51 protein-coding genes, 2 tRNA genes and 1 CRISPR repeat array (2 of these 54 running past the window's edge) are annotated in these 57671 nt (G+C 33.9%); of the genes, 37 read left to right on the plus strand and 16 right to left on the minus strand.

Annotated features, from left to right (window positions below):
* Positions 1 to 2845 carry the 3' portion of a type VI-B CRISPR-associated RNA-guided ribonuclease Cas13b gene (gene cas13b, locus ACF3OB_RS00750; RefSeq protein WP_392447912.1) on the plus strand. 731 nt of this gene lie to the left of the window's left edge, so only the last 2845 of its 3576 coding nucleotides appear in the window; the start codon falls outside the window, past its left edge; its stop codon occupies positions 2843 to 2845.
* Positions 2846 to 3036: 191 nt separating this feature from the next.
* Positions 3037 to 4590: direct repeats of the CRISPR family, unit length 36 nt; unit sequence GTTGGAACTGCTCTCATTTTGGAGGGTAATCACAAC.
* 550 nt (positions 4591 to 5140) lie between these two features.
* Here the strand turns inward: cas13b and ACF3OB_RS00755 are convergent.
* A tRNA-Ser gene (locus tag ACF3OB_RS00755) sits at positions 5141 to 5225 on the minus strand.
* A 356-nt stretch (positions 5226 to 5581) separates the two neighbouring features.
* Between ACF3OB_RS00755 and ACF3OB_RS00760 the strand changes: the two genes are divergently transcribed.
* Both ACF3OB_RS00760 and trmD read left to right on the plus strand, forming a co-directional pair.
* Positions 5582 to 6187 (plus strand): hypothetical protein, encoded by a 606-nt coding sequence (locus ACF3OB_RS00760; RefSeq protein WP_042006975.1) that lies wholly within the window; start codon positions 5582 to 5584, stop codon positions 6185 to 6187.
* 1 nt (position 6188) lies between these two features.
* Positions 6189 to 6872 carry a tRNA (guanosine(37)-N1)-methyltransferase TrmD gene (gene trmD / locus ACF3OB_RS00765; protein WP_392447915.1) on the plus strand — a complete coding sequence of 228 codons (684 nt, stop codon included), beginning with the start codon at positions 6189 to 6191 and terminating at the stop codon, positions 6870 to 6872.
* Between the two features lie 98 nt (positions 6873 to 6970).
* Here the strand turns inward: trmD and lon are convergent, their stop codons facing one another.
* A complete protein-coding gene (lon, locus tag ACF3OB_RS00770) occupies positions 6971 to 9412 on the minus strand; it encodes an endopeptidase La (protein WP_095894530.1) in 2442 nt (813 codons plus the stop codon).
* Between the two features lie 338 nt (positions 9413 to 9750).
* Positions 9751 to 9824: transfer RNA gene (locus tag ACF3OB_RS00775), tRNA-Arg, on the minus strand.
* A 623-nt stretch (positions 9825 to 10447) separates the two neighbouring features.
* Here ACF3OB_RS00775 and ACF3OB_RS00780 point away from each other — a divergent pair.
* From ACF3OB_RS00780 to ACF3OB_RS00805, 6 genes are all read left to right on the plus strand, one after another.
* Positions 10448 to 12163 (plus strand): phospho-sugar mutase, encoded by a 1716-nt coding sequence (locus ACF3OB_RS00780; RefSeq protein ID WP_095894394.1) that lies wholly within the window; start codon positions 10448 to 10450, stop codon positions 12161 to 12163.
* Between the two features lie 374 nt (positions 12164 to 12537).
* Positions 12538 to 13956: an SPOR domain-containing protein gene (locus ACF3OB_RS00785; RefSeq protein ID WP_095912633.1), complete on the plus strand. Its 1419-nt coding sequence runs from the start codon at positions 12538 to 12540 to the stop codon at positions 13954 to 13956.
* 64 nt (positions 13957 to 14020) lie between these two features.
* Positions 14021 to 14653, plus strand: a complete 633-nt coding sequence (locus ACF3OB_RS00790; protein ID WP_172914314.1) for a 7-carboxy-7-deazaguanine synthase QueE — start codon at positions 14021 to 14023, stop codon at positions 14651 to 14653.
* Positions 14654 to 14673: 20 nt separating this feature from the next.
* Complete coding sequence (locus ACF3OB_RS00795) at positions 14674 to 15183, plus strand: hypothetical protein (RefSeq protein WP_042006985.1); 510 nt, start codon at positions 14674 to 14676, stop codon at positions 15181 to 15183.
* Between the two features lie 8 nt (positions 15184 to 15191).
* Complete coding sequence (nadD, locus tag ACF3OB_RS00800) at positions 15192 to 15779, plus strand: nicotinate (nicotinamide) nucleotide adenylyltransferase (protein ID WP_042006987.1); 588 nt, start codon at positions 15192 to 15194, stop codon at positions 15777 to 15779.
* Between the two features lie 53 nt (positions 15780 to 15832).
* Complete coding sequence (locus ACF3OB_RS00805; RefSeq protein WP_392447917.1) at positions 15833 to 16303, plus strand: DUF6495 family protein; 471 nt, start codon at positions 15833 to 15835, stop codon at positions 16301 to 16303.
* Between the two features lie 58 nt (positions 16304 to 16361).
* Here ACF3OB_RS00805 and ACF3OB_RS00810 read toward each other — a convergent pair whose 3' ends face one another.
* The 5 genes from ACF3OB_RS00810 to ACF3OB_RS00830 all read right to left on the minus strand — a co-directional run bounded on the left by ACF3OB_RS00810 (position 16362) and on the right by ACF3OB_RS00830 (position 20966).
* Complete coding sequence (locus tag ACF3OB_RS00810; protein WP_392447919.1) at positions 16362 to 18206, minus strand: hypothetical protein; 1845 nt, start codon at positions 18204 to 18206, stop codon at positions 16362 to 16364.
* 3 nt (positions 18207 to 18209) lie between these two features.
* Entirely contained in the window at positions 18210 to 18638 is a 429-nt protein-coding gene (locus ACF3OB_RS00815; RefSeq protein ID WP_392447921.1) for a nucleoside deaminase, read from the minus strand.
* A gap of 140 nt (positions 18639 to 18778) precedes the next feature.
* Positions 18779 to 19435, minus strand: a complete 657-nt coding sequence (locus ACF3OB_RS00820) for a DUF937 domain-containing protein (RefSeq protein WP_392447923.1) — start codon at positions 19433 to 19435, stop codon at positions 18779 to 18781.
* Complete coding sequence (locus tag ACF3OB_RS00825; protein ID WP_172914313.1) at positions 19425 to 19778, minus strand: DUF4258 domain-containing protein; 354 nt, start codon at positions 19776 to 19778, stop codon at positions 19425 to 19427. The genes ACF3OB_RS00820 and ACF3OB_RS00825 overlap by 11 nt, the downstream gene beginning before the upstream one ends.
* A 3-nt stretch (positions 19779 to 19781) precedes the next feature.
* Positions 19782 to 20966: an alanine dehydrogenase gene (locus ACF3OB_RS00830; protein WP_042007019.1), complete on the minus strand. Its 1185-nt coding sequence runs from the start codon at positions 20964 to 20966 to the stop codon at positions 19782 to 19784.
* 287 nt (positions 20967 to 21253) lie between these two features.
* Here ACF3OB_RS00830 and ACF3OB_RS00835 point away from each other — a divergent pair, with 287 nt between their 5' ends.
* The 9 genes from ACF3OB_RS00835 to ACF3OB_RS00875 all read left to right on the plus strand — a co-directional run bounded on the left by ACF3OB_RS00835 (position 21254) and on the right by ACF3OB_RS00875 (position 28377).
* Entirely contained in the window at positions 21254 to 22090 is an 837-nt protein-coding gene (locus tag ACF3OB_RS00835) for a phosphatase PAP2 family protein (RefSeq protein WP_042346421.1), read from the plus strand.
* Positions 22068 to 23600, plus strand: a complete 1533-nt coding sequence (eptA, locus tag ACF3OB_RS00840; RefSeq protein ID WP_392447925.1) for a phosphoethanolamine--lipid A transferase EptA — start codon at positions 22068 to 22070, stop codon at positions 23598 to 23600. Before ACF3OB_RS00835 ends, eptA begins: the two co-directional genes overlap by 23 nt.
* A 71-nt stretch (positions 23601 to 23671) precedes the next feature.
* Positions 23672 to 23902: a hypothetical protein gene (locus ACF3OB_RS00845; protein WP_042007003.1), complete on the plus strand. Its 231-nt coding sequence runs from the start codon at positions 23672 to 23674 to the stop codon at positions 23900 to 23902.
* 37 nt (positions 23903 to 23939) lie between these two features.
* Positions 23940 to 24524 carry a Uma2 family endonuclease gene (locus ACF3OB_RS00850; RefSeq protein ID WP_392447926.1) on the plus strand — a complete coding sequence of 195 codons (585 nt, stop codon included), beginning with the start codon at positions 23940 to 23942 and terminating at the stop codon, positions 24522 to 24524.
* A 17-nt stretch (positions 24525 to 24541) separates the two neighbouring features.
* A complete protein-coding gene (locus tag ACF3OB_RS00855) occupies positions 24542 to 25126 on the plus strand; it encodes a Uma2 family endonuclease (protein WP_392447927.1) in 585 nt (194 codons plus the stop codon).
* A 17-nt stretch (positions 25127 to 25143) separates the two neighbouring features.
* Entirely contained in the window at positions 25144 to 25728 is a 585-nt protein-coding gene (locus ACF3OB_RS00860; protein WP_095894387.1) for a Uma2 family endonuclease, read from the plus strand.
* A gap of 66 nt (positions 25729 to 25794) precedes the next feature.
* On the plus strand, positions 25795 to 26358 hold the full coding sequence (locus ACF3OB_RS00865) for a phosphatase PAP2 family protein (protein ID WP_095912624.1): 564 nt from the start codon (positions 25795 to 25797) through the stop codon (positions 26356 to 26358).
* A 125-nt stretch (positions 26359 to 26483) separates the two neighbouring features.
* The gene (locus tag ACF3OB_RS00870; protein ID WP_172919752.1) at positions 26484 to 27575 is read left to right on the plus strand and encodes a BF3164 family lipoprotein; all 1092 of its coding nucleotides are present in this window, start codon (positions 26484 to 26486) and stop codon (positions 27573 to 27575) included.
* Between the two features lie 139 nt (positions 27576 to 27714).
* Positions 27715 to 28377, plus strand: a complete 663-nt coding sequence (locus tag ACF3OB_RS00875) for a TrmH family RNA methyltransferase (protein ID WP_392447928.1) — start codon at positions 27715 to 27717, stop codon at positions 28375 to 28377.
* A gap of 3 nt (positions 28378 to 28380) precedes the next feature.
* Here ACF3OB_RS00875 and xerD read toward each other — a convergent pair whose 3' ends face one another.
* From xerD to ACF3OB_RS00890, 3 genes are read right to left on the minus strand one after another with little or no spacing between them, the layout of a single operon-like run.
* On the minus strand, positions 28381 to 29286 hold the full coding sequence (xerD, locus tag ACF3OB_RS00880; protein WP_392447930.1) for a site-specific tyrosine recombinase XerD: 906 nt from the start codon (positions 29284 to 29286) through the stop codon (positions 28381 to 28383).
* 2 nt (positions 29287 to 29288) lie between these two features.
* Positions 29289 to 29786, minus strand: coding sequence for a YkgJ family cysteine cluster protein (locus ACF3OB_RS00885; RefSeq protein WP_119652596.1), 498 nt, complete (start codon positions 29784 to 29786; stop codon positions 29289 to 29291).
* Complete coding sequence (locus tag ACF3OB_RS00890) at positions 29776 to 31650, minus strand: ABC-F family ATP-binding cassette domain-containing protein (protein WP_392447933.1); 1875 nt, start codon at positions 31648 to 31650, stop codon at positions 29776 to 29778. Before ACF3OB_RS00890 ends, ACF3OB_RS00885 begins: the two co-directional genes overlap by 11 nt.
* A 184-nt stretch (positions 31651 to 31834) precedes the next feature.
* On the opposite strand from ACF3OB_RS00890, the gene ACF3OB_RS00895 reads away from it, so the two are divergent.
* Both ACF3OB_RS00895 and ansB read left to right on the plus strand, forming a co-directional pair.
* Positions 31835 to 33163, plus strand: a complete 1329-nt coding sequence (locus ACF3OB_RS00895) for an anaerobic C4-dicarboxylate transporter family protein (RefSeq protein ID WP_095912764.1) — start codon at positions 31835 to 31837, stop codon at positions 33161 to 33163.
* A 36-nt stretch (positions 33164 to 33199) separates the two neighbouring features.
* A complete protein-coding gene (ansB, locus tag ACF3OB_RS00900; RefSeq protein ID WP_095912620.1) occupies positions 33200 to 34252 on the plus strand; it encodes an L-asparaginase 2 in 1053 nt (350 codons plus the stop codon).
* 124 nt (positions 34253 to 34376) lie between these two features.
* On the opposite strand, the gene pflB is transcribed toward ansB, so the two are convergent.
* Entirely contained in the window at positions 34377 to 36617 is a 2241-nt protein-coding gene (pflB, locus tag ACF3OB_RS00905) for a formate C-acetyltransferase (protein ID WP_172918351.1), read from the minus strand.
* Between the two features lie 929 nt (positions 36618 to 37546).
* On the opposite strand from pflB, the gene ACF3OB_RS00910 reads away from it, so the two are divergent.
* From ACF3OB_RS00910 to ACF3OB_RS00990, 17 genes are all read left to right on the plus strand, one after another.
* Positions 37547 to 38923: a M20/M25/M40 family metallo-hydrolase gene (locus ACF3OB_RS00910; protein ID WP_392447935.1), complete on the plus strand. Its 1377-nt coding sequence runs from the start codon at positions 37547 to 37549 to the stop codon at positions 38921 to 38923.
* Between the two features lie 135 nt (positions 38924 to 39058).
* Complete coding sequence (locus ACF3OB_RS00915) at positions 39059 to 40846, plus strand: DEAD/DEAH box helicase (RefSeq protein WP_212895438.1); 1788 nt, start codon at positions 39059 to 39061, stop codon at positions 40844 to 40846.
* Between the two features lie 365 nt (positions 40847 to 41211).
* Complete coding sequence (locus ACF3OB_RS00920) at positions 41212 to 42669, plus strand: hypothetical protein (protein WP_172919747.1); 1458 nt, start codon at positions 41212 to 41214, stop codon at positions 42667 to 42669.
* Position 42670: 1 nt separating this feature from the next.
* Entirely contained in the window at positions 42671 to 43192 is a 522-nt protein-coding gene (locus ACF3OB_RS00925) for a hypothetical protein (protein WP_172914573.1), read from the plus strand.
* Entirely contained in the window at positions 43189 to 43794 is a 606-nt protein-coding gene (locus tag ACF3OB_RS00930; protein WP_392447939.1) for a hypothetical protein, read from the plus strand. The genes ACF3OB_RS00925 and ACF3OB_RS00930 overlap by 4 nt, the downstream gene beginning before the upstream one ends.
* A gap of 92 nt (positions 43795 to 43886) precedes the next feature.
* Positions 43887 to 44714, plus strand: a complete 828-nt coding sequence (locus ACF3OB_RS00935) for a hypothetical protein (protein WP_392447941.1) — start codon at positions 43887 to 43889, stop codon at positions 44712 to 44714.
* A 149-nt stretch (positions 44715 to 44863) separates the two neighbouring features.
* On the plus strand, positions 44864 to 45598 hold the full coding sequence (locus ACF3OB_RS00940) for a hypothetical protein (protein WP_392447942.1): 735 nt from the start codon (positions 44864 to 44866) through the stop codon (positions 45596 to 45598).
* A gap of 19 nt (positions 45599 to 45617) precedes the next feature.
* Entirely contained in the window at positions 45618 to 46487 is an 870-nt protein-coding gene (locus ACF3OB_RS00945; protein WP_172919743.1) for a hypothetical protein, read from the plus strand.
* Between the two features lie 19 nt (positions 46488 to 46506).
* The gene (locus ACF3OB_RS00950; RefSeq protein ID WP_392447944.1) at positions 46507 to 46920 is read left to right on the plus strand and encodes a hypothetical protein; all 414 of its coding nucleotides are present in this window, start codon (positions 46507 to 46509) and stop codon (positions 46918 to 46920) included.
* Between the two features lie 174 nt (positions 46921 to 47094).
* On the plus strand, positions 47095 to 47685 hold the full coding sequence (locus ACF3OB_RS00955) for a hypothetical protein (protein WP_172920076.1): 591 nt from the start codon (positions 47095 to 47097) through the stop codon (positions 47683 to 47685).
* Positions 47686 to 47799: 114 nt separating this feature from the next.
* Positions 47800 to 48165 carry a hypothetical protein gene (locus ACF3OB_RS00960; RefSeq protein WP_392447948.1) on the plus strand — a complete coding sequence of 122 codons (366 nt, stop codon included), beginning with the start codon at positions 47800 to 47802 and terminating at the stop codon, positions 48163 to 48165.
* A 31-nt stretch (positions 48166 to 48196) separates the two neighbouring features.
* On the plus strand, positions 48197 to 48898 hold the full coding sequence (locus ACF3OB_RS00965; RefSeq protein WP_392447950.1) for an IS1 family transposase: 702 nt from the start codon (positions 48197 to 48199) through the stop codon (positions 48896 to 48898).
* Between the two features lie 35 nt (positions 48899 to 48933).
* Positions 48934 to 49197, plus strand: a complete 264-nt coding sequence (locus ACF3OB_RS00970) for a hypothetical protein (protein ID WP_392447952.1) — start codon at positions 48934 to 48936, stop codon at positions 49195 to 49197.
* 1 nt (position 49198) lies between these two features.
* Positions 49199 to 49810: a hypothetical protein gene (locus tag ACF3OB_RS00975; protein ID WP_172920074.1), complete on the plus strand. Its 612-nt coding sequence runs from the start codon at positions 49199 to 49201 to the stop codon at positions 49808 to 49810.
* Positions 49811 to 49901: 91 nt separating this feature from the next.
* A complete protein-coding gene (locus tag ACF3OB_RS00980; protein WP_172920073.1) occupies positions 49902 to 50492 on the plus strand; it encodes a hypothetical protein in 591 nt (196 codons plus the stop codon).
* 1 nt (position 50493) lies between these two features.
* On the plus strand, positions 50494 to 51093 hold the full coding sequence (locus ACF3OB_RS00985; protein ID WP_392447955.1) for a hypothetical protein: 600 nt from the start codon (positions 50494 to 50496) through the stop codon (positions 51091 to 51093).
* 443 nt (positions 51094 to 51536) lie between these two features.
* Positions 51537 to 52739: an IS256 family transposase gene (locus tag ACF3OB_RS00990; RefSeq protein ID WP_392420596.1), complete on the plus strand. Its 1203-nt coding sequence runs from the start codon at positions 51537 to 51539 to the stop codon at positions 52737 to 52739.
* A gap of 49 nt (positions 52740 to 52788) precedes the next feature.
* Here the strand turns inward: ACF3OB_RS00990 and ACF3OB_RS00995 are convergent, their stop codons facing one another.
* From ACF3OB_RS00995 to ACF3OB_RS01010, 4 genes are all read right to left on the minus strand, one after another.
* Positions 52789 to 54582 carry an AMP-dependent synthetase/ligase gene (locus ACF3OB_RS00995; protein ID WP_392448734.1) on the minus strand — a complete coding sequence of 598 codons (1794 nt, stop codon included), beginning with the start codon at positions 54580 to 54582 and terminating at the stop codon, positions 52789 to 52791.
* A gap of 64 nt (positions 54583 to 54646) precedes the next feature.
* The gene (locus tag ACF3OB_RS01000) at positions 54647 to 55201 is read right to left on the minus strand and encodes an RNA polymerase sigma factor (RefSeq protein ID WP_042345139.1); all 555 of its coding nucleotides are present in this window, start codon (positions 55199 to 55201) and stop codon (positions 54647 to 54649) included.
* Positions 55202 to 55282: 81 nt separating this feature from the next.
* Entirely contained in the window at positions 55283 to 57175 is a 1893-nt protein-coding gene (abc-f, locus tag ACF3OB_RS01005; RefSeq protein ID WP_172920065.1) for a ribosomal protection-like ABC-F family protein, read from the minus strand.
* Positions 57176 to 57609: 434 nt separating this feature from the next.
* Positions 57610 to 57671, minus strand: partial view of a Tex family protein gene (locus ACF3OB_RS01010; RefSeq protein ID WP_392447958.1) — the final stretch only. 2065 nt of this gene lie beyond the right edge of the window; 62 of the gene's 2127 nt are visible here — the last part of the coding sequence; the start codon falls outside the window, past its right edge; its stop codon occupies positions 57610 to 57612.

A 57671-nucleotide genomic window follows, 5' to 3' on the forward strand; every position in this document is an offset into this window, starting at 1 on the left:
CAATACCGAAAGCTACCCTCAGCAAGAAGAAGGCGATTTGAAAATTCCAATTTCGAAAAACGGAGTAGTCTTCCTGCTTTCTTTGTTTCTCACCAAACAAGAAATACACGCATTCAAATCGAAAATAGCAGGGTTTAAGGCTACGGTTATCGATGAAGCAACGGTATCTGAAGCAACGGTGAGCCATAGAAAAAACAGTATTTGTTTTATGGCTACGCACGAAATTTTCTCGCATTTGGCTTACAAAAAATTAAAACGAAAAGTGAGAACGGCTGAAATCAACTATGGTGAGGCAGAAAATGCTGAACAGCTTTCCGTTTATGCCAAAGAAACTCTAATGATGCAGATGCTCGATGAATTGAGCAAAGTACCCGATGTGGTCTATCAGAATTTGAGCGAAGAGTTGCAAAAAACTTTCATCGAAGATTGGAACGAATACCTAAAAGAAAACAATGGCGATGTAGGAACAATGGAAGAAGAACAGGTAATTCATCCAGTGATTCGCAAGCGTTACGAAGATAAATTCAATTATTTTGCCATTCGTTTTTTAGATGAGTTTGCTCAGTTTCCTACACTTCGTTTTCAGGTGCACCTAGGGAATTATCTTCACGATTCTCTCCCTAAAGAACATCTGATTTCCGACCGAAGAATAAAAGAAAAAATCACCGTTTTCGGAAGGCTTTCGGAATTGGAACATAAAAAAGCATTGTTTATAAAAAACACCGAAACCAATGAAGATAGAGAACACTATTGGGAAATTTTTCCTAACCCCAATTATGATTTTCCTAAGGAAAATATTTCTGTTAATGATAAAGATTTTCCTATCGCGGGTAGTATTTTGGATAGAGAGAAACAGCCTGTCGCAGGGAAGATAGGGATAAAAGTGAATTTGCTTAACCAAAAATACATTTCAGAAGTAGATAAAGCCGTAAAAGCCAATCAGCTCAAGCAAAGAAAAGCCAACAAGTCGTCTATTCAGAACATTATAGAAGAAATAGTTCCAATCAATGGAAATAATCAAGAAGAAATTATTGTTTTCGGTGGGCAACCCACGGCTTATCTGAGTATGAATGACATTCATTCCATTCTGTATGAGTTTTTCGATAAATGGGAGAAAAAGAAAGAAAAGTTAGAAAAGAAAGGTGAAAAAGAATTAAGAAAGGAAATTGGAAAAGAGTTAGAAGAGAAAATCGTAGGAAAAATTCAAACTCAAATTCAGCAAATCATAGATAAAGATATCAATGCCAAGATATTAAAACCTTATCAAGACGATGATTCTACTGCTATTGATAAAGAGAAATTGATAAAAGATTTGAAGCAGGAGCAAAAGATTTTACAAAAATTAAAAAATGAACAGCAACAGAGAGAAAAAGACAAAAAAAACAAAAAATCCAAACGAAAACACGAACTTTATCCCTCTGAAAAAGGAAAAGTAGCAGTTTGGTTGGCAAATGATATCAAACGCTTTATGCCAAAGGAGTTTAAAGAGCAATGGCGTGGGCATCATCATAGCTTGCTGCAAAAGTATTTAGCATATTACGAACAAAGCAAAGAGGAATTGAAAAATCTTTTGCCAAAAGAAGTATTTGAGCATTTTCCTTTTGAGTTGGAGGGACATTTTCAACAAAAATATTTGAATCAATTCTACACGCATTATTTGGTTGTACGATTGGAGTGTATTAAAATGTTATTACGAGAATTTCAACATTGTAAAAATGAAAATGATAGTTCAAAAGTAATAGAAAAATGTTTTAATTTCTTAAAAAAACAAAATTATATTCACAAAGGCTTAGACGCTCAGGTTCAGTCCGTATTGGGGTATCCTATCTTTTTAGAGCGAGGTTTTATGGATGAAAAACCTACGATAATTAAAGGAGAAACTTTTAAAGGAAATGAAGCTCATTTTGCCGATTGGTTTAGGTATTACAAGGAATATCAGAATTTTCAGACATTTTATAATGTGAAACAATATCCGCTTGTAAAGTTGGAAAAAAAACAAGCAGACCGAAAACGAAAAACCAAAATCTACCAACAAAAGAAAAACGATGTGTTTACACTTTTGATGGCAAAACATATTTTCAAATCGGTATTCAAACAGGATAGCATTGACCGGTTTTCGTTAGAAGACTTGTATCAGTCTCGGGAGGAACGCTTAGAAAATCAGGAGAAAGCCAAGCAAACGGGTGAGCGAAATACCAACTATATTTGGAACAAAACCGTTAATTTAAACTTGTGTGACGGAAAAATTACGGTAGAAAATGTAAAGCTGAAAAATGTGGGTAATTTCATAAAATATGAATACGACCAAAGGGTTCAAGCTTTCTTAACATATGAGGAAAATATAGAATGGCAGGCATTTCTAATCAAAGAGAGTAAGGAAGAAGAAAACTATCCGTATGTGGTGGAAAGAGAAATAGAACAATATGAAAAAGTAAGAAGAGAAGAACTGCTGAAGGAAGTCCATCTTATAGAGGAATATATTTTGGAAAAGGTAAAAGATAAGGAAATATTAAAAAAAGGGGATAATCAAAATTTCAAATACTACATTCTCAACGGACTTTTAAAGCAATTTAAAAATGAAAATGTGGATGGTTATAAGGTATTCAACTTAGATACTAAACCTGAAGATGTGGACATTAACCAACTAAAACAAGAAGCAACCGATTTAGAACAAAAAGCCTTTGTTTTAACCTATATTCGTAATAAATTTGCACACAACCAATTGCCTAAAAAAGAATTTTGGGACTATTGCCAAGAAGAATGTGGCAAGATAGCAAAAGGAAAAACCTATGCCGAGTACTTTGTAGAAGTATTTAAAAGGGAAAAAGAAGCACTGATGAAGTAAAATATATGATATTACACTCCTGATAGACAGTTTTATACACTCATTTTTTGGCATTGAGGTTGGAACTGCTCTCATTTTGGAGGGTAATCACAACTTGATTTCCAGACTACATCACGATTGATGGGTTGGAACTGCTCTCATTTTGGAGGGGTAATCACAACTTTAATGAGGGATATGCACTCATGCTTGATGTTGGAACTGCTCTCATTTTGGAGGGTAATCACAACTATTTTCTATTAAAAATTAACATTAAAATCGTTGGAACTGCTCTCATTTTGGAGGGTAATCACAACTCAGCTTCTACGTCAGCTGGTAGGGGAAGCTGTTGGAACTGCTCTCATTTTGGAGGGTAATCACAACGCTCAGGAATTCAAGTTAGAATATTGGGTTGTTGGAACTGCTCTCATTTTGGAGGGTAATCACAACCGTGAACAATTATTGATTTCTGTGTTAAGGTTGGAACTGCTCTCATTTTGGAGGGTAATCACAACATTTTACTCATTCGCCCGACCTAATGAAATGTTGGAACTGCTCTCATTTTGGAGGGTAATCACAACATTACGAGCGTTGATGCGATGTGAAAATGCGTTGGAACTGCTCTCATTTTGGAGGGTAATCACAACAATATGTTCGAATACAGAGATTTTGGACTTGTTGGAACTGCTCTCATTTTGGAGGGTAATCACAACAATTTTATAAGAAATTTCGCTCCTTCAGATGTTGGAACTGCTCTCATTTTGGAGGGTAATCACAACCTTTATCTTTTTCATGTTTTTTATATTTTTGTTGGAACTGCTCTCATTTTGGAGGGTAATCACAACAATGGTGATGACCATGTGAGTGTCCACCGAGTTGGAACTGCTCTCATTTTGGAGGGTAATCACAACTTTCGTTAATACAAATTCTTACCATTTTGGGTTGGAACTGCTCTCATTTTGGAGGGTAATCACAACTCAAGCTGTCGAGTGGGCTATGAATAAAGGGTTGGAACTGCTCTCATTTTGGAGGGTAATCACAACATTTTTTATCATCAATAATAAGATTTAAAGGTTGGAACTGCTCTCATTTTGGAGGGTAATCACAACACTAATAAAAGTGTTAAGAATAATAATAAAGTTGGAACTGCTCTCATTTTGGAGGGTAATCACAACCATATCTATGTACTCTTACAACGTTGATGAGTTGGAACTGCTCTCATTTTGGAGGGTAATCACAACGAACTAAAGCGTGCGCAAGTTTTTGTTGGGGTTGGAACTGCTCTCATTTTGGAGGGTAATCACAACTCATATGCAACACGAACCTGTTTTGGTAGGGTTGGAACTGCTCTCATTTTGGAGGGTAATCACAACGGTAATTTCGTCGAGAAACATCGTTCCTACGTTGGAACTGCTCTCATGTTGGAGGGTAATCACAACGGGAAAGGGAAATGTAAACTATTCGGAAAGGTTGGAACTGCTCTCATTTTGGAGGGTAATCACAACTTTCGAGTTCTTCGGTTGCTTGATTGAGTTGTTGGAACTGCTCTCATTTTGGAGGGTAATCACAACGAATGCTTTTTCCGTTACAAATTAACGCTAGTTGGAACTGCTCTCATTTTGGAGGGTAATCACAACTCCATAGGCTATTAGTGAATAATCTATCTTGTTGGAACTGCTCTCATGTTGGAGGGTAATCACAACATCTTTGTGTTTGAATTCATCGGCAATTACGTTGGAACTGCTCTCATGTTGGAGGGTAATCACAACGTAGAACCATCGTTGTAGATGAGCGTAAAAGTTGGAACTGCTCTCATTTTATTCGTGAGTTTTTATTGTTTTTCAAAAGAACTCATGAATACAGAGTATTTGGAGGGTAATCACAATCATAAGCTAATAGCTAACAGCCAATAGCCACTGTTACTCTCATGTTATTCGTAAAATTTTCGTTCGTTTTTCTAAAGGAACTCATGAATGCAAAAACCTCCCGATGTACTTCATTGGGAGGTTTTGTATCTTTTTGTTTTTGAGTTAAAAGTGTTGCAAAATTATGTTTTTGAGTTACATTTATTAGGATAACAGCTTTGAAAATTAACAACTATTTTTAACTGATAATCAACTAAATATCAACATTTTAAATAAACATATAAATTAATTTTTTCTTATATAAAATCTCAATTATGAATCAATGTAAAAATTCAAAGCAATAAATCTGCGAAAAAATATGAAGAGTATGAAGATGGAATAAAAAAATCATGCGATATTTTTGAACATAAAAAAAGTGTAAACCAAGTAGTTACTCGATTTACACTTCTTACTGCGGAGAGAGAGGGATTCGAACCCCCGGAGGTGTTACCCTCAACGGTTTTCAAGACCGCCGCATTCGACCGCTCTGCCATCTCTCCAATTGCACTTGTTACCTCACTTATGCGGTTGCAAAAGTACGACTTTTTTTTATTCCTGCAAATTTTATAGCTTATTTTTTTTATTTTTTTTGAAAATATTTTATATGCTATTCATTTTAAGTTACTTATAAATATTTTTTTTGAAGCAAAACATTTTACTATTTTTGATTTTATAAAACTACAGAAGTAAAAAAACATTAATACATTTATTTTCAATAAAATAAATCTGAGAACATTTATCTAACTCGCCCATATAAAAATTATTTTATGGTAAAAATTATATTTTTTTGAATATTTTTTTATTTTGTGCAATTATCTATCTATATTTGTTTCCTAAAAAGGAATAGTTACAAAAAATGAAAAAACAATTATTAATTGGAGCATTCACAATACTTTTTACTTGTCCAATTGTTAATGCACAGGAAGGAACGCGCATCCAAAACACAAAAAATCAGAAAAAAGAGAATACGCTTAACAGCCAATTTGAAAATCTAATTTCTCAGTCTAATTCGTGGCAAAATTATAAAGTTATCGACAAAGGTAGCCTAACTGTTTATCAACGCAACGTGATGGATAGTTTGGAAAGCGTAAAATCAAAAATTAAAGCTCAACAGCAGGTTGTCGATGCCCACGAAAATGAAATAAAGAAATTGAATAACAATATTCTTTCATTAGAAAATACACTTGAAGAGACACGTAATGAAAAAGATAGTGTTAGTCTTCTGGGTATTTTACTACCAAAATCTACATATTCACTGATTATGTGGAGCATTGTTTTATTGTTGATAGCTATGCTTGTTTTTTATATCTACCGCTACTCCAATAGCAATGTCATAGCCAAAAAATCAATGCAAGATTTAAACGATTTACAAGAGGAATACGAAAATTACAGAAAATCGGCAATCGAAAGAGAGCAAAAAGTACGTCGTCAGTTACAGGACGAAATTAACAAACACAGATAAAATGCGTATTGATATTATTTCAGTTATTCCTGAATTGATAGAAAGTCCATTTAATGCTTCGATCATGCAACGTGCTGTAAAAAAAGGACTTGTTGAGGTATATTTCCATAATTTAAGAGATTACAGCACAAGGAGTTATAAACAAGTAGATGACTACCAATTTGGTGGCGGAGCTGGAATGGTACTTATGATTGAGCCTATCGACAAATGCATATCGGCCTTGAAAGCTGAACGTTCGTACGATGAGATCATTTATATGACTCCTGATGGTGAAACACTAAATCAAAAGATAGCAAATCGGTTATCACTTTATGAAAATATCATTATTCTTTGTGGACACTATAAGGGAGTTGATCAACGTGTTAGAGATCAATTTATTACGAAAGAAATTTCTATCGGAGATTATGTACTTTCGGGAGGAGAATTGGGTGCTGCCGTTCTGTGTGACGCTATCATCCGCCTGATTCCGGGTGTTCTGAACGATGAAACTTCTGCTTTAACAGATTCTTTCCAAGATAATTTACTTGCACCACCTGTTTATACGCGTCCCGCTTCTTACAAAGGTTGGGATGTCCCAGAGGTGTTGATGAGTGGAAATTTCCCTGAAATTGAACAGTGGCGGGAAGAAAAAGCCTATGAACACACCAAAAATAGACGTCCTGATTTGTTAAATAAAGAGTATTAAAAAGGAGGACTCTTTTCTAAAAAATATCGAGAATATTAATTTACTTCATAAAGCTAAAAACGCCATTACCGTTGCGATAATGGCGTTTTTGTGTATTGCTAAAATTGTTTCTTATTTTTCACATCCTGATTGGTAATTGCTATTTTAATAACTTCTTCCATTTCAGTTACATAATGAAAAGTGAGTCCTTTCAGATAATCCTCACGAATTTCCAACACATCTTTTTCATTTTCTTTGCAGAGTATGATTTCTTTGATACCTGCTCTCTTTCCTGCCAAAATCTTTTCTTTGATTCCTCCTACTGGAAGCACCTTACCTCGTAGGGTAATTTCTCCCGTCATCGCCAGATGTTTTTTTACTCGTTTCTGAGTGAAAAGCGACATCAACGAGGTCAGCATGGTGATTCCTGCACTGGGACCATCTTTCGGAGTTGCTCCTTCAGGAACGTGAATATGGATATTGTTCTCAGAAAATAATGTAGGTTCAATACCAAATCGTTCAGCATTAGCTTTGATATATTCCAATGCAATGGTTGCCGATTCCTTCATGACTGTACCTAAGTTCCCCGTGATATTGAGTGTTCCTTTCCCTTTAGACAATGCCGATTCAATGAACAAAATATCACCTCCAACGCTTGTCCATGCTAACCCCGTAACAACCCCTGCTATATCATTATCCTCATAACGGTCACGTTCCATTCTAGCAGGGCCTAAGATTTTGGTTATTTCCTCCAATGATAATTTTGACTCATATGGCTCTTCCATGGCAACCGACTTGGCACAAAAACGCACCAACTTAGCTATTTGTTTTTCCAAACCACGTACTCCGGATTCGCGTGTATATCCTTCAACAACACGTTCAATTTCCTTTTTACCCAAAGAAAGGTCACGACTTTTAAGTCCATGTTCTTCCAGTTGCTTGGGTAATAAATATTTCTTAGCAATTTCAACCTTTTCTTCAATGGTATACCCCGTTACATTAATGATTTCCATACGGTCACGAAGTGCTGGTTGGATGGTTGAAAGTTCATTAGCTGTAGCTATGAACATGACCTTGGACAGATCATATCCTACTTCTAAAAAATTGTCATAAAATTCACTATTTTGCTCAGGATCAAGAACTTCCAACATAGCAGAAGAAGGATCTCCATTGTGCGAATGACTCAACTTGTCGATTTCGTCCAATACAAATACAGGGTTAGAGGTTTTAGCTTTTTTCAATAACTGGAGAATTCTCCCAGGCATTGCACCAATGTACGTTTTGCGATGTCCACGAATTTCAGCTTCGTCACGTAACCCTCCTAACGACATACGGACATATTCACGATTCAACGCTTTAGCTATTGATTTCCCTAAAGAGGTTTTCCCTACGCCAGGAGGCCCATAAAAACACAAAATAGGTGATTTCATATCGTTACGAAGTTTCAACACTGCTAAATGCTCAATAATGCGTCGCTTAACTTCTTCTAAACCGTAATGGTCTTGGTCAAGTACTTTTTGAGCCCGTTTCAAATCAAAATTATCCTTTGAGAACTCATTCCAAGGCAGTTCCAATAACGTATCCAAATAGTTTCGTTGTACTGAATACTCGGCTACTTGAGGGTTCATCCGTTGTAGTTTTCCCAATTCTTTCTCAAAATGTTCCTTGATTTTATCATCCCATTTTTTAGTTTTGGCTACTTTTTTCATCTCCTCAATTTCCTCTTCATAGGAAACGCCTCCCAACTCCTCTTGGATAGTTTTTATTTGCTGATGTAGGAAATATTCACGTTGTTGCTTGTCAATATCAAAACGTACTCTGGACTGAATATCATTACGAAGTGTAAGTTTTTGCAGTTCCAAATCTAAGTATTTTAACGCACACAACGCACGATCTTTCAAATCGTTTGTCTCTAATATTTCTTGTTTCTCTTTTACGAGAGCGTTCATGTTAGATGACACGAAATTCACTAAAAATGCCCCACTTTCTATGTTTTTTATGGCAAACGTAGCTTCGGAAGGTAAATTTGGATTTTCACGTATGATTCGCGTAGCCAAATCCTTAATAGACTCGATAACTACGCCAAATTCCTTATCATTTTTTGGAGGACGTGTTTCCTCTACCTCTTTGATAGTGGCTGTGATATATGGTTTTTCCTCCAAAATAGTATCAATTTCAAAGCGTTTCTTTCCTTGGATGATAATGGTAATATTCCCATCGGGCATTTTGAGTACTTTCAGAATACGTGCTACAGTTCCCAAATGATAAATATCTTTTCCCGTAGGTATTTCGACATTTTCATCAATTTGAGCCACAACTCCAATAGTTTTTGACCCTTCGTTAGCATCGTTTATCAATCGCACCGAAGCATCACGCCCTGCTGTGATGGGAATCACTACCCCGGGAAACAGCACCATATTTCGCAACGGAAGAATCGGTAAAACGGTAGGTAAGGATTCCTTTTGTATTTCTTCTTCATCTTCAGCTGTTAATAGAGGAATAAACTCTGCATCTGTATCGATGGTTTCAGATGAAAAACTGTCAAAATTGCTTAATTTCATTTTCATAAATGGTATATAATATGTCATTTTGTCGTGAATTTATATTCTTCCGACAAAAAAATATGATTCAAAAATAATATATAATACTATAAATAAAATAGTTACACCTTAGTCAAAGGAACAACTGATGGTAGTACAACAATTGTTGTGCCACAAAATGTAGCAAAGACATGTAAACACATTAAAGACTCCCTAAAAAATTGAATCATACTACAAAGAGGAAGTAGACAATGGTAGGTAAAACTATGTTTTGTATTTTGGTGCGAAATAGAAACAAAAAACACCGATAAACCATTCTGATTCATACGGTGTTTCTTTTTTTCTGCAAAAATGCTCGGTGACCTCGTCAGGATTCAAACCTGAAACCTCTTGAGCCGTAATCAAGTGCTCTATTCAGTTGAGCTACGAGGCCGCAGTTGTTATTAATTCGGGTGCAAAATTACGTGTTTTTTTTAAACTTCCAAATTTTTTATCTTTTTTTTTTCAAAATATTTTTAGTAGATAACTCAAACAACTGTTTATGAGAACTTTATTAAAAAAGTTTTAAGCTCAGTACTTAATTGCGTATATTTTCAATGATTCAACACTGATTTTTCAGTATTTTGACCGCTTTTTATTGACATTGGAGATTTGGCATTAAGAAAATCAGTGAATAAAGCGTGAAAATTTTCCACTGTTCGAATCGACCGCGGGAAGCAAGTTTGGAAAATTTGTCGGAAGCCGATTGATTATTTTTTAATGCCCGTGTGGCTCGCACTTTTGGTTATTTTTCATTTAAGGAAAAGAACAATGAATGAAATAATGAACTCAAAAAATGAATTATCTTCTATTTATAAACAATCTCATTGAGTGAACAAGTGAATTATAGAGATTATAGGGGCTTTCCTGAATACAAGTTGTGTTGTTGTTTATAAAAATTCTCTAAAGCAAATGCAAAAAATATTTTGATTTTTAAGGAATATACTAAATAATTTATTACCTTTGCTTGACTTAAATATCTAAAAAAAATCACATTTTAAAAAATATTTACATTTTATGTTAGAAAAAAGTATTGAAACAGCAAAAACTTGGCTTTCAGATGCTTTCGATGCAGAAACGCGTAAAAAAGTACAAGAACTCTTAGACGGAAATTTAGATGAATTGAAGGAATCGTTCTATAAAAATTTAGAATTTGGAACGGGAGGAATGCGTGGTATTATGGGTATCGGAACGAACCGAATTAATAAATATACCCTTGGGAAAAACACACAAGGACTTAGTAACTACCTTAAAAAATCATTCCCTAACGGTGAAATCAAAGTGGCAATAGCTCATGATTGTCGTAATAATTCAAAAAACTTAGCGAAGGTGGTAGCTGACGTGTTTACGGCTAATGGAATTAAAGTGTTTTTATTTTCGGACTTACGCCCAACTCCTGAGCTTTCGTTTGCCGTACGTCATCTGGGGTGTCAATGCGGTATTGTTTTGACGGCTTCGCACAACCCTCCTGAATACAACGGTTACAAGGTTTATTGGCAAGATGGTGGGCAGTTGGTTCCTCCGCAAGATGGTGAAATTATGAAATCTATCGATACCATTGATTTTAAAGATATTAATTTCAATGCTAATGAAAATTTATTACAATGGATTGATTCTGAATTAGATAACGCTTTTGCCGAAGCTTCTATCAAAAATGGAAGTTTTAATGCTCCGCAGAAAGAAAATCTTAAAGTGGTGTTCACTTCCTTGCATGGAACTTCGATTACTATGGTTCCTGAAGTATTGAAAAGAGCCGGATACACCAATGTGCATATTGTTGAGGAACAAGCTACTCCTGACGGGAATTTCCCTACCGTAAAATCACCCAATCCTGAAGAGCCAGAAGCTTTGACAATGGCTTTGAAAAAGGCTGAAGAATTAGGTGCCGATATCGTTATAGGAACTGATCCTGACTGTGACCGTGTAGGAGTTGCCGTACGTGATTTGGACGGAAAAATGACTCTACTCAACGGAAATCAAACAATGGTTATGATGACTTTGTTCCTACTTCAAAAACATAAAGAAAAAGGATTTAAAGGTAATGAGTTTATAGGCTCAACTATTGTTTCTACACCAATGATGAATGATATTGCTACTGCATTTGGGGTTGAATGCAAAGTTGGTTTGACAGGTTTCAAATGGATTGCTAAGATGATAAAAGACTTTCCAGAACAAACCTTCGTTGGTGGTGGTGAGGAAAGTTTTGGATATATGGTTGGTGATTTTGTACGTGATAAAGATGCAGTAACAGCCACATTGTTAGCCTGCGAAATCGCGGCAACAGCCAAAGCCTCAGGAAGTTCATTCTATAAAGAATTGGTACGAGCCTATGTGGATTATGGTTTCTACAAAGAGTATTTGATTTCTTTAGTGAAAAAAGGCATTTCAGGTTCCGAAGAAATTAGCCAGATGATGAAAGATCTGCGTCAAAATCCATTGAAAGAAATTTATAATGAAAAGGTAACAATGGTAGAAGACTACCAGACCTCCAAAGCACATAATCTTTTAACGGGTGAGGTGGAAGATATTGATATTCCAAAATCGAATGTATTAATATACTACACAGAAAAAGGAACGAAAATAGCTGCACGTCCGAGTGGAACAGAGCCTAAAATTAAGTTCTATTTTAGCGTAAATACACCTTTAGACAGTATTGAAAACTTCAAAAAGGTTGAAAAAACCTTGGATGAGCGAATTAAAAATATCGTAAAAGACATGAAATTAGAAGGATAAACCTTTAATTTTGGTAGAGACGCATCCTATAGCGTCTCTACTTTTTTTAATCATTACTTCTCTCCTTCTCTAATTATTTTTGATGGTAAATTCTAATACTAATAGGATTAATACCTAAAAAATTTTTCTTTCCATATACTTCTGATAATAGAACTTTTATCGAAAATAGAATTGGCATAAGGCTGTATTCTCAAACATTGTTTAAAGTTAAAATGTTCATTTTAAGATATGTACATTTCTTATAAAGACAAAAAATTCTTTTTAACATAAAATTAGTTTACTAAGGATAATATATTCATTTTTTTATTGTATATTTGCTCTACACTGTCTTTTGTTTTTAACACAAAAGACAATTCAAAAACAATTTCAACGAAATGAAACATATTACGTATATAATTTGTATTATATTTTATTTTCTATGCTTCTCAATAAAGGCACAAAGTATAAAGACGGAATTTAAAATCCGTTATGAGGCTTTTGTTAAAGGAGATATTAAAATCATAGGGAACAACATCGTCAATCGAGAAGATCGTCGTAACAATTCTAATATTCCTTTTGATGATCGCAGTCGTGGAGCAAAACTCAATGATGAGTTGAATATGCAATACATTGATGTGGATGATGACCCGACAACATTTTCTTCCAGTAGTGCCAGTTTTTCGTTTGAAGGAAAACAAAAAGCCAAAGTGATTTACGCAGGACTTTATTGGACAGCTACCTATCCTTACACATCAGGAACTCTCAAAGGCACCAACTACGGGATTAAGGATGGTACTCGCGAAAATTCTCAAAGTGTGATGATAAAAACGCCTTCTCGCAAAGATTATGTACATTTGCAAGGAGAGTTGATTTACGACGGTTCTAAGGAACACTCTTTAAAAGGAATTTCCCCTTATGTTTATTATGTGAATATCAGTTATTTATTAACAAATACTGCATCTGAAGGAGAATATACGGTTGCTAATATACGTGCAGCAACTGGGCATATTGCAGGAGGCTCTGCTGCAGGTTGGGCATTGGTTTTAGTCTATGAAAATGAGGATAGCAACATAAAAAAAATAATCACTTATGATGGATTTGAAAGTATCAGTAACGAGCCTAAAACATTTTCTTTCAGTGGATTCACTACTCCATCAAAAGATGCATTTCAAACTCGTATCATGGGAATTACCCTCGAAGGTGACTTCAGTATGGGAGGTGATCAGGTGACAATCTCAGTCCCTGCAAGTGGAAAATCATTGACTTTAGAAAGTAAAATTCGCCCACAACGGAATTTCTTCAACAGTGCTATTACATGGAATGACGAGTTTGTAAGGGAAAGAAATCCTGCAAGCCAAAACACCTTAGGTTTTGACATTTTCAAAATGGACATTCCTAATGTGAATCAAGAATTGATTCCAAATGATGCCTCTTCACTGGATTTGACTTATTCCAAAAGTTTGGACAGGTATTATTTGTTCTTTACTGCCTTGGAAATCGAAAATAATCCAGATGCTATAACGCGTTTACATAGTAGCACACGTGTGACCAAAATCAGTGCTGAAGATGTTAATAAAGGATACTATATTGTGGTAGGAGTATTTTTAAATCAAAAGAACGTGAAAAAACGTATTCAAGAAATGCAAAGTCATGGATACAAAGCCGATACGTTCCACTACAAAGAACAAGTTTTGAACTACGTTTATTTAGAAAAATACGATTCCTATGAACAAGCACTCAAGCGAGTAGAAGAAATTAAGAATGAAGGGAAAATCCCCGATCCTTGGATTTTAGACGTAGAAAATTATTTGTAAAATGAACCTAAGATAATTTCTTTTTCAATTATATTCGTATTTTTGCACCCCAATAATCAGAAGAATGTTAGATAAAGAAACGCAAAAAGCGGTTGATAAAGGAGAAATGCTTCCTCTAATGGAAGCATTTTACACAATTCAAGGAGAAGGATTCTACAAAGGAACGGCGGCTTATTTCATTCGCGTGGGAGGCTGTGACGTAGGGTGTCATTGGTGTGATGTAAAAGAAAGTTGGGATGCAGAAAAACATCCACCAACACACATAGAAGATATCGTAAATCAATCACTTAAGTATTCGAAAACTATTGTAGTTACAGGGGGAGAGCCATTGATGTGGAATATGTTTCCTCTGACCCAAAAGTTAAAAGAAAAAGGAATGAAAACCCATATCGAAACTTCTGGTTCCCACTCATTAACAGGTATTTGGGATTGGATATGCTTATCTCCTAAGAAGTTACGTTTGCCAACTTCTGAAATTTATCAGAAAGCAAATGAACTAAAGATTATTATCTACAATAGTCATGATTTTATTTTCGCTGAAGAAATGGCAAGTAAAGTATCGGATGATTGTATTTTATATCTCCAACCCGAATGGAGTCGTCGCGATAAGGTAATTCCTGAGATTATTGATTTTGTGATGAAAAATCCAAAATGGAAAGTATCTTTACAAACGCATAAATATTTGAATATCCCATAATTATTAAATTATAGAATAAAATGAGAAAATACGTATACTTGTTTGGAATTGTTTCTTCCTTAATTTTTGCTTGTAACGATGGAGATTTGGAAGTAGAAACTATTTCCTTCGAAAACAATGAAGTGCTATCCTGTACTGCTGACACTACGGCTACGTTTTTGTTTAAGTACAACGGCAAACAAGCTATGATTTTAGAATTACCTCAAGGGGTACTAAAAAACAGTGAGAATAACACTAAAGGGAAAGTAGCGAGTAACTATAAGTTGTACTATCGAAGTTTTTCTGAAAACGTTTCAACAAATTATTTCTGTGCCAATTATCCTCCCGCAAACCCTTTGGTTCAATCTCAGTTTGAAGCGACAGGTGGCTCCATTACCATAGATACGAAGCCTATAGTGAATACAATGACAAATCAAGTAGAACGCTATGATCATCAAATCACGATTAGCGATTTGGTAATTCTCAACGCAGAAGGCAACAAAGTAGTAGATTCTGAATTTATTTTTGGTGTATATCAAACACGAAAGTAGCTATTTTTATGCAAAAAAGACAAATAGGCTTATTTTTTGGTTCATTCAATCCCATACACATTGGTCATATCATTATTGCTAATCATTTAGTTGAGCATAGTGATTTGAGCGAGGTTTGGTTTGTAGTTACACCTCAAAATCCGTTTAAGCAAAAACGGACATTATTAAATAATTATGACCGACTCGAAATGGTACATCGGGCTGTGGAAAGTTACGAAAAGCTACAACCCTCTGACATTGAATTTCATTTGCCTGTACCAAATTATACTACACACACTCTCAGTTACTTAGAAGAAAAATACCCTACCGTAAATTTCGCTTTGATTATGGGAGAAGACAATCTGAAAAGTTTCCATAAATGGAAAAACTATGAACACATTTTAGCGAATTATCCTATATATGTTTATCCACGTATTTCAGAAGGTGAAGTGCCAAAAGAGATTGAAAATCAAGGTAATATTATTCATGTAGATGCACCCATTATAGAACTATCTGCAACTTTCATTCGTGAGGAAATTAAAGCTCAACGCAATGTACGCCCCCTGTTGGATGCTAAAGTATGGAAATATATTGACGAAATGGGATTTTATAGGTAGCATTTGTATGGAACTACGGAGTTATAATTATTGATGTAAAGAGTTATAAATAAATGAAATACACTCGATTAACTAAAGAACAATTAGAAGCATTGCATCACGATTTCGCTGTGTTTTTGGCTACTCAACAAATTACGGCTGACGAGTGGGAGCAACTTAAAAAAGAGAAAAAACATATTGCTGAAGAAGAAATAGATATTTTTAGTGATTTGGTGTGGGAAAAAAGCTTACAAAAAGTATCTTTTTTAGAACGAATAGATAAAAATTCAATCCATTGTTTTCATTTTCAGGATACTAATGCTAAAATGATTTCAGTTCAAGTGTCGGATGGCAATATTGATTTGACAGAACCTGAAGGTTTCCTATGGTTGAAAAAAAATATGTTATCAGATGATGTTCAACTCTTTACAGGAGAAAAGACATACACCACCGAACGGAACATGGAAATTTTTAACCTTATTCAACAAGGAATGCAAATTTCTGATGGACAGTTATTTATCTCACTTAACGAGATGTTGAATTGAAAAAATATGCTTTTTGAAGTTGATTGTTAACTGATTACTCCTATTCCTGTAAACAATATCATTTGAAAAGTATCGTACTTGGAGCATTATGTCCGAAACTTGGCAGTCTAAAATCATCGTTTCTTGAATTGGTGATTTCGTAGATGTTATTTCCCACTCCGGGTATCTCAGGGAAGTAACAGAAGGAAAATTGGAAGTTATGAAAAAGAAGATAATCATTGGAAATGTAAAAACCTATAGCAAATTTTGGGTACATCCCTACGTTGAAAAAAGACGTATGCTCACGACCGATAATCCCTAATTCTACATTTAAAAAAGGACTAATTCGGAAACCATACCAATGGAAAGGGCTGTACAATTGGGTTTGAGAGACTAACAATAGCTTACGTGTGCCATCATAGATATTACTATCGAAATCCTTCATTCCTTCTTTTTCGTTAATCGTTATCTTATCATTAATATGGGTAGCACGATTGAATCCCATCACAAATTGGGCTTTGGCAAATTCTCGAAAATACCAATTCCCTAAAGTGAACAAATTTGAAAAAAAGCTTAATTCCCCTTTGATTGCCACCCGATGAGCTCTACCATTGGACAGAAATCCACCTGCTTCGGTATCTATAGAGAAATATCCTTTATCCGTATAATTTGCCCACGAAGCTCCTATTCCTAAATACGGATAATAATTGAGATCCTTTTTCGATACCCCCGAAGTACCAAAAAACGAATGACCAATGCTAACATCCTCAATATCACCATGCCTAAAAATGTATCTGTCTTGTACAAAACGGGTGCTATTTAAACTTAACTTACTTAAAAATAACTCTTCGTCAGAATAGAAATTTCCTACATTGAGTGAGTCTACTGGAGTTTCAAGAAATTTAGTTTGCTTGTAACGTGCCGAAATAATAGCTCTATGGATACTTTTATCATCACTGTTTTTCAATGGAATAGCGTAGCCTCCATAAGTATCATATATTCGATACTTTATATAAGGATATAACAAAGAATCATTGACAAACATACGTTCTGCTTGCCGATTTTCGTAAAAAGCTATTCTACCTGTCCACCGAGCGTAAGGCGAAAATAAGGGACGATCTAGTACCAAACGCCCCGAATACTCTTCCAAATCTTGGTAATAGGAAGCGATACCGTCAATGTGTGTGTTTTCGATATTTCGAGCTCGGTAGTAAATACCTTTTCCATTTTCACTAAATTTCTTGAAGTACTGACGATAGGTCAACGATAGTTGGTGTCCTATCCCAAAAAGATTGTATTCACTGACGCGTATCCATCCTCGTTTGTCTGTCCAGTCTGAATCGAAAAACATAGTCCAACTATCTAAAGCAACTACCTGAATATCAATAGAATCTGACACAGGTATTATTGGTATTGGACGAATCACCACTCTACGAATATAGTTCTGATCTCGTAAAATACGTTCCGACTCCTGTACCAGTAGTGAGTCCAATCGATCATTTTTTGAAAACAACAATTGCTTTTTTACTGTTCCTCGCTTAGTTTTATTATGCAAGGAATTACCATAAATTTCTAATTTTTTTCCTGGTTTTTTGGATAAATCTTTTTCGCTATATCCAAAAGGGTCTAAGGTAATGATTTCAATATTTCGAATAATTTTTCCTTGATATGGTTTGAAGTTTATTTCATCAGTTACTTTACCCGTTTGTGGAGTAGTTACCTTAGGCTTTGTGAATAAAAAATCGTAAATTTTCTGTGTAAGTTTTCTTTTTTTGAGATATTCTCCAGCATCTTTGTAGAATTTATCATCTCTTTGTGTTTTTAATGAATCTATTTGTACCATATCCAAAGAGTCAATCACTTGAGAGGTCACATTTTGTAATCCTACAAGCAAAAGAGATAGATATAGACATAATTTTTTCATTTATTATCTTCTTTTTTCAAAAAAATCTACTAATAGTTTTGATGACTCATCGGCCAATACTCCACCAATAATTTGTGTTTTTGGATGTAATTTCACTCCGGTTGTTTGAAAGCCTCGTTTAGGATCGGATGCACCGAAAACAACTTTTGAAATTTGGCTCCAATATAAGGCTCCTGCACACATGGTACATGGTTCTAAGGTCACATAAAGTGTACAATCTTTCAAGTATTTACCTCCTAAGTAATTGGAAGCCATCGTGATAGTTTGCATTTCGGCATGTGCCGTTACGTCTGTGAGTAATTCAGTCAAATTGTGAGCCTGGGCTATAATTTGTCCTTGAATAGTTATGATTGCTCCTACAGGAATTTCATTCTTATCGAAAGCTTTCTCTGCCTGTTCTAAGGCTCTTCGCATAAAATAAAAATCATCCATAATTTAATGTATTGATTCTTAGTAATATTAAATAAATGTATAATTTTTAGGATTGTCCCAAGGACTAAAATAGTTTGATTTTGTTTTCCATTAAGACAAAATCAAACTACTTTTTTATTATTCTAATTTGTTGGATTTTCTTATTTTCCTCCAAAAAATCCACCTAAAACATCGCCTAAGCCTCCGTTTTTTGATGAAGTGCTGGAATTTCCTAACTTTCCTACAACATCATCTAAAATATTTCCATCTCCGTTAGCGTCTAACAATGAGGTTAATAGATTTCCACCACTACTATTTCCTGTTAATGTTGAAAGTAAACCTCCCAATCCACTTGCCGATGAAACGTTGTTTTCTGACATTTTCTTAGCAATAAAACTCATCAGCACAGGAGCTAAAATTTTTAAAATTTGTAATACATTCGATGAGGAAACTCCTGTCTTTGAGCTAATTGCATCGGATAAAGTAGATTCTTTACCACCTAAAAGATGTCCTAAAATACCTGATCCTTCATTGGTTAAGGAATTATCTCCTTTGTTTTCAAACAAACTTCCTAAGTTATTCAATAAATTTCCGTTATGTTTGTCACTGGTTAAAGCACTGAGCAAACCTGTTGCCGCCTGTTCATTATCACTTTTGTTTTGCATTGCTCCCAATAGCAAAGGAGTTGCCATTTCAATCACAGACGAAGCTTTTGAAGGAGAAACACCCGTTTCTTTGCTTACGCCCTTTACAATTTGTTGAAAATTATTTTCGTCTAGAAAGTCTAAAATTCCTGCCATATTTAATTTATTTATCATTTATTTTTTTTATCACCACTTTGTCCGAACAATTTTCCAGAGTTACTTCTATTTCCTTCTCAGCAATTACTCCTTCAATTACGTATATCTTACAGGGTGTCGCTTTGGTGTCGCTTTTAGAAAACAGCACATCTCCATGGGTAAATAATTCTATAAAATCATCCTTTGTTAGAGAAGTTTGGATATCTACTTCTATTGTTTTTGAACGTATGTCTTTCAATACTCTACAATTGGGAAAATAGCAAAAAGGTTCTGTATCTTTTTTCTTGAAGAAGAAAGCTACGAAAACGATACCAATTCCAAGTCCAATAGAATAATATCCGAAGCGTTTTAAAATTGACATATTTTATATGAATAAAAGATTTATGGGTTTATAAGGGATACCAAACCACTGTGAAATCGTGTTATCGGTTAATACTCCATGGTAGAAATAGAGTCCATTTCTCAATCCCTTATCGATATGTAACACGTTTTCAATGCCTCCCTCCTCGCCTATTTTCAACAGATAAGGAGTTAAAATATTACTCAACGAAAAGGATGCTGTTCGAGCATATCGTGAAGCGATATTCGGAACACAATAATGTATCACATTATGTTCCATGAATGTAGGTTCTGCAAATGTCGTAATTCGACTGGTTTCTACACATCCTCCGGTGTCGATACTCACATCTACGATTACCGCCCCTCTTTTCATAGTTTTTACCATATCTTCATTCACTACCACAGGAGAGCGATTCTCCCCACGCATCGCACCGATAACCACGTTACATCTCATCAATGCTTTTTTCAACACCTTAGGCTGCAAGGTTGAGGTAAAAACATTTTCATTCACGGCCTGTTTCAGTTTTCGCAAATTAGCTAAAGAATTATCAAAAACTTTCACTTTGGCTCCTAATCCAATGGCAGACTTCACTGCAGCTTGAGTAACTTCATTAGCTCCAAGGAAAACGACTTCAATGGGGGGAACTCCAGTAATATTTCCAAAAAGAATACCTCCTCCTCCATAAGATGTATTTCCGATAAGTTCAGATGCTACTAATACGGATGCCACTCCTATAATTTCACTAATCGACTGAACTACAGGGTGATTATATTCATCATCTTGAATGTATTCAAATGCCAACGCAGTTATTTGTTTCTTAGCTAAAGATGTGAAATAGTCTTTGTCTTGGGTTTTTATCTGTAAGGCAGAAAGAAGTACAGATTTGGGTTTCAAATGCTCAATTTCAGCTTTTGTAGGAGGTTCAACCTTTAAAACAATCGGACATGACAACACCTGTTCAGAGTCATAAACAATCTGAGCTCCTGCTTCGCTATAATCGCGGTCAGAAAAATTTGCCTCCTCCCCTGCTCCCGTTTCTATTAGGATTTGATGACCATTTGCTACCAAAACGGCAACATCGTCAGGAGCCAAACAAATACGTCGCTCTTGAAAGGTATGCTCCTTAGGTAAACCTATTTTTAGCGACACTTGTTGATTTGACACAGCTAAACACTCCTCTTGAGGTAAAAACTTTGAAAATGTGGATATTGAAGACATAATCTTTACTCTTTCGAGGGTACAAATATAAATAGAAAACCGTTAATAACAAAAACTATTTTTTTGGATAGATATGAATTTTGATTTTCATATTTTTATGTATATTTGCAAAAGTCGAAAAATTCACGTCTAAATACGTCATTGGGATGCTTCGTAGAGGGTACTAATTCAAAGGATTTTACCGTTAACGAATGGAAAATATGACAAAAAAGAGATGTAAATTATTTTTAGATTACCAAAAGAATAACTAAAAAATATTATTTATTTAAAAATTAACAATGAATCAGACTATTACAGCTAATTTTGAAAAAGTGAAACCTTATTTCTTAATTTTTCCATTATTAGTGATGGCGAGTGTTTTCTGCTTTTTGTTTGTAAACAACGCTTTAGAACCTGAAAAATACGTTTTTATTCAACAAGAATGTTTTTTTTATTTGAATGAAAAATTGTCGCAATTTCCTTATTTACAATATAATTTAACCCAATTTGGAGATGCTTTCATCGTGTTGTGTATGCTTTCGGTTTTCTTTTTTTATACTCCGAAGATATGGGAAAATCTGCTATCTGCTTCGTTGCTATCGCTCTTTTTTTCAAGGGGTTTAAAGGAATTTTTTGATGTTCCTCGTCCTGCTACCATACATCCTATAGATTCCTTTACGATTGTTGGAGAAAAAGCAGTCGGATTTTCAAGTTTTCCGTCAGGTCATTCGATAACCGTTTTTACAACGTTATGTGTACTGTTGATTGCTTTTTTACCTAAATCATTGATTAAAAAGGTTTTATATATTGTTATACTTGTTTTTTTGGGACTCATTTTAGCTTTCACTCGTGTAGGCGTGGGAGCTCATCATCCGCTGGATGTGATTTCAGGATGTGCAATAGGTTCTATATCAGCTTTTTTGGGAATTCTTATTAACCAAAAATATAACGCATGGACATGGATTTCCAATAAAAAATACTTACCTATTTTTATGGTGCTATTCTTAGGTTCCGTTATATTTTTGATTTACAGAATTTTAGAAGAAAATATTTTTGTATATTACCTTTCTTTATCTAGTTTAATTGTTTCACTATACACTATCATAAAAGCATATGTTAAAAAAATTAATAAATAATATTACTTTATATCGTTTTGTGCTAATTATCAGCATTTTAAACTTTATTTTCTTCCATTACGGATTCTTCAGTTTTGTTTTTCAAAATATTGATTACCATAGTTTTAATGGAATTTTACTTGTTATTAGTTTGTTTATACTGATGGTAGTAGCTAATTTCTTTGCTTTTTACCTGATTTTGTTTTTACTTCGAGCTATAGGTAAGTTTTTGTTAGCTATCACCTTCATTCTAAGTGCAATAGCTGTGTATTTTATCAATACATATAGTATTATTGTTGATGAAAGTATGATTGGTAATCTATTGAATACCGATTACGAAGAGTCAAGTAGCTTTTTTTCTGTGAAGTTAATTTTGTATCTACTCGTTTTGGGGATTATTCCAAGTATTTATATTTTAAAAGTAAGAGTTACATATCCTTCTGTAAAAAAATTCTTTAAAAATTTAGGAGCTATTTTATTGGTTATTTTAATTTTAGTAGTCATAAATACAAAAAATATTCTTTGGATTGACAAAAATTCAAAATATTTGGGAGGATTAGCCATGCCATGGTCATATTCGGTGAATACGATTCTTTACTACGTTCACAAAGCACAAGAAAATAGGCAAGAGATTTTGCTACCCGATGCTACGATAAAAAATAAGGAAAAATCGGTGATGGTGTTGGTCATTGGGGAGTCGGCTCGTAGTGAAAATTTTTCGCTTTATGGTTACAAAAAAAACACGAATCCGTTGCTTTCAAAAACAGAAAATGTTTTCCATTTTAGCGCTAATTCGTGTGCAACTTATACCACTGCCGCTGTAAAATGCATTTTAGAGCATCAGGATACAGGAGATTTATATGAAATTTTGCCAAACTATCTAAATCGTAGTGGTGTTGAGGTGGTTTGGAGAACGACCAATTCTGGTGAGCCTCCTGTTCATATTGATAAGTACTTCACAGGAAGTGCATTACGTCAAAATTGTGAAGAGAAAAATTGTGATTATGACGAGGTGCTTTTATCAGGGTTAAAAGAACAGATTTCGAAAAGTGATAAGGATAAAATATTAATTATTTTACATACTTCTACCAGTCATGGACCTACATATAATAAAAAATATCCTGCTGAATTTGAGGTATTTAAACCCGTATGTAATAGCGTGGAGTTAGGGAATTGCTCTCATGAGGAACTCATAAACGCTTATGACAATACGATTGTTTACACGGATTACATGTTGCACAAAATAATCGGAGATTTGAAAGAATTGGAGGATTACAAAACTGCCTTGCTCTACGTTTCAGATCATGGCGAATCCTTAGGAGAAAAAAATCTGTATATGCATGGGTTACCGATGAGTATTGCTCCAAAAGAACAATATGAAATCCCTTTTATTGTCTGGAAATCAGCAGATTCTAAGTCTATAAAATCCCTTAAAGACGTTACACAACACCATGTGTTCCACAGCGTTTTGAAATTTTTGGATGTAGAGAGTCCTATCTATAACGAAGAATTGAGCATTTTTGGCGATTAGCAATAAACTAAAAGATAAAAAAGTTGTATATTTGCTCTAAATAATTACAAATAAATTTAAAACACAGAAAAATGAGTAACTTTCCCAAATTTTTATTAGGTGACAATAGTGATTTTCCAGATGCTATTTTCGTCATCCACACCGAATACCCTCGCTTTGTACTTAATTTAGAAACCGATGAGGTTGAATGGTTGGAAGATTTCGATGAAGAAGACACTAAGGAACTTGAAATAGAGGCTGAAAACCTTATTCAGCAGTCATATGAATTTTACGAGCGTGAAATTGACCGATACGAGGGGTAATTCTGCTTTAAATTTTATTAACTAGAAATCCTTAATTATGAAAAATGTACTAAATATCAATCAATTAGATGTAGAAAATGGTGTTTACACTTATGCTGACTACCTTCTTTGGAAATTTGAAGAGCGTGTGGAGCTTCTCAAAGGAAAGATTTTCAAGATGTCACCTGCACCAAGTTTGAAACATCAGAAAATTTCTATGAATTTGAGTGGATTACTATGGCAATTTCTCAGAGGAAAGAAATGTCAATTGTTTTCAGCTCCGTTTGATGTACGTTTGCCTAAAAAGGAAGAAAAAGGTGATAATATTCACACGGTAGTTCAACCTGATTTATGTATAATTTGTGATGAAAGCAAATTGGATGAACGTGGCTGTATTGGAGCTCCTGACCTTATTATCGAAATTCTTTCGCCCGGAAATTCGAAAAAAGAAATGAAAAACAAATTTGAACTTTACCAAGAATCGGGTGTGGAAGAATATTGGATTGTAAACCCAACGGACGAAAATATTTTAGTGAATGTTTTGGAAGATGGAAAGTACAGAATTTTGAAACCCGTTGTAGATGAATATATTACATCGGTTAAATTTCCTGAGTTGAAAATCCACACCTCGGATATTTTTTAACATAAAGAATAATCCTTATGGCTACTATTAATAATATCAATCAGTTAGATTTAGTAAACGGTGTATATACATACGCAGACTATCTTCTTTGGAAATTTGAAGAGCGTGTGGAGCTTCTCAAAGGAAAGATTTTCAAGATGTCACCTGCACCCAGTTTGAAACATCAACGAATTTCTCTAAATATAACCTTATTTCTAGGGAATTATTTCAAAAATCAGAAATGTCAACTTTTTGTAGCTCCGTTTGATGTACGCTTGCCTAAAAAGGAAGAAAAAGGTGATAATATTCACACGGTAGTTCAACCTGATTTATGTATAATTTGTGATGAAAGCAAATTGGATGAACGTGGCTGTATTGGAGCTCCTGACCTTATTATCGAAATTCTTTCGCCCGGAAATTCGAAAAAAGAAATGAAAAACAAGTTTGAGCTTTACCAAGAATCGGGTGTGGAAGAATATTGGATTGTAAACCCAACGGACGAAAATATTTTAGTGAATGTTTTGGAAGATGGAAAATACAGAATTTTGAAACCCGTTGTAGATGAATATATTACATCGGTTAAATTTCCTAAGTTGAAAATCCACACCTCGGATATTTTTTAACATAAAGAATAATCCTTATGGCTACTATTAATAATATCAATCAGTTAGATTTAGTAAACGGTGTGTATACATACGCAGACTATCTTCTTTGGAGGTTTGAAGAGCGTGTGGAGCTTCTCAAAGGAAAGATTTTCAAGATGTCACCTGCACCCAGTTTGAAACATCAGAAAGTTTCTTCAGCATTACATGGAGAATTTCATATCTATTTTAAAAATAAAAAATGTCAATTGTTTTCAGCTCCGTTTGATGTACGTTTGCCTAAAAAGGACGAAAAAGGTGATAATATTCACACGGTAGTTCAACCTGATTTATGTGTAATTTGTGATGAAAGCAAGTTGGATGAGCGTGGCTGTATTGGAGCTCCTGACCTTATTATCGAAATTCTTTCGCCGGGAAATTCGAAAAAAGAAATGAAAAACAAGTTTGAGCTTTACCAAGAATCGGGTGTGGAAGAATATTGGATTGTAAACCCAACGGACGAAAATATTTTAGTGAATGTTTTGGAAGATGGAAAGTACAGAATTTTGAAACCCGTTGTAGATGAATATATTACATCGGTTAAATTTCCTGAGTTGAAAATCCACACCTCGGATATTTTTTAATATTTTTTATAGGGAATATATACTAACAGATAAAATCAATATTGAAGCCTAAGATAACAATCCATTATGTTTGAATATATTATAGAAAAAGATAAAGAGTTATTCCTTTACCTTAATGGCTTAGGTTCAGAGCATTGGGATATTTTTTGGCTCTTTATAAGTCATAAATTTTCTGCTTTACCTTTGTATGTTTTGTTGCTTTTTTTCTGTTTCAAGTACTTTAAGTGGAAGAAAACTATCGTAATATTAGTTTGTGTTGCCCTGATGATTGTTGCTACCGACCAATTGGCGAATGTTTTTAAATACGGTTTTGAGCGATTGCGTCCGTGTCATGACGAAAGTCTAATTTCCCAAATGCGTTTGATTATTTGTGGTGGTAAATACGGCTATTTTTCGGCTCATGCAGCTAGTTCAATGGCAGTAGCTGTCTTTTTTGGTAGATTATTCCGTAAGAAAATAAAATGGCTATTTCTTGTGTTGCTTTTGTGGTCATTTTTAGTGGGTTACAGCCGAATTTATTTAGGAGTTCACTTTCCTGGTGATGTGCTTACGGGCTTTATCATAGGCGGATTGTTAGGGTTTGTGTTTTATCTAATTATGGCTGATAGGTATAAACATAAAACAATGTAATATCAAAATTCTAAAAGGTTATGTACGAAGGGTTTAAAGAAATAATTAGTCGCGTTGTAAATAACATTATGGATTAATTGATGGTATTCAGCGATTTATAATTAAACACAATAATAGATTTAACCATGAGAAAAATTATATATTTATACTTATGTTTCTTCTCCTTAATTTCTTGTAAAGAGAAAACGCTATCTAATGAATATATGTCATTTGATGAAGTTCAATATGTTGAAAACTTTCCCAAATCACGGTCTCTTATCAAAGAAAAAATGGTTGATTTTGGAGTTTTGGGAGTCAATAGATTTCGTATTGTAGATAGCTTATTGTTTTTATCAACCAATGACAGTGATGCCTTATGGAAATTGGTCTCATTGCCTAAACAAAAAGTTTTGGGAGCATTTTTGAAAAAAGGACAAGGACCTAATGATTTTCCTATGGCTCCTAACCTTTGTACGCAGACTTGGATATCAAATCAAAATAATGAATGGATAGCTCACATTTATGATTTTAATAGAGGAAAGCTCTGTAAGTTAAATATTTCTCAGGTATTGGCAAATAAAACGGAAGAATTGATTATTTCCGAATTGGATTTACCCCAATCGCTGTTCAATGTTCAAATGCTTGATGAAACTCATTTCTTTTGTAAAATACTGAATAACGAAGCTACTTCACAAGAGCGATTTATGTTCCGCCAAAACAACAAAAGAATACCTCCTCCATTGGCAAAACTCAATGAAGCTCACGTAAGAAGAGGCGAGGATACGAACATATTATCAACGCTTGTTAAATACGATCATGAAAAAGATATTTTAGTAGAAATGCCTTTAGGACTTAACTACATAAATATGTACTCGCTACAAAATGATACTATAGCAAAAACAATATGTTTGGGTAAAGAGATGAATAGCATTACAAGTATTCAAAATACATTCAGATGGAATCGGATGTATACATTTTGTGATGTTCGCTCATTTAAAAATTTTTTTGGAGTTATGTTCATAAACGAAAAGGAGAAAAACTATCAAACGAATCGTGAAAATTTACCAACCATCTTCTTGTTCGATTGGGAAGGAAATCCTTTGATTGAACTGAAATTAGATCATTTAGCTACTTCTTTTGATATTGATTTCACAAATAACAAATTGTACACGCTTGATTCTCTTTCCGATGAAATGTTTGTTTATGACATAACTCATATACTATCTGAAATGAAATAAACAAATTATTTTTTCGTAACTTCGCCCTCTAAAAGAACATGTTCACAAGCATAGTGTTATTTCTTTTGGAGGGCAAGTTTATTTTATATATAACACAGAAAATTCAAAAAAATGAAGTTTCTTTAATCCATAAAATGCAATGAATCAGAATACACTTTTGACATATTTAGAAAATTTCATTACGGACTCACGCAAAGAACGCTTTACCGAAATTCTATCGCTAAGGACTAATCATTTTACGGTTGCCGTTGAGGATGTTTTTCAAATGCACAACACCAGTGCCGTGATTCGCAGTTGCGAAGTGTTTGGTGTGCAACAAGCTCATTTGATTGAACAGCACTTTGGGAAGCGATTAGATGCCAAAATCGCTATGGGAGCTCAAAAATGGGTGGATACATTTCGTTACGAATCTACCCAAGAGTGTATGGATACGCTCCGTGGAAAAGGCTACCAAATTGTAGCTACAACTCCGCATGAAGATGCTTATTTGCTAAATGATTTTGACATTACCCAAAAAAGTGCTTTCTTTTTCGGAACAGAAAAAAGTGGTCTTTCAAAAGAAGTTTTGAATCAAGCGGATACTTACCTAAAAATTCCAATGGTAGGTTTTACTGAAAGTTTAAACATTTCGGTTTGTGTAGCCATTATTTTGCAGCAACTGACTGAAAAACTCAGAAAATCAGATGTTTCATGGCAACTTACAGAAGAAGAAAAAACATGCATTCGCATTGATTGGACAAAAAAATCAATTCGCAGTGTAGAAGCTGTACTACAGCGGTTTAATGAAAAATATGTCGAGTAGTTTTTATAATTCAAACGTACGACGAGGATGAAACTTTACCAACATTTCCCTCAGGTGTGAATTCTCAACATGGACGTAAATCTGTGTAGTTGTGATGCTTTCATGTCCCAACATTGTTTGAATAGCACGTAGATTTGCACCATTTTCGAGTAGATGCGTAGCAAAAGAATGTCGAAAAGTATGTGGACTTATCTTTTTTTGTAATCCAATATTTTCCGCTGTTTGCCGAACAATGGTAAAGATCATTGCTCGAGTGAGTTGTTTTCCTCTTCGGTTTAGAAAAACGTAATCTTCATGCCCTTTGGCAATTTTGATTTTTTTTCGCTGATTATGAATATAATTTGATATTTGTTTTTTTGTAAATTCTCCAATGGGAATAAGTCTTTGTTTGCTTCCTTTGCCCATCACTCGAATAAAATCTTCTTCAAAAAATAAATCAGATAATCGTAGAGAAATTAGCTCTGAAACTCGTAATCCACAACCATAAAGTGTTTCGATAATTGCCTTATTTCGATGTCCTTCGTCTATGCTTAAATCGATGGATTCTAATAATTTATCAATTTCTTCCAGAGTAAGGGTATCGGGTAGTTTCAATCCTATTTTAGGGCTTTCAATCAAATCCATAGGATAATCTTCCCGATTTTTTTCAGACATCATAAACTTAAAAAAACTCTTCAAAGCTGAGATGAGTCGAGCTTGTGAGCGTGGATTCAACCCTTTAGAAGTTTCATATACAAATTGTCGTAAGGTATCCACCGAAATGGTGTTGGGAGTTTCTGCAATATGATAGGTTTCGAGATAGGAAATGAGTTTTTCGATATCCAATCCGTAGGAAGTTATTGAATTCTTAGACATTCCCCGTTGCAGTTGCAAATAAAATTGGTATTCTTCCTTAGTTTTGTGCCACATTTCTATCTTACCTTAATACTTTCTTTCATTTTTTCAACTACTTTGAAAGCTATCGGACAAATTTCCGTATTTTTAACGGTCAAATTACCTATTTGATATATTTTCTTCCTATCAGTATGTGGATATTCACGACAAGCCTTGGGTCGAACCTCATAGATTAAGCAATAATTATCGGATGCTAAAAAAGGACAAGGCATTGACTGAAATACATAGTCTTTATCTTCATCCACACGTAAATATTTGGTGATAAAATCCGATGGTTTTACGCGTAAGTGCTTGGAAATTCGCTCAATATCTATGTTTGTTAGCAGTGGTCCTGTTGTTTTACAACAATTAGCACATTGTAGACAGTCAACTTCAGCAGAAACCTCATCATGAATTTCCTGCATCATATAATCTAATTTTTTAGGAGGTTTTTTCTTCAATTGTGCAAAAAACTGTAAACTTTCATCCCGTTTTTGCTTGGCAAGTTTGGGTAGTTCTGACAAATTAATTTCCATTTTCTTCCATTTTCATTGAAAGTTCAAACCAACGTTCTGTTTTTTCTTCTAATTCAGTAATAATTTGCTGTAATTCCATTGATTTTTGTTGAATTTCATCTGAATTGAGTTCTCCTTTAGAAAATAAATCTTCAATGCTTGTTTTTTTATCTTCCAGAATAGAAATTTCTTTTTCTAATCGATTAAATTCTTTTTGTTCGTTAAAAGACAATCCTTTTAAACCATCTTTTCGCCATACATTTTTAGTAGTTTCTTTTTTCTCAGAACTTACCTCAACAGGAGGTGTGCTTTCTTCATATACCCTAAAATCCGTATAGTTACCGGGAAAATCCTCCACTACTCCATCACCTCGGAAAACAAATAAATGGTCTACTATTTTGTCCATAAAATAGCGGTCATGAGATACTACCAGCAAACATCCAGGGAAATCCAACAGAAATTCCTCCAAAACATTCAAAGTTACAATGTCTAAGTCATTTGTAGGCTCGTCTAAAATCAAAAAGTTAGGATTTTGAATCAAAACCGTACATAAATAGAGCCTTTTTAGCTCTCCTCCACTCAATTTTTCAACAAAATCATATTGCTTTTTACGGTCAAAGAGGAATCTTTCCAACAATTGAGCTGCCGAAAGCGTTTTTCCTTTCAGTAATGGAATGTATTCACCATATTTTTGAATGACTTCAATGACTTTTTGCCCTTCTTTCACTTCAATTCCTTCTTGAGTGTAATATCCAAATTTAATTGTATCACCAATAACAATTTTTCCGTTGTCAGGTTCTATTTTTTGTGTTAGGAGATTCAAAAAAGTTGATTTTCCTGTGCCGTTTTTCCCGATAATTCCAACCCGTTCGCCACGTAAGAAGTTGTAGTTGAATTTATTGAAAATAATTCTTTCACCAAATTGTTTGCCAACATTGTGAAATTCAACAATTTTGCTTCCCAAACGTTCCATATTGATTTCAAGTTGCACTACATGATCTTTACGGCGTTTGTGTGCTTGTTCTTTGATGATATAAAAATCATCAATACGTGATTTTGATTTGGTTGTACGAGCTTTTGGTTGACGACGCATCCAGTCTAATTCCTTGACATATAAATTTTTAGCTTTATCGATACTAGCTTGTTCCTGAGCCAGACGTTGCTCTTTTTTTTCAAGAAAATAAGAGTAATTCCCTTTGTAAGTATATAATTCTCCATTATCAAGTTCCACTATTTCATTACAGACACGTTCCAAAAAATAACGGTCGTGTGTAACCAAAAATAGGGTAATATTCTCCTTAGCAAAAAATTGCTCCAACCACTCAATCATCTCTAAATCAAGATGATTGGTAGGTTCGTCAAGTATGAGTAAGTCAGGTTTAGTAATCAGGACGTTTGCTAACGCTAATCGTTTTTTTTGTCCGCCTGAAAGATTTTTAACTTTTAGTTGTAGGTTATCCAATTTAAGCCGTGATAGGATTTGCTTGTACTGAGTTTCAAAGTCCCACGCATTGTGCAGTTCCATCTTTTCAAAGGCTTTTTGGTAATTTTTTTCATCACTTGGATTTTTCAAAGCCTTTTCATAGTCCTGAATGATTCTCAAAATGGGGTTATCCACAGAAAAGATGGTTTCTTCAATAGTAAAATCTTCATTAAATTCCGGATTTTGCGATAAAAAAGCGATGTGAATTCCATTTCTGGACACTACCTGACCACTATCAGGTTGATCTTTTCCTGATAATATGTTTAAAAGTGTCGTTTTTCCAGTTCCATTTTTAGCAACAAAAGCTATTTTTTGGTCTTTATTGATGCCAAAGGAAATGTTTTGAAATAAAACACGTTCACCGAACGATTTGGATATGTTTTCTACGGATAATAAATTCATTTTGCTCAAAAATATATGAGTTAATAGGCTCAAAAACCGCTTCTAAAGTTTAAATCCTAAAAATCTCTATTTCTCAGCAAAGATATATAAAATGCTCCATACCACAAATTATAGTGTTAAAATCGTAGGCTAATAGCGCATTATTTCGTAATTTCGGGGCAAATTTTGAAATACTATGGATTGGCTGATTTTCACGGAATTATTTGTTGTTTTAGTAGCTATTTTTGTAGGAGCTCGTGTGGGAGGAATTGGATTAGGAGTTTTTGGGATGCTCGGACTTGCTGTTCTGGTATTTGGTTTTGGTTTGAAACCAGGAAATGCTCCCATTGATGTGATGCTTATTATCCTTTCGGTTATCACAGCAGCAGCAGCTTTACAAGCAGCTGGAGGATTGGATTACTTGGTAAGGGTAGCTGAACGAATTCTTCGCAAGAATCCTTCAATGATTACGTTTTTAGCTCCAGTGGTATGCTATATTTTTACGTTTCTTTCTGGCACGGGACATATAGCTTATTCGCTTTTGCCTATCATCTCGGAAATTGCTACGGAAAGTAAAGTTCGTCCTGAACGTCCGTTAAGTATTTCAGTGATTGCTTCGCAACAAGCCATTACAGCAAGTCCCATTTCTGCAGCTACGGCAGCTCTTTTAGGAACAACGCTTCTGGGAGGACAAGGCATTGAACTCAGTGATATATTAATGATATGTATCCCTTCTACGCTCATAGGGGTGATTGTTGGTGCTTTTGCCGTACGATTTATCGGGGTAGATTTGGAAAAAGATTCCGAGTATCAACGAAGAGTACGTGACGGAATTTTAAAAAATGAGAAACAAACAACTTATGAAATTTCTGCTAAGGAAAACCAAAAAGCACTTATTTCGGTAATTATTTTTCTAATAGGTGTACTTTTAATTGTTATTTTCGGGTCTATTCCTTCTTTACGACCTTCGTTTGTATTAACCGATGGCACTTCCTACCGACTCGGAATGACTGAAATTATCGAAATTGTGATGATGTCCATTGCAGGATTGATGCTTATTTTCACTAAAACGAATGTAGATAAAGCAGTTAAAGGGAGCGTCTTTATAGCAGGAATGCAGGCCGTAATTGCTATCTTTGGCATCGCATGGATGGGAGATACATTTTTTAATGGAAATATTGAATTTTTTAAAACACATATTGAACATATAGTCACTGATTATCCATTTTTGTTTGCTATAGCTCTTTTTGTAATGTCCATTTTGCTGTTTAGCCAAGCCGCTACGGTGCGTACACTTTACCCGTTAGGAATTGCTTTGGGCATTCCTCCATTGGCTCTGGTTGCCATGTTTCCTGCCGTAAATGGGTATTTTTTCATTCCAAACTACCCCACTGTAGTAGCAGCTATTAGTTTTGACCGTACAGGAACTACTCGAATTGGAAAATATGTACTTAATCATTCGTTTCAACTGCCTGGCTTTGTTGCTACCATTGTTTCTATCGCTGTTGGATATTTCCTGATTTTGTTTTTATGATTATATAATAAATTAATATCCAATACAATATATTTTATGAACATTCCAAAAAAAATTATCCTTTTATTAGTTATTTTCATACCTATGGCAGTCTTCGGACAAAAGCCTATGATACGCATTATTGCCACTGGTGGAACTATCGCTGGAGTTAGTAAATCAACCACCGACAGTAATTATAAGGCTGGTGAATTAGGAATTTATGAATTACTACAAGCCGTTCCAGAGGTAAAAAATGTAGCAGAAGTTAGTGGAGAGCAGCTTGTAAAAATAGGTTCACAGGATATGAACGATCAAGTATGGCTGAAACTTTCCAAACGAGTCAATGAACTTCTTACAAAGGAAAATTACGATGGTGTTGTGATCACCCATGGAACGGATACTATGGAAGAAACAGCCTATTTTCTTAATCTTACAGTTCATAGCAATAAACCTGTGGTGATGGTTGGAGCCATGCGTCCAGCTACAGGAATGAGTGCCGATGGGCCTTTGAACTTGTACAATGCGATAGTAGTTGCAGCTTCATCAAAGGCTACTAACAAAGGGGTAATGGTAGTGATGAATGATGTTATACACGATGCTAAAGATGTAATCAAAAGCAATACATTGGCTGTGGAAACATTCCAAAGTGCGAATTTTGGCAAATTAGGATATATCCATAATGGAAAAACTTTTTTCAGTAGAATGCCTCAAAATAAACATACCACACAATCTATTTTTGATGTAGATAATCTAAAATTTTTACCAAAAGTAGGTATCGTTTATGGGTATTCTAATATGTCGGAACTTCCAATGAAAGCTTTTATAGATGCTCAATTCGATGGAATTGTCTATGCAGGTGTAGGAAACGGAAATTTTTATCACACACTATTTGATTTAGCTGTACAAGCTCAGAAAAAAGGTATTCAAATCGTACGTTCATCGCGTGTACCCATGGGTGCGACAACTCTTGATGCCGAAGTAGATGATACTAAATACAATTTCGTAGCCGCTCAAACTCTAAATCCGCAAAAAGCACGTATACTACTGATGCTTGCACTTACAAAAACCAAAGATTGGAAACTAATTCAGCAATATTTTAACGAATATTGAACTTTTACTTGTGATATATTAATTTTTATGGATATAACCCGAGTAAGTGTTATTAGAACAAACGAAATGAAAGCTGTCCGAAGGTGGACAACTTTCATTTTCTAATGTTATGTTCTTTTAATAATTACATCAATTCATGCATTGTACGGCTTAATACGTCACGCTGTTGTTCAGGTGTCAGACTGATAAGCCTTACTGCATATCCCGATACACGAATTGTAAAATTAGGATACTCCTCAGGAGCTGCGATTACTTTTTCTAACATTTCTTTATTAAACACATTTGTATTCAAGTGGAAACCTCCCTGTAAGAAGTAACCATCCATCATCGAAGTTAGATTTTTTATTTGGTCACCTTTAGTTTTTCCTAATGACGAAGGTGTGAAAGCCGCCGTAAGACTTATTCCATCTCGACTGTATTCATATGGAATTTTAGCTACCGAACTCAAACAAGCCAACGCACCACTTCTGTCTCTTCCATTCATTGGATTTGCTCCTGGTGAGAAAGGTTCTCCTTCACGTCTTCCATCAGGAGTATTTCCTGTTTTTTTGCCGTAAACGACATTCGAAGTAATTGTTAGAATGGATGTTGTGGTTTCATCAGCTCTGTACACTTTATGTTTGCGAAGCATTGTCATGAATTTTTTCAATAATTCAACAGCAATAGCATCCGCACGGTCATCATTATTTCCGAATGTAGGGAATTCCCCTTCGATTTTATAGTCTATTGCAAGTCCCGTTTCATCAACAATTGGAGTTACTTTAGCATATTTTATTGCAGACAAACTATCCACGGCAACTGAGAAACCTGCGATACCTGTAGCCATAAACCTACGAACATTAGTATCGTGTAGTGCCATTTCCAAACTTTCATAAGAATATTTATCATGCATGTAGTGGATTACGTTCAATGTATTGATGTACAATTTGCACAACCATTCCATAAATTGATCGTAACTTTCGATTACCTTATCATAGTTTAATACGCCACGTAAAGGTTCTGTTTTAGGTCCAATTTGTTCGCCTGTCATTTCATCTCGTCCTCCGTTAATAGCGTAAAGTAATGCTTTAGCTAAATTGGCTCTCGCTCCAAAAAATTGCATGTCTTTTCCGGTGGTCATTCCCGATACACAACAAGCTATTGATTTATCACAGGTTTTCAAGAAGTCAGAAAGAAGCTCATCACTCTCATACTGGATTGCTGAATGGTTAATTGAAGATTCAGCACAGAAATCTTTAAATCCTTTTGGAAGTCTTGAAGACCAAAGAACTGTCAAATTAGGTTCAGGAGAGTTCCCCATATTGTCGAGAGTATGAATGAAGCGGAAATCGGTTTTCGTTACCAAAGATCTTTCATTATCAAGCATTTCCCCAACGATAAGTGTTGCCCAAATCGGATCTCCTGAGAACAATTGGTTGTAATCGGGCGTACGAGCAAATTTCACCATTCGAAGTTTCAACACTAAGTTGTCAATGAGTTCTTGAGCTTCCACTTCAGTAAGTGTTCCGTCTTGTAGGTCACGTTCAATGTAAATATCAAGGAAAGTAGCAATATTTCCGATACTCATCGCAGCACCGTTTTGTTGTTTGATAGCTGCCAAATATCCAAAATAAAGCCATTGAACTGCTTCACGAGCATTCGTAGCAGGTTTTGAGATATCGAAACCATACATTTTTCCAAGTTCTTTTAACTCTTTCAAAGCTCGAATTTGTTCAGCTACTTCCTCTCTGTCACGAATAATATGTTCGGTCATCACACCATCGGATCCAATCTCATTGAAATCCTTTACTTTGAATTGGATAAGCTGATCTACTCCGTACAAAGCTACACGACGATAGTCTCCAATAATGCGACCTCTTCCATAAGCATCAGGAAGTCCAGTAATTACCCCCGATTTACGCACAGCACGCATCTCAGGAGTATACACATCAAAAACCCCTTGATTGTGTGTTTTACGGTAGTCTGTAAAAATTTTAACTACTTCATCTTCAACTTTATATCCATAAGCTTCGCAACTATGTATCGCCATATTAATACCTCCAAAAGGCATTAAAGCTCGTTTTAGAGGCTTATCTGTTTGTAATCCAACTACTTTCTCACGTTCTTTGTCTAGATATCCTACAGAGTGAGAAAGTATGGTTGAAGGAATTTTTGTGTCCATGTCAACAACCCCGCCGTTAAGACGCTCTTGCTTCATCAGTTCATCAAATTTCCTTACAAGCTCAGCCGTATCAGCGGTAGGACCTTCTAAAAAAGAGGCATCTCCACGATACTCAGTGTAATTTTTGGTAATAAAATCGACTAAATCAACTTGATTTTCCCATTTTCCTCCAACGAAAGGTTTTTTAAGTTCTGTTGCTACCATGTTGTCTATTTTTTTGTTATCTCATGTTCATTAAAACCGTAACAAAGATATGAAAAAAGCGTTTAAATACCAAAAGATTTTTTAATCTTTTTGTAACAAAAACTTATTTTTCTATTCCTGCCAAAAGTTTTTAATTTTATGACATTTTTGTTTTTAACTATTTGATTTAAAATAAACTTAGTTGTAAACCTACTGATTATCTCTATTGAAAAGTATTTACGTAGTTTTTTTATTCTTTCACTTTGATTTTCTTTTCATTGTACACATAATTAAGTTTCAAATGTCGTATCATGGTATTATTTACTCTTAAAATTACTAAGTATTGCCTTTATCATAATAAAACCATTTCATCTATTCCGAAAGAAGATAACAATATGGCTGCATAAATCTGAAATTTTACCATTTTTTCGCTCATAAAAAGAAAGTATTTATTTTACTTCATATCACTGAAAAGCAACACTAGATTCATGCTTTTGCATGAATATAAGCACTGCTTAGTGGAATATTCCAAAACCTAATATAGAGTAGCGTTTAACATTCATTCAGTTGTCCGAATAACACTTCCTATTAGTGATATACCTGATAGGATAATTCAACCTATACCGTTCATAATTAAATATTTATATATTTAAAATTTGTAATGAGACGAAAACTAAAATTTGTCCAATTACAGGTTTATTTTGTATTTCGTTTCGCTTGAAGTGTCTATATTTTGAAAAAATAGAGCTTGATAAACGTACGAAATTCTCAGGTTCTTCTTTTATTCAAAATTTCGGATAGTTTATGCAGATGTTAAAAAAATATTTTTATGTGACAAAATATTATTCTATATTTGCGAGTAGAACTTGGATATTTTAGTGGTTAAAATTTCAAGTGGAATGGTATTAACTAAATGGAATAGAAAATATTACGAAATCAAAGAAACGTTTATGAAAAATATAATCACTGTAATCTGTTGCGTTGCTTTCTTTACTTCAAACGCACAAACTTTTGAGAAGGATTCAATTATGTTGCGTTCAATCCACACCGAAACTTTAACAAAGGGCAAGGCATACGATTGGTTGCACCATATATGCTATCAGATAGGACATCGTCTGTCGGGGTCACATGGTGAGAAAAAAATGATTGAATTTTTGAAAACCGAACTTGAGGAATTGAACACTGATGTTAAGCTACAACCCGTGATGGTTCCTCATTGGATACGTGGTTTGCCTGAATATGCCTATATCCAAACTGCTAAAAATAAAATTACTCCGGTTCCCATTTTAGCACTGGGAGGCTCGGTTGCAACACCTGCTTCGGGAATCAAGGGACAAGTCGTTGAATTTAAAAGTTTGGAAGACTTAGAAAAAGCAGATATTAACAGTGTTATAGGAAAAATTGTATTCCTAAATGGAGCTTTACCTAATGAATATATTGACGCATTTGATTCGTACAGTGCCTGTGGATCACAGCGTTACTCAGGAGCAAGAGTTGCAGTAAACAAAGGAGCCATCGCTGTGATTGTAAGATCATTATCTCATAAAATTGACGACCATCCTCACACAGGAGTAATGTCGTATGAAGACTTGCCAAAAAGCAGACACATTCCTGCCGCAGCAATCAGCACCAAAGGAGCCGATTTATTAAGTACCCTGCTTGTCTTAAATCCAAAATTGGAATTTTATTTCAAACAGAATTGTAAAACATTCGACGATGTACAATCTTACAACGTAATTGGGGAAATCAAAGGAAGCCTCTATCCCGATGAAATTATTACCTTTGGAGCTCATCTTGATTCATGGGATGTTGGACATGGAGCCCATGATGATGGAGCTGGTGTTGCTCAAAGTTTAGAAGTTATTCGTATCTTTAAATCATTGAATTACAAACCAAAACGCACTATTCGCATTGTTCTTTTCGCTAATGAAGAAAATGGTGCGGGAGGTGGTCAAAAATATGCTGAAGAAAGCAAAAAAAATAGAGAAAATCAAATCTTTGCTTTAGAGACAGATGCGGGTGGATTTTCTCCTCGTGGATTTAATTTGCGTGGTGAAACCCAAAAAATAGAGAAGATAAAGATGTGGGAAAAATTATTTACTCCATATTATATACACTTATTTAGAAAAGGATATCCGGGATTAGACATCAGCCCTTTACAGACTGAAAATAATGTATTAGCGGGATTAGTCCCTGATTCTCAGCGTTATTTTGACCACCATCACTCCGAAACCGACGTTTTTGATGCCGTTAACAAACGAGAATTGTCATTAGGAGCTGCTGCTATTACCAGTTTGATTTATTTGGTAGACATGTACGGACTTTGATATACTTGGAAAAAGAGGAAGCATATACTGAAAATGAAAATATATTGTTAAAAATGGGGACATCAGTAAAAAAATAATAATTCTAAATTGTCAATTCTCAATTAATTACTACCTTTGCCCCGTAGAATAAAACATATGAATTCATTTAAACAGTTAGGACTGAACGAGTCCATCCTCAAAGCCATTACTGATATGGGCTTTGAAAAACCTTCCGAAATTCAAGAAAAAGCCATCCCCACCCTGTTGTCCGAAGATGTTGATATGGTTGCGTTGGCTCAAACCGGAACAGGGAAAACAGCGGCTTTTGGTTTTCCTCTTTTACAAAAAATTGACGCTGAAACTAAAGAAACACAAGCTCTTATCCTTTCTCCTACCAGAGAATTGTGTTTACAAATTACTTCTGAATTGAAATTATATTCCAAGTACATGCCTAACATTCATGTAGTTGCCATTTATGGAGGAGCAAGTATCGAAGAACAAACGAAAAGCATTAGAAAAGGGGCTCAAATTATTGTAGCTACGCCTGGTCGTATGCAGGATATGATTCGAAGAGGTTTTGTAAATATTTCAAATATAGATATTTGCGTTTTAGACGAAGCTGATGAAATGCTTAACATGGGCTTCTATGAGGACATCACCAGTATCCTATCACATACGCCTGACACAAAAAATACGTGGCTTTTTTCAGCAACTATGCCGAACGAAGTAGCTAAAATTGCACGTCAGTTTATGTATAAACCTTTTGAGGTTACCGTAGGTTCTCGGAATCAGGCGTCGAATAATATCCGTCACGAATACTATATGGTCAATGGACGCCATCGCTACCAAGCTTTGAAACGTTTGGCAGATGCAAATCCGGACATATTTTCAGTGGTTTTCTGTCGTACAAAAAAAGATACTCAAGCAGTTGCTGAAAAATTAATCGAAGATGGGTATAATGCAGCCGCATTGCATGGCGATTTAAGTCAAAATCAACGCGATTTGGTTATGAAATCATTCAGAGCCAGACAAATACAAATGTTAGTAGCAACTGACGTTGCTGCTCGAGGGATTGATGTTGACGATATCACACATGTGATTCACTACCAACTTCCTGATGAAACTGAAACCTATACCCACCGAAGTGGACGTACAGGTCGTGCAGGAAAATCGGGAGTTTCTATGGTTATCATCCCTAAAAGTGAGGTGAAAAAGATAAAATCCATAGAGAAAATTATTCAACAACCCTTTGAACAAAAACCACTCCCCAGTGGCATTGAAATTTGTGAAATTCAGCTCTATCATCTGGCAAACAACATCAAAAATAGTACAGTAGAAACTGCCATAGAGGACTACTTACCAGCTATTTACGATGTTTTAGAAGGTTTAGATAGAGAAGAAATTATTAAACGAATGGTGGCGGTAGAGTTTAGCCGTTTCTTCAATTACTACAAAAACGCTGAAGATTTGAATGCCTCTAACGGAAAAGAAAAAGGAAGTTCCGATAATGGCGAGGTACGTTATTTTATAAACATTGGTGAAAGAGATGGTTACGATTGGAAAACTTTAAAGGACTTCTTAAAAGCAACCTTAAATTTAGACCGTGACGATGTTTTTAAAGTAGACGTAAAGAACAGCTTCTCTTTCTTTAATACGGATGCTGAATTGGTTGATTTAGTGACCAGTACATTTAATGATTTTCAATTAGATGGACGTTTCGTAAACGTTGAAATTTCTAAAAAAGAAGAGCGAGGTAGCGGTAGAAATGGGCGCGATTCAAGAGGTAAAGGAGAATTTAAAGGCAGAAACCGAGGGGACTCAAAACGAAGAGATCGAGATTCTAAATCCGAAGGTCGTTCTTCATCTCGAAGAAAAGACAGAGGCAGAGGACAAAAAGCAGCACAAGCCTTTGATAATGCCTTTAAAAGAAAAAAAAGAAAATAATCGTTTGGTATCATTGAACATACACTGATTGTAACATACTTATTAATAAACCGTTACAAAAATCTCTGTCAAGTAATTTTGATAGGGATTTTTTGTTTACTACAAATATCTTGTTGCGAATTACAGATATTTCAATTTGATGTAAATAATATTTACAATTAGATTTACTGTTTAAATCTCCTTTAAAAACAACACTTCGAAAGTAAAAAACAATAAAATATTTCGATTTTATTTGTTTAATTACCTTTTTATTTTATAGATTTGCGACAATAAATTCTAAAAAATCAAAATCATGAGAAGAAAAATTTTAATTAGTAGTAGCCTAATTTATGGTGCTTTTTTAATGAGGTTGTCAGCGAGAGGAAATGGAACAAGAACCTTTACAAGAGATTCACAAAAATGAAGTACACTTTCATAGTGAAGACAAGCACGTACACACCTATGACTTGAACAAATTAGCAAAACACAATGGTAGTGTGTTCGAATTTATTAGCAAAAAAGGAAGTAAATCGATATTTTCTAAAGGAAACAACAGCGGTGTTTATTTAGATGAAGAACAGATTATGAAAATCAAAAACGGAAAATACACCAGTTATTCGTTTTTAACACACCGTGAGAATTTACCCAAAAATGTGGTTGAAAATTTGGTTGTAGAGCAAGTAAATGACACGCTTCGAGCCTATTTGATACGCTATCAGTATTCGGATCGGTATATGGACAACCTTGCTAAAGGAGTGAAAAACCAACGTTTTGACGGGACTATTATCCGTACAGGTTATCACACTGATTTAGATGCTCTACTAAAAATGGAAGAACCATCTTCCGTACATGAAAATTTAACGCGTATGACATTTAACAGAGTCTGTTATGACATCAATTTGATTATTTCATATTCTTGTAACTCGGGGAAACACTTTGTTGGAGATGACCGATGTGCCTTATCAGGAAGTGCAAGAGCCCATAATGAATATAGAACCGTTACGAAGTGTTATAATGAAATTGATTACGGTTGGACACCTCCAATGGAACAAATAGACCATATTGCTGATGACTATTTGGGAGGAGGTGGCGGAACACCTTCTGCTCCTGCCGTTGTGGTTAACATCAAGCGAGAGAGAGCAGATGGCGGAGCCACTGAGATTGAAGATGATGGTTATATCATTGACGAAATCATAGACCAAATAACCAACGAAAAAATTAAATGCCTACACGACAAACTACGCAATGGTAACAACGACTATGTAAAAGAAATTTTTAGTAAATTTGAAGGAAATGGTACCGAATTTGATATTGTGATTTCGTCAGAAAATAAAGTACTTTATGAAGGAAGAGAGGTAAATGCCAAAACAACTTTTACGAGAGGAAGTAAAGCTATTCATATTCGAATAAGTGAATCAAAAGCGATTGGAAGAAGTGCTTTGGAAATAGCAAGGACCATTTTCCACGAATATATTCACGCAGATATTCACAGAAAAATTCAAACAGGGGATGTCTCAAATCCAAGTGATTTTAAATCGGTGTATGAAAAATATAAATCAGAGAGAGAAGAACAATATCAACACGAAATGATGGGTAAGTTATATGTAGAGACTATGCGTGATGCTCTTAAAAAGTTCCATAAGGAACAACTTACAGAGGATTATAATAAATTTGTTAAGAATTATGAAAGAGAACCTTCCGATGAGCTTTACGAAGCATTAGCTTGGCAGGGACTTAAAGAACATAATGTTGATGCTTATAAAGAATTAAATCCTGATAAGAAAAAAAGTATTGATGAAGTACTTCAAACAGAGGCAAAGATGCTAACTAAAAATTGTAATTAAAATGAAAATCTTAATCACACTAATTTTCTGTGCTTGTGTAAGTTTTGCACAAGCACAGATTAACTCAAATAGTCTGTTTTTTGTAATAAATAATGATAATCCAAACTTCTATGAAAAAGTTATTGGGAGAAATATCACACAAAAAACATATGGGATAAACTGCCCCAACTCACCTTTTTGGAGTGTTTCCTTTATGTACTTTTCAAAAGATTTCTTTGACTATCCCGCAAGATTTGTTTTACTTATGCCACAAACAATGTTTAAAGAATTCGAAAAGAAAAATAGCGTAATCTATGTAAAACAAGAGGAAGAAAAATGGATCAAAATGCAATTTGATGAATTTTCAAGTCAAGTGTTAGAACGCTCACCTCATTATGAAGATAGGTTTTACAATTACTATGACAAAGAATATCAAACCGAAAAACGATATAATATTTTTATCATTAAAGAAGAAGATTTAGAGAAGGATTATATTCCTTGTTATGAAGTACAATTATTTATTAGACCGACAGCTTTGGAATGAAAACAATAATAATATTAATTTTCTGTGTTTGTGCAAACTTTGTGACGGCACAAATTAACCCAAGCTCCTTATTTTTGGTAATTGACGATAAAGATGGTACCCAAAAAACAGAAACTCGCAATATCAAGGGAGAAGAAAATTACACATTAAAAACCAGTTATTATAAAGAACATCAGAATGTAGAGCTTCTTTTTGATAACGGGAAAAATGCTAATTATTACATCGCTTATTATATAAACCAAAGTGAAAATTGGCAAGTATCTTTTCGTTTTGATTACTATAAAGGGGAAGAAAATGAAACTTATGGAGGTTACATTTTGCTTCTTTCCAATCCGATGTTTGAAAGTTTTAAAAGAAAGGGAAATGTAGCAATTTTTCAAGATGCACAAAAACAGTGGAAAATATACAATCGAAAGGAATTTATCAACAAAATAAGGACAAATCATTCGCAGTACATCTATCGACATTTAAGTGGTGGAAAATACAGAGATACAACACGTAATAATATCTTTATCGTTTTCTCCTCTGATTTAGAAAGAGATTATATTCCTTGCTACGAAGTTGATGTTTTAATAAGTACAATTGAAGAATATTGTGATTAAAATGAAACTAATTCTAACACTAATTTTCTGTGCTTGTGTAAGTTTTGCACAAGCACAGATTAACTCAAATAGTCTGTTTTTTGTAACTAATTATGAAAACGCAAATTCTTATTTTTTTTAGTCTTATATCTAGCCATATAGTTGTTGCCCAAAAATATATTTCGTTGGAAGAGCTAAACTCAAAATACGATGTTAAAGAGTACAATTTTAGTTTATCTTCTTTTGGAATAGAGAGAACTTTTGAAGTTTACAACATAGAAAGAGGCGAAGATTTATTACTTATTACAATTTTACCCGATTTAAAAGATGGCTATGATTGGATAGAAGTTCAAAAAAGTGAATTGCAGGAAGAAAATTTTGTTTCCTATCGATATTTGATTGATAAATTGGAAGTTAACAATAATTTATCTAATAAATACTTTTTAGTTAAAAAAATTGGCGATCAAATTTTTAGGGCAAGACTCACAAATTTGCAATTGTTTAAAATTGTTAATCTTTCGGATGAGGATATTCAAATATCTGGAAAAAACGTTCTTAATTTGGAAGGAAAACAAATAACAAAAGAGCAAGTATATATCAAATATAAAAAGCAGTTTCCTGATAAAGTGTTTTTATTTGAAAACGGTTTCGGAATACCCAGTTATTTAGAAAGTGTATATCTATATGATGTTCAACTGATAAATAACGAACAAGTATATTTCTTTTGGATTTTTAATACGTATGGAGGAATTGGCAACTTAGCATATATTAAAGGAAAAGGAATTGTTGCAGGGCGTTATCCCTATTATTTTTCATTAAAAACAGGAGGTAAAATAGCTGTAAGTAACGACCCCTCTTATTTGCTTCGTAAAGTGTGGGACAAAAATGATACAGAAAACAAAATGATGTGGGCAAAAGAACTTTTTCCTGAAAGGCAATAACTTTTAGATTTGTAACAATGAAAACAAAACTTTTAATCACACTATTTTTATGTTCTTTTCTCGGGTTTTCACAATCCGAGAAAAGATTTATACTCTTAAACGATATAATACCCAACAGTGTAAGAAAATATACTCTTGATACTGAAAAAATGTATGGAATTAAGGCTCAAATTGAGCTATATAATCTTGACCATTATCAAGGTCTTTTCCTTTTTAGTGTACTTCCTGATTTAGAAACGGGCGAAAATTGGGAAGAAATTTCATACTTGCTTATAGAAAATGAAATATTACCTGCAAAAAAAATACAAGAAGCTATATTAAATAATAATGAGCTTAAGATGTTCAATAAATATAGGTTAGTAAAAAAAATTGGAAATAATTTTTTTGTAGCAAAAAACGTTCTTATAGAAAAATTCAAAATAATTGACACTGAAACTTCTCTGAAAATTTCTGGAAGTAATATTCTTAACCTTAAAGACAAAATAATGACTTACAGCGATGTTAAGAAAACATATCTTAGCCAAGTAAGTAATAAATTTCCTATGGAAAGTGATACTTACGGGTATTCGTGGATAAAAGAAGAGTTTCGAGCAATATATCTTTCAGAAGTAAAACAAAAAAATAACGAAAAAGTTTATCTCTTTTGGACACTCGACGACTGGAATAAAGATTTTGAAAAACAAAATAAACATCGCAATAATGGAATTACTGATATAGAAAACTATAATTACCATCGAGGTATTGACCGATTTGCATATATTGAAGACAAAGGAATTGTAGGAGGTTCGTATGATTTTTATTTCGACCGAACAGAAGATGGTTTCAAGCGAGTTATTAGATATGACATTATGTGGGCAAAAGAACTTTTTCCTGAAAGGCAATAACTCTTAGACATTTCTAACAATGAAAACAAAACTTTTAATCATACTATTTTTATGTTCTTTTCTCGGGTTTTCACAATCCGAGAAAAGTTATGTTTTGTTAGATAGCCTTGCTTCAAAATATCAAGTAAATAAATATACACTTAACACAAATAAACTCTACGGAGTCCATACAGAAGTGGAAATGTATAATATTTTACGAGGAGAAATCATTTTATTAATTTCTGTTTTGCCAAATTTATATAATAATCAACCCCAATGGAAAGAAATACAATGGCAAGAAATCGAAAATAATATTATTTCTCCTGAAAAAATAACCCGAAGAATCATAAACATAATTAGTCCTTATGAGGCGAGTGATTATATGTTAGAATCCAAAGAGTTCAATAAATTTTCATTGGTAAAAAAGGAAAATGAGAAATATTATGTAGCAAAATTTTCATTATTTGAATGGTTTTATGTTGTTGAATTTAAGAGTTATATAAATGTTTCACAAATTAAGAATGTAATTCTTAATTTGGGGCAAAACCCTATCAAACGTATTGATTTTATGGAGGGAAAGGACAAAGAAAGTTTTTTTATCCCTCATCATTTGCGAAATATTTATCTTTCTCAAGTTGAAAATCACGGAAATGAAAAAATATATCGTTTTTGGACTTTTGATGGGTGGCAAGTCAGTGATTATTACAACGAACATCGTGGTATTGACCGCTTTGCGTATATTGAAGGAAAAGGCATCGTGGGAGGTTCGTATGATTTTTACTTTAAGTTTGTTCCTAAATATACAAGTAAAAATCATATTTATATAAAACTCACTCCTGAACAATGGAAAGAAAATCGCCTGCACGAAAAAATTATGTGGGCAAAAGAACTTTTTCCTGAAAGGCAATAACTTTCTGATGCTTCTAACAATGAAAACTTTAATAACTTTAATTTTCTGTGCCTGTGTAAATTTTATGCAGGCACAGATTAATCCAAACAGTTTGTTTTTAATAATCAATAAAGATAATCCTAATTTTTATGAAAAGGTTGTTGGGAAAAATATCACACAAAAAACATACGGGATAAAATGCCCTGATTCACCTTTTTGGAGTGTTTCCTTTATGTACTTTTCAAAAGATTTCTTTGACTATCCCGCAAGATTTGTTTTACTTATGTCACAAACAATGTTTAAAGAATTCGAAAAGAAAAATAGCGTAATCTATGTAAAACAAGAGGAAGAAAAATGGATCAAAATGCAATTTGATGAATTTTCAAGTCAAGTGTTAGAACGCTCACCTCATTATGAAGATAGGTTTTATAATTACTATGACAAAGAATATTAAACCGAAAAACGATATAATATTTTTATCATTAAAGAAGAAGATTTAGAGAAGGATTATATTCCTTGTTATGAAGTACAACTATTTATTAGACCGACGGCTTTGGAGTAAAATTTTAATTAAAACAATTATAATGTAAGTTTTGGACAAGCATAGAAAAATTAAAATCCAAAAACAATGAAAAACACACTACTCATTACATTACTTTTATTGACTTTTAAATTATATGCACAAATATCTGAAAGAGCATTGTTTGTCATCTTTGATGATACAGATGGTGTTTTACGTACACAAAAAGAGGAAATAAACTCTGGTGAAACTTATTGGTTAGATATTACGAAACATTACAAGCATCATAAGGTATTTGAAAGATTTGACAAAAACAATAAACTTTTTTACAAATCAATAGAATACGATTATAAAAATGATAAAGAAGATTGGCTTTTAAATATTTCCCATATTATTAAAGTACAAAATAGAGATAAATATTCCGTTATTAAAAGAGACCATATTTTACTAATTCCAAATGAACATCTGGATTACCTAAAAGATATGAGACAGGTAAAAACAATCACACAATTAGAAGAAATATGGAATACACTCTCGCAAGAAACTTATGATTTCTTTTTTGATGGTTATGCATATATTTACAAAATACCTCCGTTTGTAAAGCATCATATATTTGTCATTTTTTCATCTGATTTACAAAAAGATTATATACCTTGTTATCAAATCCGTGTACATCCGTCAAATATACAATATGAATAAAAGTCCAAAGAGGGCATCATTTTAAAAAATAATTAAAATGAAAATCTTAATCACACTAATTTTCTGTGCTTGTGTAAGTTTTGCACAAACACAGAAAAACTAAAACTACAAATAATGAGAAACAAGTTAATTATAGCACTATTTTTGTTCGCTTTCAAGTCATTTGCTCAAATAGCTACAAACCATCTTTTTATCATCATTGACAATAAAGACGGTGTGCAAAAAACAGAAAGTAGAAAAATCAGATCAAATGATGAAGGCACTAAATTTCATATTGAAAAGACAACTTATTACAAAGAGCATCAAGAAATAGATTTAATTTATGAAAATGGCGAGGTTAGTAAGATTTACGAATATTTTTACGTAAACGAACCTGAAAATTGGCAAATTTCATTTAGTTTTAATCATTATGCAAACGGAGGCACAATCAATAATTTTATTTGGTCGTGTTTTAAAAAGTATGATGGTATAAAAATTTGACAATCAGGGAATAAAGTTGTATTTTTGTTGAATGCTAATAACAATTAAACTCCACTGCCCCAATTGTCAATGCACAAAGATAGTCAAAAATGGGAATAAAAAGAACAAAAAACAAAACTATCTTTGCAAAACCTGTAAACGCCAATTTATCGGCGATCATAATCTGACCTACAAAGGTTGGGCTTCGCATATTGCTGCGAAAATTCTCTTGCTTTTGGCAAGAAATGTAGGTATTCGTGATATTGCTGAAATTGAAAAAGTTAGCATCAAAAAAGTACTTTCGGTTTTGGTAAATTTCAATCGAGAAATCAAACCCAAACAAAACAAATACAAATCATTACAAGTTGATGAACTTTGGACTTTTGTGGGAAAAAAGAAGAATAAAAAGTGGTTGATTTATGCTTATTCTGCTGAAACAAAGGAAATTGTAGCGTGGGTATGGGGCAAACGAAACATAAAAACAGCCCAAAAACTTCGTGAGAAATTGAAGAAATTGGGTGTTAGTTTTGATGAGATTTGTACAGATAATTGGGAAGCTTTTGCGTCTGTTTTTCAAGAATATACACATAAAGTAGGTAAAAAATACACTACTGATATTGAAGGAAACAACACACTTTTGAGACATCGGATACGCCGAGCGGTGAGGAAAACTTGTTGTTTTTCAAAAAAGTTTGAAAACCATGTAAAAGCCTTTGAAATTGTGTTTTTCTACATCAATTTTGGGTGGATTTGAGTATCATACTTTGTGTAACTCTACCTTTTATTTTAATGCTTCCAAAGGAACGGTTTGAAGAAATCGCAAGAGAGAGATATTATGCAAACTATTTGGAAACATTATGGTCAAAAATAGAACTTAATACCATCGGACCATTTTACAGAAAATATGAGTATTATGACAAGAGAGCTTCGTATGCGAAAGGAGTATATCGAAGCAATGTGTTTATAGTGTTTACCTCTGATTTAGAAAAAGATTACATTCCTTGCTACGAAGTGGATGTTTTAATAAGTACAATTGAAGAATATTGTGATTAAAATGAAACTAATTCTAACACTAATTTTCTGTGCTTGTGTAAATTTTGCACAAGCACAGTTAAATCCTAATAATTTATTTTTGGTATTTGATAACAAAGATGGAATTATAAAAACCGAAAGAGAAGACATTAAAAATGAACGAAGTGATTTTCAAAGAACCACTCATCATTACAAATATCATCAGGAAATAAAAGAGTTTGATAGAAAAACTAAACGAAAAAGTACGTCTTTCTCATATCAATATCGAAATAAAGAAATTTGGGGAGTAACACTTTCTCATTTGAATGCAGAAGAAAGTAAACATAATAATTACATACTTCTTTTGCCTAAACAAATGTTTGATTTATACAAAGAAACGGATAGGGTAAAAAATATCTCAGAAATGGAAACAATATGGGAAACGCTTACCCAAAATTCATTTTCGATGTTTTTTAGGAACTATCAGTACTTTTTTCAGATGCCTGTTTTTGATGGAAGAAGTTTTAGAAGTAATGTTTTTATGGTTTTTTCTTCTGACTTAAACAAAGACTATATCCCTTGTTATGAATTGAATGTCTATACTATGGATATTGAAGCACATAATGATGTTGTTGAGGACAATGGTAATTTTTAGAATAGAAGGTAATGAGGTATTTAATCCTACAATCCATTTTCTGTGCTTGTACAAAACTTGCACGAGCACAGAAAAACTAAAACTACAAATAATGAGAAACAAGTTAATTATAGCACTATTTTTGTTCGCTTTCAAGTCATTTGCCCAAATAGCTACAAACCATCTTTTTATCATCATTGATAATAAAGACGGTGTGCAAAAAACAGAGAGTAGAAAATTAAAAGGGAATGATAAAGATGGATCTTGTATTGAGAAAACAAACATTTACAAAGAACATCGAGAAATAGAGCTAATCTATGAAAGTGGTAAGACTAATAAAATTTACAAATATTTTTACGTAAACGAACCTAAAAATTGGCAAATTTCATTTAGTTTTAATCATTATGCAAACGGAGGCACAATTAATAATTTTATTTTAATGCTTCCAAAGGAACGGTTTGAAGAAATCGCAAGAGAGAGATATTATGCAAACTATTTGGAAACATTATGGTCAAAAATAGACCTTAATACCATCGGACCATTTTACAGAAAATATGAGTATTATGACAAGAGAGCTTCGTATGCGAAAGGAGTATATCGAAGCAATGTGTTTATAGTGTTTACCTCCGATTTAGAAAAAGATTACATTCCTTGCTATGAGGTTGATGTTTTAATAAGTAGTATTGTAGAATATTGTGATTAAAATGAAAACAATAGTAACATTAATTTTTTGTGTTTGTTCAAACTTTGTGACGGCACAAATTAACCCAAGCTCCTTATTTTTGGTAATTGACGATAAAGATGGTATCCAAAAAACAGAAACTCGCAATATCAAGGGAGAAGAAAATTACACATTAAAAACCAGTTATTATAAAGAACATCAGAATGTAGAGCTTCTTTTTGATAACGGGAAAAATGCTAATTATTACATCGCTTATTATATAAACCAAAGTGAAAATTGGCAAGTATCTTTTCGTTTTGATTACTATAAAGGGGAAGAAAATGAAACTTATGGAGGTTACATTTTGCTTCTTTCCAATCCGATGTTTGAAAGTTTTAAAAGAAAGGGAAATGTAGCAATTTTTCAAGATGCACAAAAACAGTGGAAAATATACAATCGAAAGGAATTTATCAACAAAATAAGGACAAATCATTCGCAATACATCTATCGACATTTAAGTGGTGGAAAATACAGAGATACAACACATAATAATATCTTTATCGTTTTCTCCTCTGATTTAGAAAAAGATTACATTCCTTGCTACGAAGTTGACGTTTTAATAAGTACAATTGAAGAAGAATGAAACCATTAATCACACTAATTTTCTGTTCCTGTGTAAGTTTTGCACAAGCATAGTTAAATCCTAATAATTTATTTTTTTAATTCGTGGCATAAAAATTTGCACTTGATGGTTGAATCTAAGCTGTGCAGGTATGAGATCTAAAATTTGTCTGATTACGGGTTTATTTGTAAAAAAAACGCCAACTATTTTTCAGACATTACCCAATTATCGGAAAAATATTTTTACTGTCTTCTTTTGAGTTAAAAATATAAAGGAAAAACAAACAAAGGCTGTCTGAAACTTATCGGACAGCCTTTATTTTATATGAATAAAATATTATTTGGGAGTATCCCATAATCTGTGTAAGTTAAAAAGTTATTCTGAAATTTTTTGAGCCCTTAAAAGCTCAAAAAAAATTTCGGTAATAACTTTTTGACTATTTTTAACCCATAATTTAAACAGATATGATTAACAAGGAAGAATTGCTTAACAACAAAGAATTTTACAAGTCATTTAAGACTGCTGAGGACTTGACAGGTTTCTTTAAGGAACTCCACAAAAAAGCGGTGGAACATATGCTCAATGCCGAACTCGACGTTCACTTGGACAACGAAAAACACGACAAAACCAAAGACGGGAATTATCGTAACGGACACACTTCCAAGAAGATAAAAACTTCCTTTGGAGAGGAACAAATCCAAGTTCCCAGAGATAGAGACGGTAGTTTTAACCCAATGTTAGTTCCTAAACGCAAGAACGTTATCGATGGTTTGGAGAACATCATCGTATCGTTCTATGCCAAAGGAATGAGCGTGAGCGACATCGAAGAACAAATCCAAGAAATGTACGGCTTTGAAGTATCAACTTCCACAATATCAAGGATTACCAATGCGGTTACCAATGAAATGGTCGCTTGGCAGAACCGCCCGTTGGACGAGCTGTATCTGATTGTTTGGATGGACGGCATCGTTTTTAAAGTTCGTGAGAACTCAAAAGTTGTCAACAAAACCATTTACCTTGCTGTGGGCTTGAATCGAGAGGGAAAAAAGGAAGTTTTAGGAATGTGGCTCGGAAAGAATGAAAGTTCCGCCTTTTGGATGAGCGTTCTCACTGATTTAAAGGCTCGTGGAGTGGAAGATATTCTCATTACTGCCACCGATAATTTAAACGGATTTACGCAAACCATTCGCACGGTTTTTCCCCAATCACAAACGCAAATATGTGTGGTTCATCAGATTAGGAATGCTTGTAAGTATGTGGTTTACAAAGACAGAAAAGAATTTACAGCCGATATGAAACACATTTATACTGCCCCTAACAAGGAAGCTGCCAAGGTTGCTTTGGAGGATTTTGCCCAAAAATGGGAGTCAAAATACGGCTATGCTATCAAATCTTGGTATGACAATTGGGACGAATTGACCGTATTTTTCGATTTTCCGTTAGAGATAAGAAAAATTATTTACACAACCAATCTTATTGAGAATCTGAATGGTAAGATTCGGAAATACACCAAAAACAAGCTGTCTTTCCCAACAGACGAAGCTGTGCAAAAGTCCGTTTTCTTGGCTTTGAGAGAAGCTACCAAAAAGTGGAGTATGCCTATCCAAAATTGGGGGATTGTCTTGAACCAATTTATGCTTATATTTGCACAAAGACTCAAACTATAAAAACTTAACCCCAACTTTTTAACTTACACACTTAGAGGGATAGTGTCTATTATTTATACATAGCTTCAATCTCACGTTGGTAATTCACATAAATTACTTTGCGTTTGAGTTTCAACGTAGGTGTAATTTCATTTTTTTCAATCGAAAAAGAGTTTGGAAGCAATGTAAACTTCTTTATTTGTTCATAATCGGGTAAATCTTTTTGAAAACGTTGGATTTGTCTATTTATAAAATCAAGTACTTGTACATTTTTAATTAATTCAGAAGTATTTTTATACTTAACATTCAGATCTTCAATCATCTGCGTAAGTATCTCAAAATTAGGTACAATCAATGCAGAAACGAATTTTTTACCGTCTGCAATGATAGCAATTTGGTCAATAAGATTGTACTTACCGATTTTTCCTTCAATATGTTGGGGAGCAATATATTTCCCATTAGAAGTTTTCATCAATTCCTTGATGCGATCAGTGATGAAAACATTATTTTCAGCATCCAAATTTCCTGCATCGCCCGTTTTTAAAAATCCATCTGAGGTAAAGGCTTTTTCAGTTTCTTCTGGATTTTTATAGTAACCACGCATCACCATGCCTCCTTTAACCAAAATTTCGTTGTTTTCTCCGATTTTCACCTCAGTATTTGGCATTAAACTTCCTACCGATTTGAAATTGAAACTGGAGTCATCCCAACACGAAACCGTAGCTAAGGTTTCCGTCATTCCGTAACCCAACTTGACATTAATGCCGATAGAATGGAAAAACCGACCGATGCTAGGTTCTAAGTTTGCTCCACCGCAAGGCATGAAACGGATACGTCCTCCTAAGGATTTTTTAAATTTAGCAAAAACTAACTTTTCTGATAGTTGCACCGATTTTTGTAGAATCCACGAAGGTTTTTGATTGCGTTGTTTGGTTTCGAACATTTTCCGACCACTTTTCACTGCAAAGGCGAAAATTCCACGTTTGATGAACGATGATTTTGCTACCATATCGTGAACTGTGGCAAATATTTTTTCATAAAATCTTGGAACAGCACACATTACAGTAGGTTTAACCTCCATGAGGGCAGTTTTAATGTTATTGGTATTTTCTAAATAATAAACTGTCGCACCTTTATACAAACAATAGTATGTCCACGCTCTTTCAAACACATGAGACAGAGGCAAAAAAGCCAACGATTCATCGTTGTTGGAGAGTTTTAATTTGTTATCATGTCCAATTAATTGATAAGCCAAATTTTCGTAGTCAAGCATTACTCCTTTGGGTTCTCCAGTTGTTCCAGAAGTGTATATAATTGTAAATAAATCACTTAATTTTTTATCATCAATACGTTTTTGAAGCTCTTCCTGATATTTTTTCTCTGCTCCTAAAGCTAAAAAATCTTGCCATGACATTGAAAATTTCGATTCTTTCAACGCAACATTTTCTTTGAAAACTACAATTTTTTGCAATGAAGGACACTTATCGGCAACCTGTAGGACTTTGTCGTATTGTTCCTGATCTCCTACGAAGAGTATCTTTATTTCAGCGTGATTTATAACATAAAGAGCTTGTTCTGAAGTATTTGTAGCATAAATAGGAACGGGGACAGCTCTGATAAACAAAGCTCCAATATCTGTAATTGTCCATTGAGGCATATTTTGTGCAAAAATCCCAATGGTTTCTTGTGGTTTTATTTGGAAAGAAAGCAAAGCATTTGCCACTTTTTCGGTTAATTCTCCAAAATTTTGCCATGAAATGGTTGTCCAATTTTGATCAGGTTTGCTTCCTAAAGCTTTTTTTGAACCGTATTTTTTAACATTCTCTTGAAATACGGAAACATAGTGATACGGTAATAAATTCATTTCCATTTTTGATCTGTGAAAAGCAAATATATGTATTTCATAGCAAATACACAACGGTGAAACACTATGAAAAGTTATTTTTTAATAATTCTGCAAGTATCTTTTTAGCTCTCAGCAAAGTAACTTTTACATTGCTCAATGAAATATTCATTATTTTAGCTATTTCTTTATAAGATTTTTCATTCAAATATCGCAGTTGAATCACTGTTCTATAAGGTTCTTTTAATTGCTTTATGGTTGTTAGTAAATGGTTGAGACTTTGTTCTGTGATTAGTTGGTCTTCAATGGTTGGTGATTCGTCTGCGATAGTTTTGGCCTCATTATCCTCCGAGGAAGTCGTATTTCGAGTACTATTTTGGCGACTACGAATCATATCCACATGTATGTTCTTTGAAATAGCAATCAACCAGGTTTTGAATGAAAGGTTTTCATCATAAGTTTCAATGCGATCGAATGCCTTTGAAAATGCTTGTATGGTAATGTCTTCGGCATCGTTTTCATTATCGGTTCGTTTCAACTGAAATGCATAGACCTCAGACCAGAAAACATCCAGTAAGTAACTGAACGCCTTTTGATTACCAGTTTTGGCTTCTTTTATTTTTTGTTCCAATAATGCCATTTCAATTTTTATTTATGATTTTAAAAACATTCAACAGTTATTTGCTTCTTAATAAATCTGTCAATTTGGATTTGCATTCCCCTACCCTAACTGCTCCTGTAAAACCTCCCAATCAAACATCAATTGATCCAAATCGGCTTTTTTTGATTCGTAAAGAGCATAAAATTCTTGACTCTGCAAGGATTCTCCCATTTGATTTGTCATTGCTTTTAGCTCATTTTCAAGTTCAGTAATTGCATTTTCGATTTTGTTGAGTTTATTTTGTAGTGTTTTCTGCTGTTTTTGTTGCTCGAATGATATTTTGACTTGAGCATTCGGTTTTTCAATTGGTGTATTCTCCTTACTTTGTTCAATCTCTCGAAAATTACTAACAGCCCGTTGTTCTAAGTAAAAATCAATATCTCCTAAATATTCTTTTATTTTTTTATTCTTAAATTCATACACTTTGTCGGTCAATCCTTGCAAAAAGTCACGGTCGTGTGAAACTATGATGAGCGTCCCTTCAAAGTTTTGCAGGGCTTGTTTTAATACATTTTTTGATTTGATATCCAAATGGTTAGTTGGTTCATCCATTACCAGTACATTAAAATCTGAAAGTAACATTTTCGCCAATGCCAATCGGTTGCGTTCACCTCCTGAAAGTACTTTTACTTTTTTTTCTACATCATCACCGCGAAATAAAAATGACCCTAATATATCTCTGATTTTCATCCTATTAGAATCATTAGCTGCATGAAACATTGTATCGAGAATGGTCATCTCACCATCTAAATAAGAAGACTGATTCTGAGCAAAATACCCTAACTGTACATTATGTCCCAATTTGATATTTCCTTCAAAAGGTATTTCGCTGACAATCATCTTTGCTAAGGTTGTTTTTCCTTGCCCATTTTGCCCTACAAATGCAATTTTACTTCCTCTTTCTATCAGTAAATCAATATGTTGTAACACTTGTTTGTCACCATAGCTTTTGGATACATCCTGAACTTCCAGAACTACTTTACCTGGGGTTACGGACATTGGAAACCGAATGTTCATCACGGAATTATCTTCCTGATCAACTTCGATGCGTTCAATTTTGTCTAATTTTTTTATAAGTGACTGAGCCATAGAGGCCTTAGTGGCTTTTGCTCGAAATTTTTCAATCAGTTTTTCAGTCTGTTGTATTTTCTTTTCTTGATTTTTTTGTGATGCAAGTTGCTGTTCTCTGATTTCTTGGCGAAGTTCTAAAAATTGAGAATAAGGCTTCGGATAATCGTAAATCTTTCCAACAGAAATCTCTATGGTTCTGTTCGTTACGTTATCAAGAAACATTTTATCGTGCGAGACAATGACTACTGCTCCTGTGTATGAGGTCAGGAATTGCTCCAACCAAATAATCGATTCTATGTCCAAGTGGTTGGTAGGCTCATCAAGTAGTAAAATATCATTATTTTGAAGTAATAGCTTTGCGAGTTCAATACGCATACGCCATCCTCCTGAAAAAGTGTCTGTTTTCTTATGAAAATCAGCTCGTTGAAATCCTAATCCAATGAGTACTTTTTCCGTTTCTCCTTGGTAATTATATCCTCCAATGATGTCATAGCGGTGTGTTATTTCGCTGAGCGTATCCACCAAATCGTGGTAACTTTGGCTTTCATAATCTGTCCTGCTTCCCATTTCGCGATGAATTTCATCCATTCGCAGTTCAAGTTCCTTGATTTCATCAAAGGCTTGGTAGGCTTCTTCTAAAATCGTCCTACCTTCTTCAAAATCAATATCTTGTTTTAGAAAACCAATATTAACATCTCTGTCTGTTGCAATAATCCCCGAATCAGGCTTCATCTCTTTGGCTAATAATTTCAATAGAGTAGATTTTCCTGCACCGTTCTTGCCTATAAGCCCTACGCGGTCACCTGCATTGAGCATAAAAGCTACCTCTTCAAATAAATATTCTCCTTGAAATGAGACAGATAAATCATGGACATTCAACATAGTAGTTTTTGTTAAATAGTTATCTTTCAGTGAATGCAAAGATAAAAAAAATTGACGTATAAAAAAGCTCTTAAAAATTAATTAGAATGAATCGTCTCAGATTTTTAAATAATAAAAAAACGATACGTTATGAAACATTTTTGTACCTAAAAATCCCTAAATGTCATTTAGTTACAAAATAAGTTTGGATTTTACCCGTATAACAAAAGTATTTTGAGAACAAATTTACTGATCATTAATCAAACTCAAAATAAGCTCTACCTGGACAATGACAGTATTTTTCGGATAGGCATCTTGTTATAGTCCTTTCTGTATCTTGCACTTTAACTTCATTGTGATTGACTATTTCTGGTAGTATGGGTTACTTTCTCAAACGGCGTAAATTTTGAGTTTTATATTAATTATCAATAATTCAAATGGAGTAAATTGAAAATCTAAAAAATTAAACTCAATCCTATGCGTTTACGCTGTTCATCTACTTCAACTACTTTTACCG

It is taken from the genome of Capnocytophaga canis, assembly GCF_043187445.1.
In the GTDB taxonomy this organism is placed as follows: domain Bacteria; phylum Bacteroidota; class Bacteroidia; order Flavobacteriales; family Flavobacteriaceae; genus Capnocytophaga; species Capnocytophaga canis.

Bases quoted from the DNA above. Each gene is read 5' to 3' on its own strand.
- ACF3OB_RS00760 (WP_042006975.1), top strand. From the start codon at position 5,582: ATGAAAAAACAATTATTAATTGGAGCATTCACAATACTTTTTACTTGT.
- trmD (WP_392447915.1), top strand. From the start codon at position 6,189: ATGCGTATTGATATTATTTCAGTTATTCCTGAATTGATAGAAAGTCCA.
- lon (WP_095894530.1), bottom strand. From the start codon at position 9,412: ATGAAATTAAGCAATTTTGACAGTTTTTCATCTGAAACCATCGATACA.
- ACF3OB_RS00780 (WP_095894394.1), top strand. From the start codon at position 10,448: ATGTTAGAAAAAAGTATTGAAACAGCAAAAACTTGGCTTTCAGATGCT.
- ACF3OB_RS00785 (WP_095912633.1), top strand. From the start codon at position 12,538: ATGAAACATATTACGTATATAATTTGTATTATATTTTATTTTCTATGC.
- ACF3OB_RS00790 (WP_172914314.1), top strand. From the start codon at position 14,021: ATGTTAGATAAAGAAACGCAAAAAGCGGTTGATAAAGGAGAAATGCTT.
- ACF3OB_RS00795 (WP_042006985.1), top strand. From the start codon at position 14,674: ATGAGAAAATACGTATACTTGTTTGGAATTGTTTCTTCCTTAATTTTT.
- nadD (WP_042006987.1), top strand. From the start codon at position 15,192: ATGCAAAAAAGACAAATAGGCTTATTTTTTGGTTCATTCAATCCCATA.
- ACF3OB_RS00805 (WP_392447917.1), top strand. From the start codon at position 15,833: ATGAAATACACTCGATTAACTAAAGAACAATTAGAAGCATTGCATCAC.
- ACF3OB_RS00810 (WP_392447919.1), bottom strand. From the start codon at position 18,206: ATGAAAAAATTATGTCTATATCTATCTCTTTTGCTTGTAGGATTACAA.
- ACF3OB_RS00815 (WP_392447921.1), bottom strand. From the start codon at position 18,638: ATGGATGATTTTTATTTTATGCGAAGAGCCTTAGAACAGGCAGAGAAA.
- ACF3OB_RS00820 (WP_392447923.1), bottom strand. From the start codon at position 19,435: ATGATAAATAAATTAAATATGGCAGGAATTTTAGACTTTCTAGACGAA.
- ACF3OB_RS00825 (WP_172914313.1), bottom strand. From the start codon at position 19,778: ATGTCAATTTTAAAACGCTTCGGATATTATTCTATTGGACTTGGAATT.
- ACF3OB_RS00835 (WP_042346421.1), top strand. From the start codon at position 21,254: ATGAATCAGACTATTACAGCTAATTTTGAAAAAGTGAAACCTTATTTC.
- eptA (WP_392447925.1), top strand. From the start codon at position 22,068: ATGTTAAAAAAATTAATAAATAATATTACTTTATATCGTTTTGTGCTA.
- ACF3OB_RS00845 (WP_042007003.1), top strand. From the start codon at position 23,672: ATGAGTAACTTTCCCAAATTTTTATTAGGTGACAATAGTGATTTTCCA.
- ACF3OB_RS00850 (WP_392447926.1), top strand. From the start codon at position 23,940: ATGAAAAATGTACTAAATATCAATCAATTAGATGTAGAAAATGGTGTT.
- ACF3OB_RS00855 (WP_392447927.1), top strand. From the start codon at position 24,542: ATGGCTACTATTAATAATATCAATCAGTTAGATTTAGTAAACGGTGTA.
- ACF3OB_RS00860 (WP_095894387.1), top strand. From the start codon at position 25,144: ATGGCTACTATTAATAATATCAATCAGTTAGATTTAGTAAACGGTGTG.
- ACF3OB_RS00865 (WP_095912624.1), top strand. From the start codon at position 25,795: ATGTTTGAATATATTATAGAAAAAGATAAAGAGTTATTCCTTTACCTT.
- ACF3OB_RS00870 (WP_172919752.1), top strand. From the start codon at position 26,484: ATGAGAAAAATTATATATTTATACTTATGTTTCTTCTCCTTAATTTCT.
- ACF3OB_RS00875 (WP_392447928.1), top strand. From the start codon at position 27,715: ATGAATCAGAATACACTTTTGACATATTTAGAAAATTTCATTACGGAC.
- xerD (WP_392447930.1), bottom strand. From the start codon at position 29,286: ATGTGGCACAAAACTAAGGAAGAATACCAATTTTATTTGCAACTGCAA.
- ACF3OB_RS00885 (WP_119652596.1), bottom strand. From the start codon at position 29,786: ATGGAAATTAATTTGTCAGAACTACCCAAACTTGCCAAGCAAAAACGG.
- ACF3OB_RS00890 (WP_392447933.1), bottom strand. From the start codon at position 31,650: ATGAATTTATTATCCGTAGAAAACATATCCAAATCGTTCGGTGAACGT.
- ansB (WP_095912620.1), top strand. From the start codon at position 33,200: ATGAACATTCCAAAAAAAATTATCCTTTTATTAGTTATTTTCATACCT.
- pflB (WP_172918351.1), bottom strand. From the start codon at position 36,617: ATGGTAGCAACAGAACTTAAAAAACCTTTCGTTGGAGGAAAATGGGAA.
- ACF3OB_RS00910 (WP_392447935.1), top strand. From the start codon at position 37,547: ATGAAAAATATAATCACTGTAATCTGTTGCGTTGCTTTCTTTACTTCA.
- ACF3OB_RS00915 (WP_212895438.1), top strand. From the start codon at position 39,059: ATGAATTCATTTAAACAGTTAGGACTGAACGAGTCCATCCTCAAAGCC.
- ACF3OB_RS00920 (WP_172919747.1), top strand. From the start codon at position 41,212: ATGGAACAAGAACCTTTACAAGAGATTCACAAAAATGAAGTACACTTT.
- ACF3OB_RS00925 (WP_172914573.1), top strand. From the start codon at position 42,671: ATGAAAATCTTAATCACACTAATTTTCTGTGCTTGTGTAAGTTTTGCA.
- ACF3OB_RS00930 (WP_392447939.1), top strand. From the start codon at position 43,189: ATGAAAACAATAATAATATTAATTTTCTGTGTTTGTGCAAACTTTGTG.
- ACF3OB_RS00935 (WP_392447941.1), top strand. From the start codon at position 43,887: ATGAAAACGCAAATTCTTATTTTTTTTAGTCTTATATCTAGCCATATA.
- ACF3OB_RS00940 (WP_392447942.1), top strand. From the start codon at position 44,864: ATGTATGGAATTAAGGCTCAAATTGAGCTATATAATCTTGACCATTAT.
- ACF3OB_RS00945 (WP_172919743.1), top strand. From the start codon at position 45,618: ATGAAAACAAAACTTTTAATCATACTATTTTTATGTTCTTTTCTCGGG.
- ACF3OB_RS00950 (WP_392447944.1), top strand. From the start codon at position 46,507: ATGAAAACTTTAATAACTTTAATTTTCTGTGCCTGTGTAAATTTTATG.
- ACF3OB_RS00955 (WP_172920076.1), top strand. From the start codon at position 47,095: ATGAAAAACACACTACTCATTACATTACTTTTATTGACTTTTAAATTA.
- ACF3OB_RS00960 (WP_392447948.1), top strand. From the start codon at position 47,800: ATGAGAAACAAGTTAATTATAGCACTATTTTTGTTCGCTTTCAAGTCA.
- ACF3OB_RS00965 (WP_392447950.1), top strand. From the start codon at position 48,197: ATGCTAATAACAATTAAACTCCACTGCCCCAATTGTCAATGCACAAAG.
- ACF3OB_RS00970 (WP_392447952.1), top strand. From the start codon at position 48,934: ATGCTTCCAAAGGAACGGTTTGAAGAAATCGCAAGAGAGAGATATTAT.
- ACF3OB_RS00975 (WP_172920074.1), top strand. From the start codon at position 49,199: ATGAAACTAATTCTAACACTAATTTTCTGTGCTTGTGTAAATTTTGCA.
- ACF3OB_RS00980 (WP_172920073.1), top strand. From the start codon at position 49,902: ATGAGAAACAAGTTAATTATAGCACTATTTTTGTTCGCTTTCAAGTCA.
- ACF3OB_RS00985 (WP_392447955.1), top strand. From the start codon at position 50,494: ATGAAAACAATAGTAACATTAATTTTTTGTGTTTGTTCAAACTTTGTG.
- ACF3OB_RS00990 (WP_392420596.1), top strand. From the start codon at position 51,537: ATGATTAACAAGGAAGAATTGCTTAACAACAAAGAATTTTACAAGTCA.
- ACF3OB_RS00995 (WP_392448734.1), bottom strand. From the start codon at position 54,582: ATGAATTTATTACCGTATCACTATGTTTCCGTATTTCAAGAGAATGTT.
- ACF3OB_RS01000 (WP_042345139.1), bottom strand. From the start codon at position 55,201: ATGGCATTATTGGAACAAAAAATAAAAGAAGCCAAAACTGGTAATCAA.
- abc-f (WP_172920065.1), bottom strand. From the start codon at position 57,175: ATGTTGAATGTCCATGATTTATCTGTCTCATTTCAAGGAGAATATTTA.